The following is a 42,775-nucleotide window of genomic DNA, read 5'->3' as shown; positions in this document are numbered from 1 at the left end:
TGCTCGCGAAGGCGTCGTGTCAGTCGCTAAAGATTTACCTGATCCACCGCTTTCGCGAGCAGGCTCGCTCCCACAGGGACCGGCGTGGGCGGAGGTCAGTGCAATCATCGACAATCTGCGCGAAGTCGTCGCCCCACGCCTCGATGCCTGCGGCCCCGCCGAAATGCGCGGTCTGCTTGACGCCCTCAGCGGTCGCTTCGTCCCTGCCGGCCCGAGCGGTGCGCCCAGCCGTGGTCGCCTCGACGTCCTGCCCACCGGGCGCAATTTCTACTCGGTCGACGTGCGTAACCTGCCGACCACTACTGCGTGGCGCATCGGTTTCCAGTCGGCGACGTTGATTCTGGAACGGCACCTGCAAGACCACGGCGATCACCTGCGCCAGCTCGGATTATCCGTGTGGGGCACCGCGACCATGCGCACTGGCGGCGATGACATCGCCCAGGCCATGGCGTTGATGGGCGTGCGTCCGGTGTGGGCCACCGGCAGTCAGCGCGTCGATGATTTCGAGATTCTGCCGCTGAGCCTGCTCGACCGTCCGCGCGTCGATGTGACGCTGCGAGTCTCCGGGTTTTTCCGTGATGCGTTTGCCAACCTGATTCGCCTGTTCGACGCCGCCGTGCAAGCGGTAGCCGCGCTGGACGAGCCGGATGATCTCAACCCGTTGGCCGCGAAAGTGCGTGCCGAGCGCGAGGCACTGCAGCAATCGGGCCTTGATGAAGACACCGCGCGGCGTCAGGCGGGTTGGCGGATCTTCGGCGCCAAACCCGGCGCGTACGGCGCAGGTGTGCAGGGCGCCATCGACGGTCGCTTGTGGCAAAGCCGCGAAGATCTCGCTGAGGTTTATCTGAACTGGGGCGCGTACGCCTATGGCGGAGCTGATGAGGGCACCGCTGCGCGCGAGCAGTTCGTTCAGCGCCTGAGTCAGGTACAAGCGGTGCTGCAGAATCAGGACAATCGCGAGCACGATCTGCTCGATTCCAATGATTACTACCAGTTCCAGGGCGGCATGCTCGCTGCCGTGGAAAGCCTGCGCGGTGAAGCGGCGGCGAGTTATCACGGCGATCACAGCCAGCCGGATCTGCCGAAGATTCGCACCTTGAAAGAAGAGCTGAACCGGGTGATCCGCTCGCGGGCGGCCAATCCGAAATGGATCGACGGGGTCAAGCGCCACGGCTATAAAGGCGCGTTCGAAATGGCCGCGACGGTTGATAACCTGTTCGCGTTCGATGCGACGACGCAGTTGATCGATGACCACCAGTACGCGTTGTTGGCCGACGCTTATCTGCTGGATCCGGCAACGCGGGAATTTGTTCGTGAGCACAATCCGCATGCGCTGCGAGACATGACCGAGCGCTTGCTTGAGGCGCAGCAGCGGGGGATGTGGCAGGAACCGGGGGCTTATAAAGAAGCGCTGGAGAATCTGCTGCTGGATATTGAGGAGGATATGTAGCGTCCTCAGGAAAGTCACCCCCTCACCCCAGCCCTCTCCCCCAAGGGGGCGAGGGGGGAAGGGAGCCGATTTGTGTACTGTTCAGAATCGAAGTCAACTCGATAATTCAGGTCGGCGCAACTTGCAAGAACACCGCAATCAGTTCCCTCTCCCCCTGGGAGAGGGCTAGGGTGAGGGCCACCCCGACTGACACACCACAACACTCAAGCACAGCAAAGACCACGACAGAGAAAACCCAAATGACCGATACCCCGCATTTCCCCCTCTCCGCCGTGGTTGGCGCCGATGACCTGAAACTCGCCCTGTGCCTCACCGCCATTGACCCGAAAATCGGCGGTGTGCTGATCGAAGGCCCGCGCGGCATGGCCAAATCCACCCTGGCCCGGGGCCTGGCCGATCTGCTTGCCAGCGGTCAATTCGTCACCTTGCCGCTGGGCGCCACCGAAGAGCGTCTGGTCGGTACCCTCGATCTCGACGCCGCCCTGAGCGAGGGGCGTGCGCAGTTCTCGCCGGGTGTGCTGGCCAAGGCTGACGGCGGCGTACTCTATGTCGATGAAGTCAATTTGCTGCCCGATCACTTGGTGGATCTACTGCTCGACGTTGCCGCCAGCGGTACCAATCTGGTCGAGCGCGACGGCATTTCCCATCGGCATTCGGCGAAGTTCGTGCTGATCGGCACGATGAACCCGGAAGAGGGCGAGTTGCGTCCGCAACTGCTCGACCGCTTTGGCCTGAACGTCGCCCTCAGTGGCCACACGGCACCGACCGAACGTGGGCAGATCATCCGTCGCCGACTGGATTTCGACAGCGACCCGCAAGCGTTCTGCGCACAATGGCAAACCGAGCAGCAAGCCTTGCGTGCGCGCTGCGAACACGCTCGTGGTGCCTTGGCCAACATTGCGCTGGACGATGCCGCACTGGCGCAGATCACCGAGCGTTGTTTCGCCGCCGGGGTGGATGGTCTGCGTGCTGATCTGGTCTGGTTGCGCGCGGCGCGTGCCCACGCGGCATGGCGCGGGGCAGGGGTGATTGGCGAGGAAGACATCGACGCCGTGGCCGAGTTTGCCCTGCGCCATCGGCGCCGTGAGCAAGCGCCGTCGAGCCCGCCGCAACCGGCACAGTCGCCGGCCGCGACTCAGGCTTCACCGAGCGAAGGGCAAGGGCAGTGGGGCGACATGCCGGCGCCTGCGCTCGCCACCGGCGCCCGCCGCGAAGTGCCGAGCTGGCCAAAAAAGCCTTAGGCATTCGCCCCCGATCCGACGCGGGGGCGAATGCCAGACCCCGCGCCGGTCGGCTGGACAACGGACGCCAAGGCAAGCGCCATACCGCCCGCAGTGGCACGGTGAACTGGCCGGGCACGTTGCTCAAAGGGCGACCTCGAACGCGTGAAGATCTGCTGTTTCAACTGCGCACGCGTTCACCACATGAACTGTGGCTGGTCATTGTCGATGCCTCGGCGTCGACCCGGCGCCATCACGCCTTGAGCGATGCCAAAGGTCTGCTCGCGCAACTGTTCGATGACGCTTACCGCCAACGGGCGCGACTGGCTTTGCTGACGGCCAGCGGTTCGGCGCCAAAATGGCAGGTGCAGGGATTGAAAGCGTCCAGCGGCTTGCGTGCCTGGCTGGAGACTTTGGGGGCAGGCGGCGGCACACCGTTGCTGGCGGCGCTGGAGCAGGCAGAACAGTGGCTGACGCTGCGGCGCAAGCGCTTTCCCGCCGAGCAGCAGAGGCTGCTGGTGGTGACCGATGGGCGTTTGAAACAGTGCTCGGGATTGTCGGCGCTGGGGTGTCCGGGGTTGTTGATCGATATCGAGCGTGGGCCGATTCGGTTGGGCCGGGCCAAGGATCTGGCGATGGCGCTGGATGCCGAGTATCGACATATCGATGAGCTGATTTCGCCCTGATACTTTCCGTGTCTGCTCGGGCCTCATCGCGAACAGGCTCGCTCCCACCTTGGAATGCGTTCAACTGTGGGAGCGAGCCTGCTCGCGAAGGCATCGACTCGGTACCCGGTCAGGAACACCAAAACCCGCCTCACTGCACTATGCTGCCCCCAGCCCAATCACAAGGAGTGAACGATGCGCGTGCTGGTCAAAAACCCCCAAGACGACTTCCGCGTCAAAGCCTATGCCGGCACCAACGGCGTGCTGCTGGCCATGGATCTGGCCGAGCCCCGGCGCAAAGGCCTGCTGGGGTTTGCCATCGAAAAACAGCAGGGCACCAAACCCTGGTTGTTTCTGTTCAACAGCCTGACGTTCCCTGACAAGGCCCATACGTTCCCGCAGTTCCACGCCACACCGAGCGATATCGCGCCGCTGCAAAAATTTCGCTGGGCCGATTACGCGGTCAATCCGGGCATGACTCTCCACTATCGCGTGCATCTGGCCTACGGCACCGCCGATGCCGTGCAGTTGGGCGAGTCGCTGGAGCTGACGATCGCCTCCGATGACGGTCACCCGAGCAATCAAAGCGTGATATTCAATCGCGCCGTTGCTGCCAGTCAGGCATTCCAGCGCAAGTTCCCCGAACTGGACGCACTGATCAGCGCCAACAAGAATATGCCCATCGAAGCCTGGCCCGACGCGCCACGGCAATGGCTGGAAAACGGCTTGCTCGCACGGTTGCTCGGGTTTATCGAGCGTGCGGTCGATGGTCAGTGGGCTCTGGACATCGCGATCTACGAGTATCAGTTGCAGGCAATTGTCGATGCGGTGAACGCGGCGTTCGCGCGGGGCGTGCAGGTGCGTGTGCTGTATCACGCCCGCGTGGATGACGAAGACACTACGATCAACGAAGCGAGCCTGGCGGCATTGCCTGCGGCGAACAAGCGTGGGCGAGTGACCCACAACATCTTTCACAACAAATTCATGGTTCTGAGTCGTGTCGATGCCAGTGGCACTCATCAGCCTGAAGCGGTTCTGTGTGGCAGCACCAATTTCACCGCCAATGGGGTTTATCGGCAGGCCAACGTGGTGCACGTGCTGGATGATGATTCGATCGCCGCGAGTTATCTGCAGACGTTCGAGCAGATCTGGGCGCAGCCGGACGATGTCGGCGCAACCCGTGACTGGATTACCGAACATAACCCGATGAACCCGCAGCAACCGTTGTTCGCCGGGTTCTCACCGCGTACCGGCGGGGCGGATTTGCAGGCGTTTGTGCGGATTATCAGCGCGGCAAAAAAAGACGTGCTGTTCGTCACCGCGTTCTCTCTGCCGGACGCCATTTTGAATGCTTTGCTGGGTCAGCCCCACGACGACATTTTGCGTTATGGCCTGCAAAACACCGCCAGCCGCATTAGCGGATTCCACGCCGACCGCAGTGCCGAATTCGCCGCCACGGCGCTGCTCAACACCGGGCTGGAAGGCTGGCTGCGCGAGAACATGAAGGGCCAGAAAGGTAATCTGCTGGTGCACACCAAAGCGGTGGTCACCGACTTCACCACGGACACGCCGACGATCATCAGCGGCAGCCACAACCTCAGCGCTTCGGCCAGTAACGGCAATGACGAAAACTACCTGATCATTCGCGGCGACACCGATCTGGCGGATCGTTACGGGCTGGAGCTGCTGCGGTTTTATGAGCATTATCGCTTCCGCTATTTTGCGAAAAAACTGGCGTTGAAGCAGGTGAGTCCGTTGGCGGTGGATGAGCGTTGGACGAATGACTATTACATCGAAGGGGATTTGCGGCAGTTGTCACGGTTGCGCTTCGCGGGGCGCTGACACCGTCCTGTAGGAGCTGCCGCAGCTCCTACAGGGAAATCTGGAAGGCTGTTACAGATTTTGAAATGATTTGCCGCTGTAGGAAATGTTCCCAAAGCCTGTACGCTCCAAGGCCGTTTTTCATTCAGGACCTACATGAACACCCTCTCGGAGCCTCCCAGTTACCGCTTCCCCTCGCGCCATGGCGCGGTCTTGACGCACTCGCAGCATCCGGTTTTCCGACATCCGACTATCGTTGCCAACGCGGCCCCAGAGCCTTCGCGTTGCGCTTTGCCGTGTCCGGCAGCCTGAATTCATCGAGAGAGATAGAGACGTTTTATGGAATGGTTAGCGGATCCCACAGCCTGGTTGGGCTTGTTGACATTGATCGTGCTGGAACTGGTGCTGGGTATCGACAACCTGGTGTTCATCGCAATTCTGGCGGACAAACTGCCGCCGCATCAGCGTGACCGTGCGCGGATTATCGGCCTGTCGTTGGCGCTGATCATGCGTCTTGGCCTGTTGGCGAGTATTTCCTGGCTGGTGACGTTGACTCAGCCATTGTTCGAGGTGTTCGGCAAGAGCTTCTCCGGTCGCGACCTGATCATGCTGTTCGGTGGTGTGTTCCTGCTGTTCAAGGCCACCATGGAATTGCACGAGCGCCTTGAGGGCCACATCGGCGAACGCACGACCAGCGCCGCTTATGCGATGTTCTGGCCGATCGTCGCGCAAATTGTGGTGCTCGACGCAGTGTTCTCCCTCGATGCGGTGATCACGGCCGTGGGCATGGTCGATGAACTGGCGGTGATGATGATCGCGGTGATCATCTCGATCGGCTTGATGATTGTCGCCAGCAAACCGCTGACACGCTTCGTCAACGCGCATCCGACGGTGATCATGCTGTGTCTGGGCTTCCTGATGATGATCGGTTTTGCCCTGACGGCTGAAGGTCTGGGCTTCCACATTCCGAAAGGTTATCTGTACGCCGCCATCGGTTTTTCGATTCTGATCGAGGTGTTCAACCAGATCGCCCGGGCTCGCCGCAAGCGCTCGATGCAAGGGCTGCGGCCGATACGTGAACGCACGGCGCACGCGGTCATGCGCTTGCTGGGCGGACGCAAGCTGGCGGCGGAAGAGGTCGGCGAGGAAATTTCCGATTTGCTCGACGACGGTGACGCGCCAAGTGCCGAACTGTTCGACCGTCGCGAACGGGTGATGATCAGCGGCGTGCTGCAACTGGCCGAACGCCCGATTCGCGGGCTGATGACCGTGCGCGCCGATGTCGACACGCTTGATCTGGCCGAAGATCGCGAGGCGATTCGTACGCGCTTGATGCACTCGTCCTACTCGCGTCTGCCGTTGATTCGCAACGGTGCGGTGGATGAGCCGCTGGGCTTTGTGCACAAGAAAGAACTGCTCAAGGAGTACCTGGCCGGCACCGAGCCGAACCTGGAACATCTGGCACGCAAGACCATCAATTTGCTCGACAGCTATTCGATTCTGAATGCGCTGGAGCAGATGCGCGCCGCCTCGACCCACATTGCTTTTGTGGTCAACGAATTCGGTGATTTCGTCGGGGTGTTGACCATGACCGACATCCTCGAATCGATTGCCGGCGAGTTGCCCGATGCCAGCGAAATCGAAGGCCCGGACGTGGTCGAGGAGCAGGGCGGGTTCGTGGTCAGCGGCGCGCTGAACTTGATGCGTGTGCGTGAGCGCACAGGCTTTGGTGCGCAACCGACCGAGGACTATCAAACCCTGGCCGGGTTGGTCATGAGCCTGCTGGATCGCTTGCCGGTCATCGGTGATCGTCTGGAACTTGAGGGCTGGCAGATGACGGTCAAAGCGGTGGAAGAACGACGGGTGACGCGGGTGTTGTTGGTGCGTGCGCTTGCGTAATACTTGAGTTCTCTCGCTCCCACGGTGGAATGCGTTTCCAATGTGGGAGCGCGCCTGCTCGCGAATGCGTAGAAAGTTCAAGACTGCGGATTTTCCCTCAAACTCTGAAAAGCGATCGCCACCACGCGACAATTCCCGCCAAAACGTTGTTCGGTTTTCTTTTGTCCAGACTCAGCAGCACCAGACTGCCAAATTGCGAAGCAGCGACGCCGGTAGCGCCGTCTGCCTGGAGGGTGATCGTGGCTCTTGTCGTGCCGGGTGGCGCGAGGATCCAATCGGTCAACACTTGCCAATTTGAATCGTCTGTCAGCTCCAGCTCAAGTTCGTCGCCAGCAGGATGTAACGTCAAAACAACGCGAGCGGTGAAGTCGCGGGTAGTCTTCATTCTGGCGGACAGTGCATATTCTTCGGCTTCAGACTGGAAAAAGATCTCCTGACTGAGGAACCCGGGTGAGGCGATCATGCAGTCATCTTCATTAAAGCTCACGTGCTCTGGATGGGTCACTGACCAATGTTTTGCCCCCTCATAGAACTCGCCGTTCTTGATCAGATTCGTCATGTCCAACTCTCCCTGAGACTTTTTGGTTAACGCTGCTTCGAAACCTTCAGCCAGCCTGTTCAGCAGTGGCTGCGCAAGCGCGCACGCGCAACGGTGCGCAAAGTGCGAAGAGTCTGCCGCAGCCAAGGCAGATCATGTATTCGTTTACGGGGCGCAACGGGCGCTTTGGTCTTGCCGATGTGCTCGGCGAAATCCCGTGCGAGGGTTGCTTCGGTGCCGATGCCTTTGAGTTTTTTCACCAGTCTGCCGTTCTTGTAAAACAGCACGGTGGGCGTGCCGGTGACCAGCGGATGGCGTGGGGACTCGCTGGTATTGAGCATGTAGATATTGGCGCGGTGTCGGTACGGCTCGGCCGTCTGACGAAACACCGGACCGGCCCACTCGCAGGCGGGGCAATGTTCGTTAGCGAAATAGAGGATTACCGGGCGCCAGGTTTTCAGTGTTTTTCGATAGGTGGCCGGCAAGGCTTCGAAAGGGATTGTCGAGTTCATTGAAACTCCTCTCTCGGAATACAGCGCTGGTGCGTTCACGGTAAAAAGCGAGCTTTTGCGATGTGAAAGAACGCTCGCTTTTAATCGCGTTGGCTCAGAGCAACTTGGATAGCGTGATATCGCCGAAGTAAGAGCCGAGTTCATCAAACGTGCCATCATTGGATTCGGCTGTGACTTTGAACGCGAGTGTTGCAAGCGGCGCAGTGAAGATTTGCCATTGGAGTGTCCATTCCTGCTGTTGCCCGCCGACCTCAAGGTAAACCGGATCTCCTGTCGGAATGGGCTGAACAGTGATACGGCCAGCATAACCACGTAGTGTTTTCATTCTTGCAAACACCATAAATAGCCCGCCACCTCCGTTGCCCAGCTTAACGTCCTGACTGATGGAGTCAGGTGTGGCGATAATGCAGTGACCATTCACATAACTGACGTTTGTTGGATTTGTTGCGGTCCAGTGGTCGCCTTGATTGGCGAAATCACCGTTTTTAATCAGATTGGCCATTTCAAAAGTCCTTATTGAGATTTTGAGTTCGATTCCTGACCCGTTCGGTCCAAACCAGTAGGCCTATCAACTCACCGGTCAACAACTGTCAACTCTGACAGGTCGAGCCGCAAATCCGATGAACGGTCACCTGCACTCAGTCCGTTTTTCAAGTCCGATTCATTGCTCTATGTGTGCATCAATTGGTCGCGCACATGCCCTTGAATGTGACGTTACTTCCCAATTGATTGCCTTCAGTAGCGAAGGCCACCCTGCTATTGGGAATAGTCGCGCGGTGATCCGCCAGCTAAGTCTTTGAGCCAATTAATTTTTCCCGGTAACCGGGTTTTTCCGCCAAAGCTATGGCACACTTTCTGCTGTCTATTCCGTAGTAACAAACCGTGTTCCGGTATAGCGGAATAAACACCATCCTGGAGTGCTTGCCATGCATCGCCGTCCTTCGTTGTTCAAAGTGTGTGTTCTTGTTCTTGCGGCTTCGTCCGCTGTCATGGGTATGGCCCAGGCAGCCGACAGCAAGCTCGACAGTGTTCTGGCCCGTGGCAAGTTGATCGTGGGCACCGGCAGCACCAATGCGCCGTGGCACTTTCAGGGCGCGGACGGCAAGTTGCAGGGCTTCGATATCGACATCGCGCGGATCGTCGCCAAAGGTCTGTTCAACGACCCGAGCAAAGTCGAGTTCGTGGTGCAGTCGTCCGATGCGCGGATTCCCAACCTGCTCACCGACAAGGTCGACATGAGCTGCCAGTTCATCACCGTCACCGCCAGCCGCGCGCAGCAAGTGGCGTTCACCCTGCCGTACTACCGCGAAGGCGTTGGCCTCCTGCTGCCGAACAACAGCAAGTACAAGGAAATCGAAGACCTGCAAGCCGCCGGCGACAGCGTCACCGTGGCCGTGCTGCAAAACGTCTATGCCGAAGAGCTGGTGCATCAGGCGTTGCCAAAAGCTAAGGTCGATCAGTACGACAGTGTCGATCTGATGTATCAGGCGGTGAACTCCGGTCGCGCCGATGCCGCCGCCACCGACCAGTCCTCGGTCAAATACCTGATGGTGCAGAACCCTGGCCGCTACCGCAGCCCAAGCTACGCGTGGAGTCCGCAAACCTACGCGTGCGCGGTGAAACGCGGCGATCAGGACTGGCTGAACTTCGTCAACACCGCATTGCATGAAGCCATGACCGGCGTTGAATTCCCGACCTACGCGGCGTCATTCAAACAATGGTTCGGTGTAGATCTGCCGTCCCCAGCCATCGGTTTCCCTGTCGAATTCAAATGATCCCGTGAGAGTGGGGCGATTAAAGTCGCCCCGCTCAAGGTACTGCTGACCATGAACTATCAGTTGAACTTTGCCGCCGTGTGGCGCGATTTCGACACCTTGCTGGCGGGGCTCGGTCTGGGTCTTGAACTGGCGCTGGTGTCGATCGCGATCGGCTGTGTGATCGGCCTGCTGATGGCGTTTGCCTTGCTCTCCAAGCATCGCGCCTTGCGGATGCTGGCTTCGGTGTACGTCACGGTGGTGCGTAACACGCCGATTCTGGTGTTGATTCTGTTGATCTACTTTGCGTTGCCAAGCCTGGGCATTCGTCTGGACAAGATTCCCTCGTTCATCATTACGCTGTCGTTGTATGCCGGGGCGTACCTGACCGAAGTCTTCCGTGGTGGCTTGCTGAGTATCCCCAAAGGGCAGCGCGAAGCCGGGCTGGCCATCGGTCTCGGCGAGTGGCAGGTCAAGGCCTACGTCACCGTGCCGGTGATGTTGCGCAATGTCTTGCCGGCGCTGTCGAACAACTTCATTTCGCTGTTCAAGGACACCTCGCTGGCCGCCGCGATTGCGGTGCCGGAGCTGACCTATTACGCGCGCAAGATCAACGTCGAGAGCTACCGGGTGATTGAAACCTGGCTGGTGACCACGGCGTTGTATGTCGCGGCCTGTTACCTCATTGCCATGCTGCTGCGTTACCTCGAGCAGCGTCTGGCGATCCGCCGATAGGAGGCTGCGATGTACGAATCGCCCAGTTGGTTACATGAGTTGTGGGTGGCGCGCGAGCCGCTCTGGCAGGGCTTTTTGACCAGTGTGCAAGTGTCGGCGCTGGCGATCCTGTTCGGCACGATCCTCGGCGTGGTCACCGGTCTGGTGCTGACGTATGGCAAGTTCTGGATGCGCGCACCGTTCCGTTTTTACGTTGACCTGATTCGCGGCACACCGGTGTTCGTGCTGGTGCTGGCCTGCTTCTATATGGCGCCGGCACTCGGCTGGCAGATCAGCGCGTTTCAGGCCGGGGCCTTGGGCCTGACGCTGTTCTGCGGTTCCCACGTTGCCGAGATTGTTCGCGGTGCGCTGCAAGCGTTGCCGCGCGGGCAGATGGAGGCGAGCCAGGCCATCGGCCTGACGTTCTATCAATCCCTTGGCTACGTATTGTTGCCACAGGCGCTGCGGCAGATCCTGCCGACCTGGGTCAACTCGTCCACGGAAATCGTCAAGGCTTCGACCTTGCTCTCGGTGATCGGCGTCGCCGAATTGCTGCTCAGCACGCAACAGATCATCGCCCGGAACTTCATGACTCTGGAGTTCTACCTGTTCGCCGGTTTTCTGTTCTTCGTCATCAACTACGGCATCGAATTACTCGGCCGGCACATTGAAAAGCGGGTGGCCTTGCCATGACTCAAGCTCAAGTTTCCCCACAGAATCAGGCGTTGCTGGACATACGTGGCCTACACAAACAGTACGGCGCGGTCGAAGTGCTCAAGGGTGTCGACCTGAGCATGCAGCGCGGCAACGTGGTGACGCTGATCGGTTCCAGCGGTTCGGGCAAGACCACGCTGCTGCGTTGCGTGAACATGCTCGAAGAATTCCAGGGCGGGCAGATCCTGCTCGACGGCGAATCCATCGGCTATGACGAGGTCAACGGCAAGCGTGTCCGGCATGCAGAAAAAGTCATCGCCCGCCATCGTGCAATGACCGGCATGGCGTTCCAGCAGTTCAACCTGTTCCCGCATCTGACTGCGTTGCAGAACGTTACCCTGGGCCTGCTCAAGGTGAAGAAGATGCACAAGGACGAAGCCGTCGTCCTCGCGGAAAAATGGCTGGAGCGCGTCGGCTTGCTGGAGCGGCGCAATCACTTTCCCGGCCAGTTGTCCGGCGGTCAGCAACAGCGCGTGGCGATTGCTCGGGCGATTGCGATGAACCCGAGCCTGATGCTGTTTGATGAAGTCACTTCGGCCCTCGACCCGGAACTGGTTGGCGAAGTGCTCAACGTGATCAAGGGCCTGGCCGAAGATGGCATGACCATGTTGCTGGTGACCCACGAGATGCGTTTTGCGTTCGAGGTCTCGGACAAAATCGTTTTCATGAATCAGGGGCGGATCGAAGAGCAGGGGCCTCCCAAGGAACTGTTCGAACGCCCGCAATCGCCGCGTCTGGCTGAGTTTCTCAAGAGCACGCGGTTTTAACTTTCGTTTTGAATCAGGAGAAGTACCCATGAGCATTACCCGTTACGGCACCGGCAGCACCGCCGCGGGCGGCCAGCCCCGTCCCTTCGCTCGCGCCGTTGAAGCGGATGGCTGGCTGCATGTGTCCGGCCAGGTACCGGCGGTGGATGGCGAGATCATTGTCGGCGGCATCGTCGAGCAGACTCACCAGACCATGAAGAACCTGATCGCGATTCTCGAAGAGGCCGGTTATGGCCTGGAAGATGTCGTGCGTGCCGGGGTGTGGCTGGATGATCCACGGGATTTCAGCAGTTTCAACAAGGTTTTCGGCGAGTATTTCAAGCCTGAACACGCACCGGCGCGGGCCTGTGTGCAGGCGAGCATGATGGTCGATTGCAAGGTCGAGATCGACTGCATCGCCTACAAGAAGAAGGCTTGAAAATTGCTGTGTTGCTTAGGCCGCAGCCCCTCACCCTAACCCTCTCCCAAGGGAGAGGGGACTGATCTGTATCGATGTGGATTTTGCGTATGACGCTTACATTTACATCGATACGGCCAGGCTCTTTCTCTCTGGGAGAGGGGACTGATCTCCATCGATGCAGATTTTGGCGGCTGACCACAACATGTGCATCGATCCAGTCAGGCTCCCTCTCCCTCAGGGAGAGGGCGGGGGGTGAGGGCAGCAATCCAACTGACACAACACCAAGGGCCAGTTACCATCCGGCGACTTTGAATGGGAACCACTGAAATGACCGAAGACACCATCAAACGCCGGGCTCGCGGTCTGGACCGGGCGTTCGATATTCTCGATTTCCTCAAGGAGATCGGCCAGCCGCTGCGCCCCAACGACATCGCCAACGGCATCGGCAGCCCGAAATCCACGGTTTACGAACTGGTCGCTTCGTTGCTGGAACGGCGGATTCTGGAGCCGGTAGGCAAGGACGGTCATGTCTATCTGGGGCGGCAGTTGTACTTTCTCGGTCAGGCGCATTTGCGTCATTTCGACCTCAGCCGCGAGGCCGATCACGCCTTGCAGGAGATCGTCAGCCAGACCCATGAAACCGCGCAGATGTGCCTGCTCAACGGGCGTAAATACACGGTGGCACTGATGAAGGATGGCGAGCGGCATTTCCGTATTTCCTCCGACATCGGCGAAAACGCGCCAATCCCGTGGACGGCTTCCGGGCGCCTGCTGCTCGCGCACTTGAGCGATCAACAGATCATCGACCTGATCGACGAAGACGACTTCATCCTGCCCGACGGCGAACGTCTGCCGCTGGAACGCTTTCTCGCGGAGATCCGTCAGGCCGGCATCGACGGTTTCTTCTCCTTCGACAGTGTTGCCGACACCTTTACCCATTGCTTCGCCGCGCCGGTCAAAGACGCGCAAGGCGTGGCCATTTGCACCTTGTGCATCGTCGCGCCACGGGCCGATGCGAAAAACAATTACGACGACTATCGCCGGGTGCTGATCGAGAGCGCCAACAGCCTCGCCCGGCGAATCAACGAATAACCGCGGCTGCCTGCGGCTGCGAATGTGAGGAGTTCGACCATGACGACTGCCATCAATACTGCTGGGGAAAAGGGCGACGCTGCCATCGGCGCACACCTGGCGCGTGACGTCAGCCTGCCGGCGCTGGTGCTGCATCGCGCAGCGCTGGAACACAACATCCGCTGGATGCAGAAGTTCGTCAGCGACAGCGGTGCCGAACTGGCGCCCCACGGCAAAACCAGCATGACTCCGGCACTGTTCAAGCGTCAGCTCGACGCCGGCGCGTGGGGCATCACCCTCGCCAGCGCGACCCAGACCCGTGCGGCTTATGCCCATGGCGTGCGTCGAGTGCTGATGGCCAACCAATTGGTCGGCACCCCGAACATGGCATTGATCGCCGATCTGCTCGTCGATCCGTCGTTCGATTTCTATTGCATGGTCGATCACCCGGATAACGTTGCCGATCTCGGCGCGTACTTCGCCTCGCGCGGGGTGAAGTTGAACGTGATGATCGAATACGGCGTGGTCGGCGGCCGTTGCGGCTGCCGCAGCGAGCAGGAAGTCATCGAGCTGGCCAAGGCGATCAACGCACAACCGGCGCTGGCCCTGACCGGCATCGAGGGTTACGAAGGGGTGATTCACGGCGATCACGCGGTCAGCGGGATTCGTGAATTCGCCGCATCGCTGGTGCGTCTGGCGGTGCAGTTGCAGGACAGCGGCGCGTTTGCCATTGCCAAGCCGATCATCACTGCCTCGGGCTCAGCGTGGTACGACTTGATTGCCGAATCGTTCGAAGCGCAGAACGCCGCCGGGCGTTTTCTCAGCGTGTTGCGTCCCGGCAGTTACGTCGCCCATGACCACGGCATTTACAAGGAAGCGCAGTGCTGCGTGCTCGACCGCCGCAGTGATCTGCACGAAGGTCTGCGCCCGGCGCTGGAAGTCTGGGCGCATGTGCAGTCGCTGCCGGAGCCGGGTTTTGCGGTGATCGCACTGGGCAAGCGTGATGTTGCGTTCGATGCCGGGTTGCCGGTGCCGTTGCTGCGCTACAAGGCGGGTGTGGTGCCGGCGCTGGGCGATGACGTCGGGGCGTGCAAGGTTACCGCGGTGATGGATCAGCATGCGTTCATGACCGTGGCGCCGGGCGTTGAGTTGCGCGTGGGTGACATCATTTCCTTTGGTACGTCGCACCCGTGCCTGACGTTCGACAAGTGGCGTGTGGGGTTGTTGGTGGATGAACAGTTGTCGGTGATCGAGAGCATGGAGACCTGTTTCTAAAGCTTGAGACCGAGTTGCGGCCAATCGCTGGCAAGCCAGCTCCCACAAGGATTCATGTCGTTAACAGATCTTTTAATCAACACTGAGCCCTGTGGGAGCTGGCTTGCCAGCGATGAGGCCAGACCAGACATCCGCGAATCAACAGAGACAGCACAAAATGCACACCCTCAGCCCCCTCGGCCCGAACACCCCGCGCATCGCCCTGATCGGCGAATGCATGATCGAACTGCAGCAACGCGCCGACGGCAGCCTGCAGCAAAGCTTCGGCGGCGACACCTTGAACACCGCGGTGTACCTGTCCCGCGCGATGGGTGACAAGGCGCAGGTCGATTACGTCACCGCACTGGGCGACGACAGCTTCAGCGATGCCATGTGCCGGATCTGGACCAGCGAAGGCATCGGCCTCGATCGGGTGCAGCGCCTGCCGGGGCGCTTGCCGGGCCTGTACTGCATTCAAACCGATGCCAACGGCGAACGGCGCTTCCTCTATTGGCGCAATGAAGCCGCTGTCCGTGACTGTTTCACCACGCCGGCTGCCGCGCCGATTCTGGCCGCGTTGCCGGATTACGATGTGCTGTATTTCAGCGGCATAACTCTGGCAGTGCTCGGTGCGTCGGGCCGGGAAAAGCTGATCCAGACGCTGATCGAAGCGCGTCAGCGTGATGCGCGCATCGTCTTCGACAACAATTACCGGCCGCGCTTGTGGGCCTCGGTCGAAGAGGCGCGCGCGGCGTATCGCAGCGTATTGCCTTACGTTGATCTGGCGTTGCTCACGGTGGATGACGAACAGGCGCTGTTCGGTTTTGCCGATTGCGAGGCAGTGTTTGCCGCTTATACGCAGTTCGGCACGCCGGAAGTGGTGCTCAAGCGGGGGGCTGAGGCGTGTCTGATTCGCTGTGATGGCGAGGCTTTTGAGGTGCCGGCGCAGAAGGTCGAGAAAGTCGTGGACACCACGGCGGCGGGGGATTCGTTCAGTGCGGCGTATCTGGCCAACCGACTATCGGGAGGGAGTCCGGCGGAGGCTGCCGAGGCCGGGCACCTGCTGGCCAGCAAGGTGATTCAGGTGCCGGGAGCACTGATTCCCAGAACCTGAAATGCAATCCCTGTAGGAGCTGCCGAAGGCCGCGATCTTTTGATCTTGTTTTTCAAGATCGAGATCAAGATCAAGATCAAGATCAAAAGATCGCAGCCTCGTTTCACTCGACAGCTCCTACACAGCCCCTACACAGCTCCTGTGAGGAAAGTATTAATCGCGGTAAAACACCTGCACCAGGTGGTAGCCGAACTTGCTCTTGATCGGCCCATGCACCGTGCGCAACGGCTTTTTGAAAATCACCGCATCAATCGCCCCGACCATCTGCCCCGGCCGCACTTCACCCAGATCGCCGCCGCGCTTGCCGGACGGGCAGGTCGAGAATTTCTTGGCCAGCACATCAAACGCCTCACCCTTGGCGATACGTTGTTTGAGCTGTTCGGCCTCTTCGGCGGTTTTCACCAGAATGTGGCGGGCTTGGGCTTTCATCGTGCGGTACCTGATTACGGGGTGACGGCGGGGCGCGGATTATGCCTCAAGTCACAGGGTTTGGCTGATCATCGTGCGGATCTTGCTGGCCAGCAGCTCAATGGCAAAGGGTTTGGCGACCATGTCCATGCCGTCCTCGAGAAAGCCCTGACGCTCGGCGGCTTTCTGCGCGTAACCGGTCATGAACAGCACCTTGAGACCCGGCCGATGCTGACGAGCAATTTCCGCCAGTTGCCGGCCATTCATGCCCGGCAGGCCGACGTCGGTGACCAGCAGATCGACCCGTAGATCGGACTCCAGCAGCGGCAGGGCGGTCTTGGCATCTTCGGCTTCGTGGGCCTGATAACCCAACTCCCGGAGCAGATCGAGCACCAGCATGCGCACCGCCGGGTCATCCTCGACCACCATCACGGTTTCACCGGTCGCCGTCGCCGACGGTTGTTCAACGGCCACGATGGCCGGCCGTTCCGGTTCGACGCCGAACAAGCGCGGCAAGTACAAGCGCACACACGTGCCCTGGCCCGGCAGGCTGTCGAGGCTGACATGGCCACCCGACTGCTGGGCAAAACCATAAATCATCGACAGCCCCAGCCCGGTGCCCTGGCCGATCGGCTTGGTGGTGAAGAACGGATCAAAAGCCTTGGAACGCACCGAGGGCGTCATGCCGGTGCCGTTGTCGCTGACCGCCAGCATCAGATAATCACCGGCCTTGACCGGTTCTAGCGTGGTGATATCGCTGCCGTCGAGATAGACGTTGGCCGTCTCGATCAGCAGCTCGCCGCCATCGGGCATCGCGTCGCGGGCATTGATGACCAGGTTGAGCAGGGCGTTTTCCAGTTGGCTGACGTCGGTGCTGACCGGCCACACATTTTCGGCCAGACGCAGGGTAAGTTCGATTGGATCGCCTTTGGTGCGGCGGATCAGGTCTTCCAGCGAATGCACCAGTTCATTGACATCGAGGGTTTTGCGATCCAGTGACTGGCGCCGCGAGAAAGCCAGCAAACGATGGGTCAGCGCCGCCGCACGGTTGGCCGATGACACGGCGGCTTCGGTGAAACGGCCAATCTCGTCAGCCCGACCATCGGCGATGTAGCGCTGCATCAAATCCAGACTGCCGATGATCCCGGTGAGCATGTTGTTGAAGTCGTGGGCGATACCGCCGGTGAGCTGGCCGACAGCCTCCATTTTTTGCGCGTGGCGCAGGGCATCTTCGGCGCGCTCGCGTTCGAACATCTCGTTCTGCAAACGCTGGTTGGCCTGGGCCAATTGTTCGGTACGGGCGCTGACCCGTTCTTCCAGGGTTTCGTTGAGATTGCGCAGTGCTTCTTCGGTTTTCTTGCGCTCGGTCTCGTCGATCACAAAGATATAGAAACCGCTGATCGCGCCGTCGGCGGCGTAGCGCGGCAAGTAATTCATCAGCGCGTGGCGATTGCTGCCATCGCGGTGCGGGGTGTACAGGCTGAACGAACAGGGTCTGCCGGCCAGCGCCTCGGCAATGTAGGGCAGGCGCAGGAAGTAGGCTTCTTCACCGATGACTTCGCGAATGGTGCGTCCGTAGAGTTCCTGGGGCGTGAGGCCGTACCAGTCCAGATAGGCCGCGTTGTTCAAGCGGAAGCGCTCTTCACAGTCGACATAACTGATCAGGATCGGCATGGCGTTGATGATCAGTTGCAGTTCGGTCTGACTTTGGCGCAACGCCTGTTCGGTGTGTTTACGCTCGGTCAGATCCAGCGCCGCGCCGAGAAAACGTATGGGCCGTCCGTGATGATCCTTGTAGCAGCGCCCGCGGGCGAACACCCAGCGCACCTCGCCATCGCCTTGCTGCAAGCGATATTCCTCAGCGTATTCGGTGCCGTGGGTGATGCAGTGTTTGATGCTGCGCGCAATCATCGCGCGGTCTTCGGGGTGCACGCCCTGCAAGTAATCGCTGATCGGCAACTGGCTGGCGAGGGCGGGATCGACGCCATGCAATTGGGCGAAATGCGCATCGGCAATAAAGCGGTCTTCGCCGATGTCCCAATCCCAGGTACCGACGGCATCGGTCGCGGCCAGGGCCAGTTGCAGGCGCTCCTCGGTTTCCCGCTGGGCCTTGAGGCTTTCGTCGGAGCGGCGCTGCAGTTCCAGAGCGATGCGGCGGCGTTCGTTGGTTTCGATGGCGGTGACCAGTATTCCGGCGACTTGCGCGGTTTCATCGCGGATCGGGCTGTAGGTCAGATCCAGCCAAAAGTCAGACTCTTGGCCGTCCCGTTGCAGGGTGAAGCGCCTTTCGCTGTAGGTGCGCACCTGGCCTTGTAGGACGGCGCTGTAAATCGGGTCGGTAAAGTCGCGAAGTTCTGGCCATATCTGGTGCGCAGGCTGTCCGAAAGCGTGCGGATGCTTGTGGCCGGCGAGCAGGGCGAAGCCATTGTTGTAGATCTGCGTGAGTTGCGGGCCCCACAACAACAGCATCGGCATTGGCGAGTGAATCACGATGTCCACCGCGGTGCGCAGGCTCTGCGGCCAGTTGCCGGCAGCGCCCAGCGGGCTGCGGCTCCAGTCGGTGCGGGCGATCAGTGCCTGCGCGTCATCGGTGTTCGGTACAGCATTCATTACATCAGTCCTGAGCGTGGTTCGGTGAGGCGCCGTCTATCATTGTTGCAGTTGATCTGCGCCAGGCGCAGGCCATTGTCTGTTCATTGAATGCTTCGCGGGTGTTTTTTGCCATGGAAATCGATGCGCTGTTGTCAGTTTTGTCCAATAAAAACGGTTCGGACCTGTTTCTCTCCACGGGAGCACCGCCCAGTGCGCGTGTCGACGGCGTACTCACAGCGCTGAGCGAACGCCCGTTCAAGAACGGTGAAACCGCCGCCATTGCTGCCTCCCTGATGGACGCCGAGCAACGGCGGGAGTTCGACCGGGATCTGGAAATGAACCTGGCGATTTCGCGAGCGGGCATCGGGCGTTTCCGCGTCAACATCTTCAAGCAGCGCAACGATGTATCGATCGTCATTCGCAATGTCAAACTCGACATCCCGCGTTTTGCCGATCTGAAATTGCCGCCAGTGCTGCTCGACAGCGTCATGCTCAAGCAGGGGTTGATCCTCTTTGTCGGCGCCACCGACTCGGGTAAATCGACGTCGCTGGCCGCGCTGATCGACCATCGCAACCGCCACAGCAGCGGGCACATCATCACCATCGAGGATCCGATCGAGTACATCCATCGCCACCAACGTTCGATCATCAATCAGCGGGAAGTCGGCGTCGATACGCGCAGCTTCCACGCGGCCCTGAAAAACACCCTGCGCCAGGCACCGGATGTGGTGCTGATCGGCGAAATCCGTGACCGCGAAACCATGGAACATGCTTTGGCGTTCGCCGACACCGGGCATCTGGTGCTCTCCACACTGCACGCCACTAATGCCAATCAAGCACTGGACCGGATCATCAACATGTTCCCGGAAGAGCGGCGGCCGCAGTTGTTGCAGACGCTGGGTAATAACCTGAAAGCATTTATCTCACAGCGCTTGGTGCGCACTGTCGATGGCCAACGAAGAGCCGCTGTCGAGGTGTTATTGGGCACGCCAACCATCGCTGACGTGGTTCGGCGCGGGCAGTTCGAGGAACTCAAACCGATAATGGAAAAGTCCACTGAACTGGGCATGCAGACCTTTGATGCAGCGCTGTTCACATTGGTCGCCGAGGGTGCGATAAGTGCGCAGGAAGCTTTGAAAAATGCAGATTCGGTTAATAATCTGAAGTTGCGGATAAAACTTGCGGGGGAGGCAAGTGATAGTAATGATTCACTGTCAGAGGGTTGGGGGCTCATGGATTGAATGTCGGGTATTTTTCTTGTAAACGTCTGGCAAGAAATAATGGCTCATATTTTTTAAATGGATTGCTTATATCAAAGAACGTAGAACGTCATCGCGCTGAAGTTGTCAGCGAACTAACTTGATGAGGTTCTAATAATGAATGATAAAACCAGGGGTAAGATATTCTGGTCGTCGGCTGTTGCTCTTTCCGAATGGAAGCACAGAACTGAAGCCGATGCTGTTGAACGCCAATTGGTCCTGGCCGAGCTGGAAGCAGCGTTAAACAAATACACAGATGGTCAAAAGATCAATTGGTACGCGCATGAAATAGAACTGCAGGCCGGATCCTCTTTGTACGAAATGTATAACCCCGGCCAGCTTCAGCTCAACGGTCTGCTTGATACCGGCCCGGTCATCGGTGCGCTTGCCCGTGAAAACGCGCGCGACCATAACGGACTCATACGCGTCACGGCTGACGGCAAGATGGAAGTCCGTGTCGCAGCGGGCTGGGTGGATCTGGTCGCGGCCCGTCACTTTGAATTCAGCGAGCCGACACAGACCACCTTGGCGTTGATTTCGGATATCGCTCGGGTGGCCGGCGGTTATATATGGCCTGACAGCGATATAACACTCGATCAATGGTTTCGCTTTCATGACATAAGGTTGCCCGATAACAAGGCGAAAACCCGCGAACTGATCGCCTTGTTCAAGTTTGATCCTCAAGTGAAAGAGCCAGGCGACTACTGGGAGCATTTCCAGACAGAAAATCAGGCACTTGTCATATTGTCTGAAGAGCAGTTCTCAGCTATTCGCAATGCGACGGCGAAGTTGATGCCGTGGAATAAGCTGCTGACAGCTTTGTACAATGTTACCGGTCGCGCTACTGTCTCGCATGAAAATGCGGCGCAACTTGTTGTCGAATTCGTCAATCATCCGGTGGCGCAGATTCTTGCCGGCAAATATCTGAAAGAGCTGGGCTGGTTCGGTGCGAACATGGAGCAGGAGGTGTCTGCTGACATCCTCGCGCAATTGCTGATGACGGCGATGCTGCTTGATCTGGATGCGTCGATCGGGCATGACATACAGCGCAACCACGTTGCCGGAATTGATCTTTATGCGCCGGGCAATGTTGACCGTCACCCGGCGGTCGTTCGTGACGAGCTGACCGCTTTTCTGCAAACCCGGAAATGGGTCGAAGCGGGGTTGGAACCGTTGCTGGCTCACCTGTTACTGGCACGCAACGCGCCAGAGTTTCTGGTCAGGGAAATTCCACCGTCGATTACCCTCGGCTCGATTGGCTGGGTCAATTTCTGTCGTGCCGTCATGCTGATCGAGTCTTTCAAGACCGGCGCCACGCGGTTATTGACCTATGCGCAGATCATGGCTTATGGCGAACTTGAACCGGTCAGCGAGTCACAGCAACACAAGCGCGACCTGGCCATGATCGACCCGATCGTCGATTGGGCGCTGATCAATCAGATCGTGACAACTGCGGAACTTGAGCAAAACGAGGAAACCGCGAGCCGACGTGCGATTGAGGCGTTCGAACAACACTCGGACACGTTTGCTCAAATCGCCAAGGCTTTTTCGACGCCGTTACCCGACAGAGCGAAGATTGCACGTACGGCTTTGCAAATCGCGGCACCGGGTTGCGACACCCTGGACGAAAAAGCACTGTCCGAAAAAGGCGGGCAGCAGGTCATGTCCATGGTCGACTTGCATCAGTCAGGTGATCTGGTCACCGGCGAGTGGGACCGACGCACTGTGCGCCTGATCACTAACGGTATTGCCAGCCCGCCCATCAACTACAACCCGTCCGGCGTCAGCCTTTACACGCGTTATCCGAACCTGTTGAAACTTGGCTCCTGTGATGAGGAGATGGATCGTCAGCTGGCCGTGCATTTCGATGATTTGAACAGCGCCATGTTGTCCACCGTAAAACTGGCTTTGGCGCAGATGCCAGAGGCGGATCTGCAAATCTTCATGAATGCCGATATTCACTTCCTGACGGTGCGCGAGTCCGCCGTTTATTCTAAGTCGCGTCGCTTGAGTGGCCCCCTGAACATCGATCTTCCACAGGAAACACGACAAAGCAGAGACGCCGCCACGGGACGTTTTGGCATTGTGATGTATGCGTCCCACGCGAATGCCGACGTCTGCTATGAGCTGTTTACATCGCGGGGAGAAACCCGAAAAAATGACGCCTTGGCGGCTTTCATCAAGCGAGAGAATAAACTGCAACAACGTTCACGAATGAGCGCGGCAGCGAATATGACGCTTCCACTGAGTATCACAGAGACCCAAAGCCTCCCGCTTGATGTCAAACGCTATACCCATGCCGCAGCGCAAGATTTTTCGATCACCAGCAGCATGGCCATCCTCGATTATTTTGGCGTGCTGGAGGGGCCGCAAACGCCTGCGCCGCAAAAATCAGGGTTCTATCAAAAATTCAACGACCCGAATATCAAACGTATTGCCGGGTTTCTGGTTGAAAACCGACCCTACCTGAATAAAAACGAGCTCAGAGAAATAGTCCGCGTACCGACTCCACTTGAACTCTCCCGGGAGGAGGGCGAGCGGCTGGTGACTTATTTCATCGACTTGGTGGTGCCTTTCAAAAGATGCATCGAAGATATTGCCTCGGGTGAACATGACAAAGTAGTGGATGGCATTTACGGATGTTTGATGGATGGCATCGGTCTTGTCGGAACGGTGGCGGGCGCCGCTTCCAAAGTGTTGAGCATTTCGGCCAAGGCGATTTCAGCGACTTCCAAAGCTGCGCGTTTTACCAGATTGGCATTCACCTCGGCCGTTTCCCTCTTTAACCCGTTGGATGGTGTGCCTTCCGGCATACAGGCGGGCGGCAGACTGGTGAACAAGGGCTTTTTGCGTTTCAGCAAGAACAGCCATGACATTGTTGCCAAGGCGAACAGCCAGCTGCACAAACTCAGTGGTCGTCGGCAATCCTATGATCTGATCAGTGCTTCAGAGAGTAAACATCTGGGCGTAGGGCACTGGCAGCCACATGGCACCCCCGGCAATGCCGCCGCCGTGCTGGCTGCACGCAGTGGCAACAATTGGTACGCCTTGAACCGCCGTGGCAATCTCTGGGGTAAACCACTGACAGGCTTCACCTATCAGGCACCTCTGCAGTTGCCGTATTCACCCAGGACACTACCGTCGAGCTATACGCGTAACTTCATCGAAAAAAGTCTGCCCCGGGCTCGGGCGAAGATTGACAACGCCATCGACGTCATCAGTCGACACGAATTCAAGCGAGATGGCGATCTGCTGATGAAGGCATTGTTCGGTAACACCTCATCGGTCGCCACTGATCGACTGGTGAATTATCTGCGCCTGATTCGCTTTGATTTCGCTGGCTTCTCGATGAGCAACACAATTCTCGATGCAGTGAAGCAAAACGAGACGATCGCCTCGTTTGATGTGAACAATTACAAACGTTGGAAAAGTGCCACTTCCAGCGACGCGAATGGCATTGCGTTTGTCGAGATTTATACTCAGAACCTCAACAAACACTTCGTCAACCTGGGCTTCAACCATGACGTGGTGGCAGATGACCTGATCCATGAACTGTTCCATGGCAGTGCGCAGACTGCCGATGTTGGCTACGCCACTGACACCGAGCATACAAGCGATAGCGGGCAGCGACTGGACGTGGCGCCACTGCTGAATCTGGCGTCCGGCAACTTGCCGGTGGCGGATTCGATCGCGAATTACCATGCGGTGTCCGAGGCTTTCGAGAATGCTGACTCTTTGGCAATAGCCACCTCCTTGCTGAGTCAGATGGCTACGGACAAACCTGCCTTTGACGGCAACATGACGATCATTCGCAGCGCACTCGAAGCCAGCGGGGGGAACGCGATTGTTCAACCGGTTGTGATCACGCTGAACAAGCCCCTCTGACGCCAGGCGCTGACGCTTGTTGTCAACGCGTCAGCACCGGGTTCAAACGTTCAGTTCCGGCCGATCCCGAAATTGCTCCAGCGCTTCGGGGTTGGCCAGCGCATCGGTGTTTTTCACCGGCCTTCCGTGTACCACCTCGCGCACGGCCAGTTCGACAATCTTGCCGCTGATGGTGCGTGGAATGTCCTTCACCGCCACGATCTTCGCCGGTACATGCCTAGGGGTGGTATTGGCGCGGATCACCTGACGGATGCGCTGCTCCAGCGCCTCATCCAGTGCCACGCCTTCGCGCAACTTCACAAACAGCACCACCCGCACGTCCTCCTGCCACTGCTGACCGATGGCGACGCTGTCCAGCACGTCGGCGACTTTCTCGACCTGACGATAAATCTCCGCCGTGCCAATGCGCACGCCACCCGGATTGAGCACGGCGTCTGAACGGCCATGGATCAGCATCCCGCCGTGAGGCCGTTGTTCGGCGTAATCGCCCTGGGCCCAGACCCCGGGAAACAGGCTGAAATACGATTGCTGCAGTTTTGCTCCATCCGGGTCATTCCACAGGCCGATCGGCATGGCCGGGAAATGCCGGGTGCAGACCAGTTCGCCTTTTTCACCAACCACCGGCTGACCGGCGTCGTTCCAGACTTCAACGGCCATGCCCAGGCTCTTGCCCATGATCTCGCCGCGCCGCACGGAGGACAGCGGATTGGCGTTAACGAAGCACGAAACGATATCGGTGCCGCCTGACATCGACGCCAGGCATACATCCGGTTTCAGGTCGCGATAGACAAAATCGTAGCTCTGCGGCGACAGCGCCGAGCCGGTACACAACAGCGTCTTCAGGCTACCCAGGTCGTGGGATTCGCGGGGCTTGGCGCCGCTGCTTTCCAGGGTGGCGAGAAACTTGGGGCTGGTGCCGAATACACTGATGCGCTCGTCGTCGATCAAATCCAGCAAACGCTGGTTGTCCGGGTGAAACGGCGAGCCGTCGTACAGCACCACGGCGCTGCCGACCGCGAGTGCCGAAACCAGCCAGTTCCACATCATCCAGCCGCAGGTGGTGTAGTAGAAAAGTCGATCGCCCGGGCCGAGATCGCAGTGCAGGCCGTGTTCCTTTACGTGTTGCACCAACACACCGCCGGTGCCGTGGACAATGCATTTCGGCACGCCGGTGGTGCCGCTGGAATACAGCACGTACAGCGGATGATTGAACGGCACCGGGATAAAGTCCGGTTCACCGCCGACCTGATAAAAGTCATCCCACAACGTCACTTCGGCGTGAGTCCTGTAAGCCTCGACACGAGCCTGCGGCCGGGCGTAAGGCACGATGATCAACTGTCTCAGCGTTGGCAGTTGCTCGAGTATTCCGTTGATCTTGTCAGTCTGATCGATGGCTTTGCCGGCATAGCGATAACCGGCACAGGTGAGCAGCACCTTGGGTTCGATCTGACCGAAGCGGTCGATCACCCCGTGGGTGCCGAAATCCGGCGAGGAACACGACCAGATCGCACCGAGGCTGGTGGTGGCGAGCATTGCCACCAGGGTCTGCCAGGTATTGGGCATGCACGCGGCGACACGATCGCCGAGACCAACGCCTGCTGCCTGCAAGCTCGCTTGAAATCCGGCGACATGCTCAGCGAGTGCGGCCCAGGTCAACTGTTCGCGTTGACCGTTCTCCGCCACGCTGATCACCGCCACCGCATCGTCACGCCGGCGCAGCAGGTGTTCGGCGAAGTTCAACGTGGCGCCGGGAAACCACTCGGCGTCGGGCATCTTCGGGCCTTCTCGCAGCACCGCATCCGGCTGCGTGTGAAAGCGGATATCGAAGAACTCGACGATCGCCTGCCAGAACGCCTCGCGCTGCTCGACGCTCCATTGGTGCAGGGCAGGGTAGTCGTCGAGGTTCAGTGAATGACGTTGATTGACCGCGCGACGGAAGGTGTCCATGCGCGACTGAGCGATACGGTTGGCGTCGGGTTGCCAGAGAATATCGGACATTGTTTGCCTCTTGTTTTATTCATGCACAAGGTCGAGCGCACCCACAGAGGGGGAATGGCTGTGCTATTGGGCCAGCCAGCCACCATCAATATTCCACGCCGCCCCGCGCACCTGGCTGCCGGCCTCGCTGCACAGGAACAGCACCAGTTCGCCCAGATGCTGCGGCGTCACGAACTCCAGCGACGGTTGCTTCTCGGCCAGCAGATCATGCTGCGCCTGTTGCGGGTCGACGCCTTTGGCCGCACGGTCATCGATCTGCTTCTGCACCAGCGGCGTCAGCACCCAGCCCGGGCAGATCGCGTTGCAGGTGACGTTGCTGGTCGCGGTTTCCAGGCCGACCACTTTGGTCAGGCCGATCACGCCGTGCTTGGCGGCGACATACGCCGCTTTGCCGGTCGAACCGACCTGGCCATGCACCGACGCAATATTGATGATCCGCCCCCAGCCCTTGGCGCGCATCCCCGGCAGGCTCAGGCGCGTGCTGTGAAACACCGAAGACAGGTTGATGGCAATGATCGAATCCCAGCGCTCGATGGGGAATTCTTCCACGGCGGCGACATGCTGGATGCCGGCGTTGTTGACCAGAATGTCGACACCGCCGAACTCGCGCTCGGCGTAAGCAATCATGTCGGCAATCTGTGCCGGATCACTGACATCGGCAGGATGATGGCCGACCTTGCCGCCGAACTGCGCGACTTCGGCGATGACTTGAGACGCATCGCCAAACCCGTTGAGAATCAGATTCGCGCCAGCCTTGGCCAGGCTCAGTGCGATGCCCAGACCAATGCCGCTGGTGGAACCGGTCACCAGCGCGGTCTTGCCGGAAAGAGTCGTCATGAATACCTCACACAATGCCAGTGGCGTAGAAAGTGCCGATCACTACGAAAACCGCCAGGGTCTTGATCAGCGTAATACAGAAAATGTCTTTATAGGCTTCGCGGTGGGTCAGGCCCGTGACCGCGAGCAAGGTGATGACCGCGCCGTTGTGCGGCAGGGTGTCCATGCCGCCGCTGGCCATTGCGGCGACGCGGTGCAGCACTTCCAGCGGAATATTCGCCGCGTGGGCTGCACTGATGAACTGCTCGGACATCGCCGCCAGCGCAATGCTCATGCCGCCCGACGCGGAACCGGTGATACCGGCAAGCAGGGTCACGGTGATAGCTTCGTTGACCAGCGGATCGGGAATCTGCTTGAGCCAGTCCGCCAGCACCAGAAAGCCTGGCAGCGACGCGATCACCGCGCCGAAGCCGTACTCGGAAGCGGTGTTCATCGCCGCCAGCAACGCGCCGCTCACCGCGCTTTTGCTGCCTTCGGCAAGCTTGCTGCGAATCGCCTTAAAGCCGAATGCCAGCACCATCAGAATGCCGACCAGCAACGCCGCCTGCACCGCCCAGATCGCCGTCAGTTTGGCGATCTCGGTGGTGACCGGAGCCGCCATGCCCGGCAACGCGAGGCTGTGGGTCTTGCCGTACCACTGCGGAATCCATTGGGTGAACAGCAGGTTCATGATGCCCACCGCCAGCAACGGCGACAGCGCAATCCATGGGTTCGGCAGCTTCAGATCCTCGGCGGTTTCCGGTTCGTTGCGCAATTCGGTGCCGTAGCCTTCGCCAGCACGCTGGGCCTTGTTGCGTTGACGCTGCAGAAACAGCATGCCGGCGCAGAACACGAAAATCGTGCCGATCACCCCCAGCCACGGCGCCGCCCACGCGGTGGTGTTGAAAAAGGTACTGGGGATGATGTTCTGGATCTGCGGCGTGCCGGGCAGGGCGTCCATGGTGAACGAGAAAGCGCCGAGGGCAATGGTCGCCGGGATCAAGCGCTTGGGGATATTGCTCTGGCGGAACATCTCGGCGGCAAACGGATAAACCGCGAAGACCACCACGAACAGCGACACGCCGCCATAAGTGAGCAGGGCACAGACCAGCACGATCACCAGCATCGCTTGCTTGGTACCGAGCAGGCGAATGGCCGCCGCGACAATCGAACGGGAGAATCCGGACAGTTCGATCAACTTGCCGAACACGGCGCCAAGCAGAAACACAGGAAAATACAGTTTGATGAAGCCGACCATTTTCTCCATGAACACCCCGGTGAACGCGGGGGCGACGGCGGAAGGGTCGGTGAGCAGGACTGCGCCGAGGGCGGCAATCGGGGCGAAGAGGATAACGCTGTAGCCACGGTAGGCGGCGAGCATCAGCAGCGCCAGGGCTGCCAAGGCAATGATCACACTCATGGTGTGTCTCTCCAGAATTGTTATTTTTGTGGGTGAAACGGGTGTGGAGAGGCTATAGCGAGATCTGTGCCAGATATCTAAGCTTTTGAAATATATGAATATTATTGGCTATGGCGAAAAGTTTTCAGATGTTCTGTCTCGTTTTGGAGACCGAGTTGGGCCGAAAAGATCGCAGCCTTCGGCAGCTCCTACAGTGCGAAGACGAAAATTTCCCTGTAGGAGCTGCCGAAGGCTGCGATCTTTTGATCTTCAAGCAATCCATCCACAGAAAGAGATCCTTGTCTCTATTTAGAGATTCAGGCGATTCCCAACGCCACCATTTTCTTGTACAGCGTCGACCGCCCCAGCCCCAGCCGAGCCGCCGCCTCCGGCACGTTCCCCGCACACTGCGCAAGCACAGACTGAATCAACTGCCGATCAAACCGCTCCCGCGCTTGGGCAAACGTCTCGTCAGCCAGCGCCTCTATCGTCGGCACCGAGGCACGCTCAACCGGCGTCAATGTGCCAATCGCTGCACGAATATCCTGCTCGGTCAGCATCAAGTCATCACTGAGCAACGCCGCCCGTTCGAGCACATTACGCAGTTCGCGAATGTTCCCCGGCCAGGCGTGCTGACCGAGTAACGCCAGTGCATCCCGGTGCAGCTCGTGCTGGCTGCGCAGCTCCTCCAGAATCGCTTCGCTGAGCGCCGGTAAATCATCGAGGCGTTCACGTAACGGCGGTACCTGAATCGGCAGCACATTGAGGCGGTAGTACAAGTCGGCGCGGAACTCGCCGCGTTTGATCGCCGCTTGCAGATCGGTCGAGGTGGCGGCAATCACGCGGACATCGCTTTGAATCACCTCGTTGGAGCCAACCGGTTCGAATTCCTTTTCCTGCAACACGCGCAGCAGTTTGCTCTGCAAGGGCAGCGGCATGTCGCCAATCTCGTCAAGAAACAGCGTGCCGCCCTGGGCGATCTGCAATTTGCCGGTGCGCCCCTTGCGGTCGGCGCCGGTGAACGCGCCCGGCGCGGTGCCGAAAAATTCCGCCTCCAGCAGTGCCTCGGGAATCGCCGCGCTGTTGATGCTGACGAATGCTTTGTGTGCCCGTGGCGAGGCACTGTGAATCGCCTGGGCCAGCAGCTCTTTGCCGGTGCCGGTTTCGCCGAGCAGCAACACCGGCGACTCGGCGCTGGCACTGCGCCGGGCACGGCGTTTGACTTCGAGGCTGGCGGCGCTGGTGCCGATGAAATGGGCAAAGTTGTATTTGGTCTGCCGGGCGCGCAACAGAGAGCGGGTCGAAGCCAGTTCTTCCTGCATGCTCAAGTAGCGTTTGAGCATCGGCGACAGGGTGCGCAACTCGTCGAACAGGGCAAAACCGATCGCGCCGATTACCGTGCCGGCGTCATCGTGAATCGGCAGACGCATCACCACCAAAGGCTCTTTCGGGGTGTCCTGCATATCGAGAAGAATGGGCCGCCCGGTACGCACAACCTCGCGTAACAGACTGCCGGGGATCACGCTCTCACACGGCTTGCCGATCGCGCCTGCCGCCGATTCAAGACCGAAGCGCCGGGCGTAACGCTCGTTCATCCAGACGATGTTGGCGTCGCGGTCGACAATCACCGTGCCTTCGCTGGATTGTTCAATGATCTCGAACAGCGAACGGATCGCCAGGGTGCGAACCCGTTGGTAGTCCTTGAGGCTTTCGGTGGTGTTCATCTGGCGGCTGGTCCGGAATTTGAGTAGTTGATGCGGGCCTCTTCGCTGGCAAGCCAGCTCCCACAGGGTTCTCGGTCGTATACACATGTCGTGGACGCCGCAGCCCCTTGTGGGAGCTGGCTTGCCAGCGATGGCCGTGACTCGGCTCCACGTCGATCCCCGATTATGCCTACCCCGGATGCGCCGCCGCCAACAGCTCTTTGGTGTACGGATGCTGCGGCGCATCAAACACATCATGGCTGGCGCCACGCTCGACCACTTTGCCGTCCTTGATCACGATCATGTCGTGGGCCAGCGCGCGTACCACCGCCAGGTCGTGGCTGATGAACAGATAGGTCAAACCGTGTTTTTCCTGAAGCTGGCGGAGCAGGGCGACCACTTGTTTCTGCACCGTGCGGTCCAGCGCCGACGTCGGTTCGTCGAGCAGAATCAGCGCCGGTTTCAGTACCAGAGCCCGGGCGATGGCGATGCGTTGGCGCTGACCACCGGAGAATTCGTGGGGATAGCGATGGCGACTTTGCGGATCGAGGCCGACCTCTTTCAGCACGCGGATCACTTGCTCATCGCATTCGTCAGCCGTCGAGTCGCAGTGCACTTCCAGACCTTCGCTGATGATCTGCGCGACCGACATGCGCGGGCTGAGGCTGCCGAACGGATCCTGAAAGACCACTTGCATCTGGCGGCGCCACGGGCGCATTTGCTTCTGATTGAGACCGTCGAGCGCTTCGCCCTGGAAGCGGATACTGCCTTCGGAATCGAGCAGCCGCAGGATCGCCTGACCCAGCGTCGACTTGCCCGAACCCGACTCGCCGACGATGCCCAATGTCTTGCCACGCTGGATACTGAGGCTGATGCCATCCACCGCCCGCAGGTATTGCTTGCGCTGAAACAAACCGCCGCCGACGACAAACTCAACCTTCAGGTTATCGACCTCCAGCACGTTTTCGCGCTCATCCCGGGGCAGGGCTTCGCCTTCGGGTTCAGCGTTGAGCAGCACGCAGCTGTAAGGATGTTTCGGTTCGGTGAACAGGGTTTCGCAGGGCGCCTGCTCGACGATTTCCCCGGCCTTCATCACGCATACCCGTTGGGCAATGCTGCGCACCAGATTGAGGTCATGGCTGATCAGCAGCAGCGACATGCCCAGACGTTGTTGCAGGGATTTGAGCAGCAGCAGGATTTTGCGCTGCACCGTCACGTCGAGCGCGGTAGTCGGTTCGTCGGCAATCAACAATTCCGGTTCGCAGGCCAGGGCCATGGCGATCATCACCCGTTGTCGTTGTCCGCCAGAGAGCTGATGCGGGTAAGCCTTGAGGCGTTCCTTGGGTTTCTGGATGCCCACCAGTCCGAGCAGTTCGAGGATCCGCGCCTGCGCCGCTTTGCCGCCGAGGCCGCGGTGGAGCAGCAGGGTTTCGCCGATCTGTTTTTCGATGGTGTGCAGCGGATTCAGCGAGGTCATCGGTTCCTGAAAGATCATGGCGATGCGGTTGCCACGCAGTTCGCGCAAGACCTTCGGGTCGGCGCCGATCAGTTCCTGTCCGCGATAGCGAATGCTGCCTGTGGTTTGCGCTTCGCTTTCGGGCAGCAATTGCAGGATCGAATGGGCGGTCACCGATTTGCCCGAGCCCGATTCACCGACCAGCGCCAGGCACTCGCCGGGGCGGATGTCCAGGCACAGGTCGCGCACCACGGTCTGGTCATGGAAGGCAACGTTGAGATTACGGATTTCAATCAGGTTGTCAGTCATGGCCACGCTTCAGGATCGAGGGTCGAACGCGTCACGTAACGCTTCGCCGATGAACACCAATAAAGAAAGGATCAGCGCCAGGGTGAAAAACGCCGTCAACCCGAGCCACGGTGCTTGCAGATTCTGTTTACCCTGACCGATCAATTCACCCAACGAGGCGCTGCCGGCGGGCATGCCGAAACCGAGAAAATCCAGCGCGGTGAGGGTGGAAATCGCCCCGGTCAGAATGAACGGCAAGTAGCTCAGTGTTGCGTTCATGGCGTTGGGCAGAATGTGCCGAAAGATCACCTTGCGATCGCTCAGGCCCAACGCGCGGGCGGCTTTGACGTACTCCAGGTTGCGCCCACGCAGGAACTCGGCGCGCACCACATCCACCAGCGCCAGCCATGAAAACAGCGCCATGATCCCCAGCAGCCACCAGAAATTCGGCTCGACGAAACCCGAGAGGATGATCAGCAGGTACAACACCGGCAGCCCCGACCAGACTTCCAGTAAACGTTGCCCGAGCAGGTCGACCCAGCCGCCGTAGTAGCCCTGCAATGCACCGGCGGCAATGCCGATCAGAGCGCTGACAAAGGTCAGCATCAAGGCAAACAGGATCGACACCCGTGCGCCGAAAATCACCCGCGCCAGCACATCCCGCGCCTGATCGTCAGTGCCCAGCCAGTTGACCGACGTCGGCGGGCTCGGGGCCGGTTTGTTGAGGTCGTAATTCGGCGTGTCGTCGCTGAACGGAATGGGCGGGAACAGCAGCCAGCCACCGTCCTTGCGAATCAGGTTCTGCACATAGTCGCTGCGATAATCGGCCTGGAACGGCAGTTGCCCGCCGAATTCCTGCTCGGTGTGGCGCTTGAACACCGGGAAGTACCACTGGCCCTGATAACTGACGACCAAAGGCTTGTCATTGGCGATCAATTCACCGCCCAGTGTCACCACGAACAGGCCGATAAACAGCCATAGCGACCACCAGCCACGGCGGTTTTTCCTGAAGCGCTCGAAGCGCCGACGGCCCAGAGGCGAGAGCTTGAACATCAGGCGTTCCTCGCGGCGAAGTCTATGCGCGGGTCGACCAGCGTGTAGCACAGGTCGCCCACCAGTTTTATCAGCAGGCCGAAGAGCGTGAAGATGAACAGCGAACCAAACACCACCGGGTAGTCCCGTGAAACCGCGGCTTCGTAGCTCATACGCCCGAGGCCGTCGAGGGAGAAGATCACTTCGATCAGCAAGGAACCGGCGAAGAACACACTGATGAACGCCTGAGGGATGCCGGACACCACCAGCAGCATCGCGTTGCGGAACACATGCCCGTACAGCACGCGACGCTCGCTCAGACCTTTGGCGCGAGCGGTCACCACATACTGGCGGGTGATTTCATTGAGAAACGAGTTTTTCGTCAGGATGGTCAGTGTGGCGAAACCGCCGATCACCAGCGCCGTCACCGGCAGCACCAGATGCCAGAAGTAGTCGGCAATCTTGCCGAGAGTCGACAGTGATTCGAAGTTGTCCGAGACCAGACCACGCACCGGAAACCAGTTCAATGACGTGCCGCCGGCAAACACCACGATCAGGAACATCGCAAACAGAAACGCCGGCATCGCGTAGCCGATGATGATCGCCGTGCTGCTCCAGATATCGAAATGACTGCCATGGTGCACGGCCTTGCGGATCCCCAGCGGGATCGACACCAGATAGGTGATCAGCGTCGCCCATAGCCCGAGGGAAATGGTCACCGGCATTTTTTCCAGGATCAGGTCGGTGACTGTCGCGCCACGGAAAAAGCTTTTGCCGAAATCCAGTTGTGCGTAGTTCTTCAGCATCAACCACAGGCGCTCATGGGCCGGTTTGTCGAAACCGTACTGTTTTTCGATGTCCTTGATCAGTTGCGGATCGAGACCGCGACTGGCGCGGGAAGTACCGCTCATGGTTTCGCTGGCGCCGCCACCGACACTGGCGCCGCCGATCCCTTGCAGGTGGGCAATGGCCTGTTCTACCGGACCGCCGGGCGCGGCCTGAATGATCACGAAATTGACCAGCAGAATGATCACCAGCGTCGGGATGATCAGCAGCAGACGCCGCAGTATGTAACCCCACATCAGTGCGGCCCTCCGGGTCTGCCACGAGCGATTTTCTCGGCGGTCATCTGCTGATTGGTCAATGGTGTGCGGCTGATTTCCCACCAGCTCTCGATGGCTTCGTCATTGCTGGCTTGCACCGACGGTATGCCGAAGCGGTTCCACCAGACGGTTGAAGTGCCCGGTGGATAGTAGTTGGGAATCCAGTAGTAATTCCATTGCAGCACCCGATCCAGAGCATGGGCGTAATGCAGCATGTCGGACTGCGTGGACGCGCGGATCAGGCCGTTGATCAGCGTATCCACGGCAGGGTTTTTCAACACCATGTAGTTGTTCGCGCCCGGGTCGTTGGCCGATGCGGAACCGAAGTAATTGAGCAACTCGCCCCCCGGTGAAGTGCTGACCGGGTAGCCGGTGACGATCATGTCGTAGTCGCGGCTCATCAGGCGATTGACGTATTGCGAAGAGTCGATGCGGCGGATGTTCAGGTCGATACCTATCTGCTTCAGCGTGCGCTTGTAGGGCAGCAGCAAGCGATCCATGCCGTTCTGGCTGACCAGGAAGGTGAAGCTCAATGGCTCGCCCTGAGCATTCACCAACTGATCGCCATCCGGTTTCCAGCCCGCCTGTTCGAGCAGGTCGAGGGCTTGCAACTGTTTGTCACGGATGACGCCGCTGCCGTCGGTTTTCGGCGCTTCGAAGACTTTGCTGAAAACTTCGTCGGGAACCTGGCCACGCAGCGGTTCAAGGATTTTCAGCTCCTGTGCATCGGGCAGTTCACTTGCCGCCAGTTGCGTGTTGGAGAAGTAGCTCTGCTGGCGGATATACATGCCGCGCATCATCTGCCGGTTGCTCCACTCGAAATCCCAGAGCATCGCCAAGGCCTGGCGTACGCGGCGATCGGTGAACATGGGTTTCTGCAGGTTGAAGACAAAACCCTGGGCTGACTGTGGCGCCTCGGTGGCCAGATGCGCCTTTTGCAGGCGTCCGTCGCTCAGTGCCGGGCTGTCATAGCCGATCGAGTAGCCAGTGGCCGAAAACTCGCGGTTGTAGTCATAGGCGCCACCGCGCAGCACTTGGCGGGCGACATCGGTATCACCGAAGTACTCGATGCTGAAATGATCGAAATTGTACAAGCCACGACTGACCGGCAGATCCTTGCCCCACCAGTCGGCGTTGCGTTCAAACGTGATACTGCGCCCCGAATCGACCTTGCCGACTCGATACGGGCCGCTGCCCAGGGGGGCTTCATAACCGCCGCCGCCGGCGAAATCGCGACTCTTCCACCAGTGCTCGGGGAATACCGGCAGGGTCGCGATGTCCAGTGGCAGGGTGCGGTTTTCATTGCTCTTGAAGTCGAAGCGTACGGTCAGCGGTGCTTCGACTTCGACGCCTTTGACGTCGGCAAACTGGGTGCGATAACGCAGGCTGCCCTGGGTCATCAATAAATCGTAGGTGTAACGCACGTCTTCGGCAGTGATCGCTTTGCCATCGGCGAAGCGTGCCTTGGGGTTGATGAAGAACCGCAGTGAAAGGCCATCGTCCGAGCGCTCCATCTTTTGCGCGACGAGACCGTAGACGGTGTACGGCTCGTCCAGCGAACGCTGGGCCAGTGGCGAATAGAGCAAACCATCGATCTGCGTGACGCCGATACCTTTGTCTATATAAGGAAGGACGTGGTCAAAGTGGCCGATCTCGATGGCCGAGCGGCGCATCGTCCCGCCCTTGGGCGCTTGCAGATTGGTGTAGTCGAAGTGGCTGAAGCCGGCGGGGTACTTGGCGGGTTCGCCATAAACGGTCAGCGCGTGTTGCGGCGCAGCGTTCGCGCCGGCGGCGCCCGTCAGCAGGGCGAGGGCGGTGAGCATCAATGTGGGAAAAACCAGTCGCATTGTCAGCCTTGGAACCGGGAAATCGATAAGCGCAAGTTGTACGCGAGAGGCGCGTCAGTCGCCAGCCGTATATGTAACTGAAACACAACGGCCCACCAGAAGGCGGGCCGTTGGCAAGCAATCAGGCGACGGATCAGTCCTGACGGCTGGTGACTTCCAGTAGGTGATAACCGAACTGGGTTTTCACCGGACCTTGCACGACATTGATTGGCGCACTGAAGACCACGGTGTCGAATTCCTTGACCATCTGGCCAGGACCGAACTTACCCAGATCACCGCCCTGACGGCTGGACGGGCAGGTGGAGTTGGCCTTGGCGACTTCGGCGAAATCGGCGCCGCCTTCGATCTGGGCCTTGAGTTCGTTGCACTTGTCTTCGCTGGCAACCAGGATGTGGCGGGCAGTGGCTTGAGCCATGGGGAAACTCTCCAATCTATTTCAGTAAAGTGTGGAGCCTACCGGATTCAGTGGGCGAATTCTCGGCAAAGTTCCGTTCGGTTGTCCGTGGCCTTGATCAGAGATTCGCGGCTCGCAGACGTTCGGCGTGCTTGACGTACAGCTCAATCGGGTCGGGTATGGCGCCGGCTGTGCGGCGCAGGCTGCCCAGATGGTCCAGTGGGTAGTCGGAGCGGATCACCTGCCCCAAGTGAGAACTGAAGCGGCCGACGAAACCGTCATTCTGCAGCGTTTCGGTCATGAAGTACTGCGATAGCGCATGGCAAATGCTTTGGGTCGGATCGAGTGGCGACGGGCTGCTGGCCGGCAGAACGCCGCTCCACGAGTAATAGCGTACGCCGTTGACCTGTTCCGGGCCTTGTCCGCCCCAAGTGCTGGGCAATCCCTGCGGAAACTTGTCGTTGAACTCGCCTACGCCTTCAGTCGTCAGTGCATTGAGCGCCGCCAGTGCGTTCTGCGGCAAGGCGGCACTGCCACTGAGCAACGATAGAAAATTGGCAAATAGCGTCGCTACGTTCTGGGCGACGACCTCCGGCAGTCGCCCGGGTATCAGTGCCTTGCGCAGAAAATCAGCCAGTTCCGAGCCGTGGTTCGGGCCGCTGACGGAGGTGACGGAAGCGACGGCGTGTGGCGCCAACGCTGCAGCGTATCGAGCAGCCAATGCGCCTTGACTGTGTCCTATGAGGTTGACTTTGTCTGCACCTGTGCCTCGCAAGACACGATCAATCTGTGCAAGCAATTGTTCACCCCTTGTTTCGTTTTTATGGGTGGCAGAAAGGTGTGGAACAAACACTCGGCTGCCAGTCGTTTTCAGAGCGTCCTTTACATCATGGAACAGCTCGAAATGACCTATACGCTCGAATCCGAACAGGCCGTGTACCAACAGGACGGGATAGCGAGTTGAAGCATTCCGTTGCATGTTCTTACCTTTTTCACAGAAGTTCATCGGGGAATCTGGAGGCCACTCTAAAACACTCATCCTGTTGAAGAAGTAAGAAGGGGCTTCTCTTGGCCGTTGAATCTGGACTAGTGCTTGTAAGAATTTTCAGATACTTATGAAATCCGAATCGGAAGTTGAAGACATCTTTCGCTAGGTTGATGGCAATTTTGCGTGGTTTGCCTACCCGGCAGGAGGCCTTTGCCGGTTGTTCGCGGCGGATGAGGCTGACATCGAAAGTGTACGCAATGGCGTTGAATGTTGGCTGTCGACGCCGTCCATGAAAGCGGCGTTTTTTCCAAGGAATGGAGCCACTAATGCACACGCACGAAGTCGAGTTTTGCTACCGGATGCGCCACCCTGTCAGTCCCTGTGTTTCGGACGAACTGCTGCCTGCGCCAACCCTTGATTCCCATGAGGGAGCAGTGCTGGATCCCGCGCTGAGCAAAGTTGTTGTCCGCATTGCCCCTTATGCCAACATGGCTTGCGGCGATCAGTTGTTGTTGAGCTGGGACGGACTGGATATAGAAGGCTTTGCCTATCAGCACGAAATGGTTCGCTATGTCAGCGAAGGCCAGATCGGCAAGGATGTCGTGTTCGTGATCAAGGGCATGCATATCGCGGCGCTGGATGGCGGTTCTCTGGAGATCTACTGGAAACGGCTCAGCGCGGGCTCGGTTGAACCCGCGTTGTCTGCGCGCGTGCAATTGTCTGTGGGGGATGCCCGGCCGCAATTGCTTGCGCCGATTGTCGAGGGGGCGATCGGAGGAACGCTGGATCCGGCACGAGTGCCGGACGGCACGCTTGTCGCGCTCCAGCCTTATTCCCGAATGGCGGCGGGGGATCGGGTCACGTTGCTGTGGGGCGCTGACGCATCGTCTGCAACGTTCAGCGACAGCTTGAAGGTCGAAACCTTTGCGGTCGCAGATGTCCTGTCATTCTGGGTTGAAGGGGTGCACATCGCAGCCCATCTCGGCGGCGAGGTGGTAGTGCGCTACCAGGTCGAACAGGCGGGCGGCGTCGTTCGCGAATCCGAGGCGGCGCGAGTTCTCGTCACCCCGATCCAACGGGGTGAACTGGACGCACCCGATGTGCTTGAAGCGCAAGATGGCGTGTTGTCGAGAGACGACTCGATCGATGGCGTCACCGTCGTGATCGGTAACGCTCAAACGCAGGAAGGTGAGTTGGCGTACCTCAAGTGCGACGGAGATCTGTTCAATCATCGCGATGACCGTGAAATCACTCGGGAGACGGCGGGGAAGCCGCTGATCTTCATTGTGCCGCACCGATTCTGGCGTGAGCACCATGGCACGACCGTGCGGGTGGCCTACACGATTGAACGTCTGGACGATGTCAGTCAGGAGTCCGCGGTGACGCACGTGCAGGTAGAGGCGTAACGGGAATATGGCCGGCCCTCCGGCTTGCGATAAACCGGAGGGTGAGCCTGGCAATCAGCCTTTGGCGTGTGCGGCAAGGCGCTGGCAGGCGTCAAGCAGCAAGCGCTCCGTTGCGCTGAAACCGAGGCAACCGTCGGTAATCGACACCCCATAGCGCAGGGATTCGCTCAGCGGTTGGCAGCCTTCGAACAGGTGAGACTCAATCATCATGCCGATCAAAGAGCGGTCACCTTGCAGGCGTTGCTCAAGCACTTCGTTGAAGACGCCGGGCTGGCGTAGCGGGTCCTTGCCACTGTTGGCGTGGCTGCAATCGACCATGATCCGGCTCGGAATCTTCAGGCGATTCAGGTCTGCATGGATTTTCGCAACGCTCTCGCGATCATGGTTCGGCCCTTTATGGCCACCGCGCAGAACCAGGTGGGTGTCGGGGTTGCCTGGTGTTTGAATGATGGCCGGATGGCCCTGACTATCGACGCCGAAATGCCGGTGCGGATGGGCTGCAGAACGCATGGCGTCAACTGCAATGGCGGCACCGCCGTCGGTGCCGTTCTTGAACCCGACTGGCATGCCCAATCCACTGGCCATCTCCCGGTGGATCTGCGATTCAGTGGTGCGCGCGCCAATGGCCACCCAGCTCAACAGATCGTCGAAGTAACCGGCAGCCATGGGCTGCAGCAATTCTGTGGCCACTGGCAGGCCGAGGCGGATCATTTCCAGCATCAGCTCGCGCGAAAGCGTAAGGCCGCCAGCCATGTCGTCACTGCCATCCAGTTGCGGGTCGTAGGCCAGACCTTTCCAGCCGACCGTGGTACGCGGTTTCTCGACGTAGGCTCGCATCACCAACAGCATTTCGCCGCTGACTTCTTCAGCCAGTCGAGCGAGCTTGCCGGCGTATTCGAGTGCGGAATGCGGATCATGGATAGAGCAGGGCCCGACGATGACCAGCAGGCGTTGATCCTGGCCATTGAGAATGGCGCGAACCGCCTGGCGGTGCGCGGTGACTTGCAGGCTCAAGGCATTGCTCAGGGGCAATTGCTGTTTGAGTTGCAACGAGCTGGGCAGACGCAGGGTCAATGCTTCGTTGGCAGGGTTCAGGGTGGACAGCGGCAGAGCAGAAACGGACGAGTTCATATTCGGTCTTCCTGGGCTGGCGGCGGGTGCTTCCCGCTCGCTCGGCCCTACTGGGGTGTTCGACAGTTGGCCGTAGTGGCTACGTGTGTGTGCTTGCCACCTGTAGGTGACCGATCGGAGGCGGCAGGCTGTCCCGAGCGGAGGCTGGTAAATCGCCAGGCGCTGAAGCTGTCGTGACGGTAATAAGTGGCGTAGTTCATTTCGTGATTCCTCAAAGTGTCTAGTGTGTTGCTGAAAAATGTGGGGCTGAAAAAACAAAACCCCCGGTCGGGAGGCCGACCGGGGGTTGAGAATTCTCTGGTAGGCGACCCGTTGTTATGGGCGCCGTTTGGGTATCAGGCGCGCCAGTGGCTAAACCAATACCCAAAATAAAAGCTGACCGGAGCGCAAACGTCATTCACCCGGGCAGCCGCAACCGAGCGCAGGGCGCTGGTGGTGCAAAGCTGTGAGAGGGCGTTGAACATGGTCTGTCTCCGATGAATGGGCCGAGCTTACTAGAGGCCGCTACGCCACAGCAATCAGAAATTGCTATCGCGTAATCAACAAAACATCTATTGCTAGCGTCGCGCAGGAGTTGTGACATTCTGCACTTCGCTTGATGACCAAGGGTGAACCGTGTCGACACAAACCATTGCTGCTGCCCAGTCTCCGCACATTGCCGGTGAGCTTTCACACTGTCGCTTTATCGAGGCCGCAGCGGCCGGGGCAGGTGATCTGTTGGTCATGGCCGAGCGCGTCGTGGGTGCATGGCTGGGGCGAATTGTTCCTGTTGTGCAAGCCTGATGACATTCCACTTACGATTGGCGGTTCCAGAAGATCTGGCGTTTGCCCGCGATCTCACCTGTCAGAACATGCTGCGCTACTACATTCGCCATGACCTGCTATGGCAGGACGAAGCGTTCGACGTGGCATGGTTGGGGCGGCAAAACTGGCTGATAGTGAAGGGTGATGTGCCAGTGGGCTTTCTCAGTCTCAGTCGGGATATGCGCGCGCTATACATTCGTGAGCTGCAGATTGCTGAAACGTATCAGGGGCAGGGTGCTGGTTCTTGGGCGATCGATCAGGTTATCGACATGGTGCGTAGAGAAAGACGCCCGGCGCTGCGGCTGACCGTATTTGAAAATAATCCGGCGAGAAACTTGTATGAGAGAAAAGGACTACAAGTTCAAGGCGCGGACGAGTGTTTTCTGCGAATGCAGCTTGATATCAGTACACATGTGCTCTGAAACCCACGGCCGGCAAGCCTTCAATGATGAATTGAAACTTTTTAAATGACGCTTTCCGCTAGGTCTGCGGGGTACTTTTTGCTAAGGTGTCCGGCATCCCAATAAGACCATATCGCGAGGTGTCTGCTTGATTAGGGTGCTAGTGGTCGATGACCATGATCTCGTTCGCACAGGCATTACACGTATGCTGGCCGATATCGATGGCTTGCAAGTGGTTGGCCAGGCTGAATCCGGGGAAGAGTCCCTGATCAAGGCCCGAGAGTTGAAGCCCGATGTGGTGCTGATGGACGTCAAGATGCCTGGCATCGGCGGCCTGGAAGCCACGCGCAAACTGTTGCGCAGTCATCCGGACATCAAGGTGGTCGCGGTTACGGTGTGTGAAGAGGATCCTTTTCCGACACGCTTGTTGCAGGCTGGTGCTGCGGGTTATCTGACCAAGGGCGCGGGTTTGCCGGAAATGGTTCAGGCGATTCGCCTGGTTTTTGCCGGTCAGCGCTACATCAGTCCGCAAATTGCCCAGCAATTGGCAATCAAGTCGTTTCAGCCTTCCAATGATTCTCCCTTCGATGCCTTGTCCGAACGCGAAATTCAGATCGCCTTGATGATCGTCGGCTGTCAGAAGATACAGATCATTTCCGACAAATTGTGCCTGTCACCGAAAACCGTGAACACCTATCGCTATCGTATTTTCGAGAAGCTTTCGATCAGCAGTGACGTCGAGTTGACTCTGCTGGCGGTGCGGCACGGTATGGTTGATGCCAGCCTCTGACCATGACTGAAACATTCGATTCCGGCGCGTTTCTGTCGACAGTCAGCGGGCGCCCGGGCGTCTATCGCATGTTCGACAGCGATGCACGCCTGTTGTACGTGGGCAAGGCCAAGAACCTGAAAAAACGCCTGGCCAGCTACTTTCGCAAAACCGGCCTGGCGCCCAAGACTGCCGCGTTGGTGGGGCGCATTGCGCAGGTCGAAACGACCATCACCGCCAACGAAACCGAGGCGCTGCTGCTGGAGCAGACGCTGATCAAAGAATGGCGTCCGCCGTACAACATTCTGTTGCGCGACGACAAATCCTACCCCTACGTGTTTCTGTCCGACGGCCAATTCCCGCGCCTGAGCATTCATCGCGGGGCCAAAAAGGCCAAGGGCAAGTACTTCGGCCCCTATCCGAGTGCCGGCGCCATACGTGAAAGCCTGAGCCTGCTGCAAAAGACCTTCTTCGTTCGCCAGTGTGAAGACAGCTACTACAAGAACCGTACCCGCCCGTGCCTGCAGTATCAGATCAAGCGCTGCAAAGCGCCTTGCGTCGGACTGGTCGAGCCTGAAGTGTATGCCGAAGACGTGCGTCACTCGGTGATGTTTCTTGAGGGGCGTAGTCACGCGTTGACCAACGAGCTGTCCACGGCGATGGAGGAGGCGGCGATCAACCTGGAGTTCGAGCGTGCCGCCGAACTGCGTGATCAGATCGCACTGCTGCGTCGGGTCCAGGATCAACAGAGCATGGAAGGTGGTACAGGGGATATCGATGTCATCGCGGCATTCGTCAACCCGGGCGGCGCTTGCGTGCACCTGATAAGCGTCCGTGGCGGACGTGTGTTGGGCAGCAAGAATTTCTTTCCGCAAGTCGGTATCGAAGAGGACGTGTCGGAAGTCATGGCCGCGTTTCTTGGCCACTACTTTATCAGCAGCCCCGAGCGAGATTTGCCGAGCGAGCTGATCGTCAATGTGGTGCACGAAGACTTTCCAGCATTGGTTGAAGCGATCCATGAGCTGCGTGGTCGCGAGCTGGCCATCAGTCATCGGGTGCGTGGTACGCGCGCGCGCTGGCAGCAACTGGCAGTGACCAACGCCGAGCAGGCATTGGGCGCGCGCCTGGCCAACCGCCAACACACCGCCGCGCGGTTCGAGGCCTTGGCCGAAGTATTGAACCTGGATGAACCGCCGCAGCGTC

Annotated in this window: 35 protein-coding genes (1 of these 35 cut by a window edge); 19 read left to right on the top strand and 16 right to left on the bottom strand. The window is 59.1% G+C overall.

Annotation, left to right across the window (positions count from 1 at the left end):
- The 5 genes from M9827_RS10265 to M9827_RS10245 all read left to right on the top strand — a co-directional run.
- The coding region (locus M9827_RS10265) for a cobaltochelatase subunit CobN (RefSeq protein WP_250605343.1) at positions 1–1,450 on the top strand (1,450 nt) is incomplete at its 5' end.
- Between the two features lie 239 nt (positions 1,451–1,689).
- Complete coding sequence (locus M9827_RS10260) at positions 1,690–2,691, top strand: magnesium chelatase ATPase subunit I (protein WP_250605342.1); 1,002 nt, start codon at positions 1,690–1,692, stop codon at positions 2,689–2,691.
- Entirely contained in the window at positions 2,616–3,356 is a 741-nt protein-coding gene (locus tag M9827_RS10255; RefSeq protein WP_502943436.1) for a vWA domain-containing protein, read from the top strand. Before M9827_RS10260 ends, M9827_RS10255 begins: the two co-directional genes overlap by 76 nt.
- Before the next feature lie 174 nt (positions 3,357–3,530).
- Entirely contained in the window at positions 3,531–5,177 is a 1,647-nt protein-coding gene (locus M9827_RS10250; RefSeq protein ID WP_250605341.1) for a phospholipase D-like domain-containing protein, read from the top strand.
- A gap of 318 nt (positions 5,178–5,495) precedes the next feature.
- The gene (locus tag M9827_RS10245; RefSeq protein ID WP_250605340.1) at positions 5,496–7,055 is read left to right on the top strand and encodes a TerC family protein; all 1,560 of its coding nucleotides are present in this window, start codon (positions 5,496–5,498) and stop codon (positions 7,053–7,055) included.
- Positions 7,056–7,152: 97 nt separating this feature from the next.
- On the opposite strand, the gene M9827_RS10240 is transcribed toward M9827_RS10245, so the two are convergent.
- From M9827_RS10240 to M9827_RS10230, 3 genes are all read right to left on the bottom strand, one after another.
- A complete protein-coding gene (locus tag M9827_RS10240; RefSeq protein WP_250605339.1) occupies positions 7,153–7,614 on the bottom strand; it encodes a hypothetical protein in 462 nt (153 codons plus the stop codon).
- Positions 7,615–7,673: 59 nt separating this feature from the next.
- Positions 7,674–8,105 (bottom strand): thioredoxin family protein, encoded by a 432-nt coding sequence (locus tag M9827_RS10235; RefSeq protein ID WP_250605338.1) that lies wholly within the window; start codon positions 8,103–8,105, stop codon positions 7,674–7,676.
- A gap of 94 nt (positions 8,106–8,199) precedes the next feature.
- Positions 8,200–8,607 (bottom strand): hypothetical protein, encoded by a 408-nt coding sequence (locus M9827_RS10230; protein ID WP_250605337.1) that lies wholly within the window; start codon positions 8,605–8,607, stop codon positions 8,200–8,202.
- Positions 8,608–9,031: 424 nt separating this feature from the next.
- Here M9827_RS10230 and M9827_RS10225 point away from each other — a divergent pair, with 424 nt between their 5' ends.
- The 8 genes from M9827_RS10225 (at position 9,032) to kdgK (ending at position 15,893) form a co-directional block, all read left to right on the top strand.
- A complete protein-coding gene (locus M9827_RS10225) occupies positions 9,032–9,880 on the top strand; it encodes a transporter substrate-binding protein (protein ID WP_250605336.1) in 849 nt (282 codons plus the stop codon).
- A gap of 51 nt (positions 9,881–9,931) precedes the next feature.
- Complete coding sequence (locus M9827_RS10220; RefSeq protein ID WP_250605335.1) at positions 9,932–10,594, top strand: amino acid ABC transporter permease; 663 nt, start codon at positions 9,932–9,934, stop codon at positions 10,592–10,594.
- Between the two features lie 9 nt (positions 10,595–10,603).
- Complete coding sequence (locus tag M9827_RS10215) at positions 10,604–11,266, top strand: amino acid ABC transporter permease (RefSeq protein ID WP_250605334.1); 663 nt, start codon at positions 10,604–10,606, stop codon at positions 11,264–11,266.
- Positions 11,263–12,054: an amino acid ABC transporter ATP-binding protein gene (locus M9827_RS10210; RefSeq protein WP_007912331.1), complete on the top strand. Its 792-nt coding sequence runs from the start codon at positions 11,263–11,265 to the stop codon at positions 12,052–12,054. Before M9827_RS10215 ends, M9827_RS10210 begins: the two co-directional genes overlap by 4 nt.
- 28 nt (positions 12,055–12,082) lie before the next feature.
- Entirely contained in the window at positions 12,083–12,472 is a 390-nt protein-coding gene (locus tag M9827_RS10205; RefSeq protein WP_007912330.1) for a RidA family protein, read from the top strand.
- Between the two features lie 309 nt (positions 12,473–12,781).
- Positions 12,782–13,546 carry an IclR family transcriptional regulator gene (locus M9827_RS10200; protein ID WP_250605476.1) on the top strand — a complete coding sequence of 255 codons (765 nt, stop codon included), beginning with the start codon at positions 12,782–12,784 and terminating at the stop codon, positions 13,544–13,546.
- Positions 13,547–13,585: 39 nt separating this feature from the next.
- Entirely contained in the window at positions 13,586–14,800 is a 1,215-nt protein-coding gene (locus M9827_RS10195) for an amino acid deaminase (protein WP_250605333.1), read from the top strand.
- 157 nt (positions 14,801–14,957) lie between these two features.
- Positions 14,958–15,893 carry a 2-dehydro-3-deoxygluconokinase gene (kdgK, locus tag M9827_RS10190; RefSeq protein ID WP_250605332.1) on the top strand — a complete coding sequence of 312 codons (936 nt, stop codon included), beginning with the start codon at positions 14,958–14,960 and terminating at the stop codon, positions 15,891–15,893.
- Between the two features lie 153 nt (positions 15,894–16,046).
- Here kdgK and M9827_RS10185 read toward each other — a convergent pair whose 3' ends face one another.
- Together M9827_RS10185 and M9827_RS10180 are read right to left on the bottom strand one after the other, a co-directional pair.
- On the bottom strand, positions 16,047–16,322 hold the full coding sequence (locus M9827_RS10185) for a peptidylprolyl isomerase (RefSeq protein ID WP_007912322.1): 276 nt from the start codon (positions 16,320–16,322) through the stop codon (positions 16,047–16,049).
- 51 nt (positions 16,323–16,373) lie between these two features.
- Positions 16,374–18,911, bottom strand: coding sequence for a PAS domain-containing hybrid sensor histidine kinase/response regulator (locus M9827_RS10180; protein WP_250605331.1), 2,538 nt, complete (start codon positions 18,909–18,911; stop codon positions 16,374–16,376).
- Between the two features lie 113 nt (positions 18,912–19,024).
- On the opposite strand from M9827_RS10180, the gene M9827_RS10175 reads away from it, so the two are divergent.
- The gene (locus M9827_RS10175; RefSeq protein ID WP_250605330.1) at positions 19,025–20,134 is read left to right on the top strand and encodes a PilT/PilU family type 4a pilus ATPase; all 1,110 of its coding nucleotides are present in this window, start codon (positions 19,025–19,027) and stop codon (positions 20,132–20,134) included.
- Between the two features lie 135 nt (positions 20,135–20,269).
- Positions 20,270–24,037, top strand: a complete 3,768-nt coding sequence (locus M9827_RS10170) for a hypothetical protein (protein ID WP_250605329.1) — start codon at positions 20,270–20,272, stop codon at positions 24,035–24,037.
- 42 nt (positions 24,038–24,079) lie between these two features.
- Here M9827_RS10170 and M9827_RS10165 read toward each other — a convergent pair whose 3' ends face one another.
- The 10 genes from M9827_RS10165 to M9827_RS10120 all read right to left on the bottom strand — a co-directional run bounded on the left by M9827_RS10165 (position 24,080) and on the right by M9827_RS10120 (position 37,052).
- Entirely contained in the window at positions 24,080–26,035 is a 1,956-nt protein-coding gene (locus M9827_RS10165; protein ID WP_250605328.1) for an acetoacetate--CoA ligase, read from the bottom strand.
- A gap of 63 nt (positions 26,036–26,098) precedes the next feature.
- Complete coding sequence (hbdH, locus tag M9827_RS10160) at positions 26,099–26,872, bottom strand: 3-hydroxybutyrate dehydrogenase (protein ID WP_250605327.1); 774 nt, start codon at positions 26,870–26,872, stop codon at positions 26,099–26,101.
- A 7-nt stretch (positions 26,873–26,879) separates the two neighbouring features.
- Complete coding sequence (locus tag M9827_RS10155) at positions 26,880–28,271, bottom strand: GntP family permease (protein WP_250605326.1); 1,392 nt, start codon at positions 28,269–28,271, stop codon at positions 26,880–26,882.
- A gap of 296 nt (positions 28,272–28,567) precedes the next feature.
- Positions 28,568–29,974 carry a sigma-54 interaction domain-containing protein gene (locus M9827_RS10150; protein ID WP_250605325.1) on the bottom strand — a complete coding sequence of 469 codons (1,407 nt, stop codon included), beginning with the start codon at positions 29,972–29,974 and terminating at the stop codon, positions 28,568–28,570.
- A 169-nt stretch (positions 29,975–30,143) separates the two neighbouring features.
- Positions 30,144–31,718, bottom strand: coding sequence for an ABC transporter ATP-binding protein (locus M9827_RS10145; RefSeq protein WP_250605324.1), 1,575 nt, complete (start codon positions 31,716–31,718; stop codon positions 30,144–30,146).
- A 9-nt stretch (positions 31,719–31,727) separates the two neighbouring features.
- Positions 31,728–32,750 carry an ABC transporter permease gene (locus tag M9827_RS10140; protein ID WP_250605323.1) on the bottom strand — a complete coding sequence of 341 codons (1,023 nt, stop codon included), beginning with the start codon at positions 32,748–32,750 and terminating at the stop codon, positions 31,728–31,730.
- A complete protein-coding gene (locus M9827_RS10135) occupies positions 32,750–33,811 on the bottom strand; it encodes a microcin C ABC transporter permease YejB (protein WP_034154280.1) in 1,062 nt (353 codons plus the stop codon). Before M9827_RS10135 ends, M9827_RS10140 begins: the two co-directional genes overlap by 1 nt.
- Positions 33,811–35,679: an extracellular solute-binding protein gene (locus tag M9827_RS10130; protein ID WP_250605322.1), complete on the bottom strand. Its 1,869-nt coding sequence runs from the start codon at positions 35,677–35,679 to the stop codon at positions 33,811–33,813. Before M9827_RS10130 ends, M9827_RS10135 begins: the two co-directional genes overlap by 1 nt.
- Positions 35,680–35,812: 133 nt before the next feature.
- Positions 35,813–36,094 (bottom strand): peptidylprolyl isomerase, encoded by a 282-nt coding sequence (locus tag M9827_RS10125; RefSeq protein ID WP_250605321.1) that lies wholly within the window; start codon positions 36,092–36,094, stop codon positions 35,813–35,815.
- Positions 36,095–36,191: 97 nt separating this feature from the next.
- A complete protein-coding gene (locus M9827_RS10120) occupies positions 36,192–37,052 on the bottom strand; it encodes a lipase family alpha/beta hydrolase (RefSeq protein ID WP_250605475.1) in 861 nt (286 codons plus the stop codon).
- A 335-nt stretch (positions 37,053–37,387) separates the two neighbouring features.
- On the opposite strand from M9827_RS10120, the gene M9827_RS10115 reads away from it, so the two are divergent.
- A complete protein-coding gene (locus M9827_RS10115; RefSeq protein WP_250605320.1) occupies positions 37,388–38,467 on the top strand; it encodes a hypothetical protein in 1,080 nt (359 codons plus the stop codon).
- 54 nt (positions 38,468–38,521) lie between these two features.
- On the opposite strand, the gene M9827_RS10110 is transcribed toward M9827_RS10115, so the two are convergent.
- Complete coding sequence (locus M9827_RS10110) at positions 38,522–39,598, bottom strand: 3-deoxy-7-phosphoheptulonate synthase (protein ID WP_250605319.1); 1,077 nt, start codon at positions 39,596–39,598, stop codon at positions 38,522–38,524.
- A gap of 782 nt (positions 39,599–40,380) precedes the next feature.
- On the opposite strand from M9827_RS10110, the gene M9827_RS10105 reads away from it, so the two are divergent.
- From M9827_RS10105 to uvrC, 3 genes are all read left to right on the top strand, one after another.
- Positions 40,381–40,824, top strand: coding sequence for a GNAT family N-acetyltransferase (locus tag M9827_RS10105; RefSeq protein ID WP_250605318.1), 444 nt, complete (start codon positions 40,381–40,383; stop codon positions 40,822–40,824).
- Between the two features lie 127 nt (positions 40,825–40,951).
- Complete coding sequence (gene gacA / locus M9827_RS10100; protein ID WP_250605317.1) at positions 40,952–41,593, top strand: response regulator transcription factor GacA; 642 nt, start codon at positions 40,952–40,954, stop codon at positions 41,591–41,593.
- A gap of 2 nt (positions 41,594–41,595) precedes the next feature.
- Positions 41,596–42,775 carry the 5' portion of an excinuclease ABC subunit UvrC gene (uvrC, locus tag M9827_RS10095; protein ID WP_250605316.1) on the top strand. 644 nt of this gene lie beyond the right edge of the window, so 1,180 of the gene's 1,824 nt are visible here — the first part of the coding sequence; its start codon is at positions 41,596–41,598; its stop codon lies off the right edge, out of view.

This window comes from Pseudomonas sp. AKS31, from assembly GCF_023634765.1.
Classification (GTDB): domain Bacteria; phylum Pseudomonadota; class Gammaproteobacteria; order Pseudomonadales; family Pseudomonadaceae; genus Aquipseudomonas.
This window is presented reverse-complemented; position numbering and strand designations above follow the sequence as displayed.

Bases quoted from the DNA above. Each gene is read 5' to 3' on its own strand.
- M9827_RS10260 (WP_250605342.1), top strand. From the start codon at position 1,690: ATGACCGATACCCCGCATTTCCCCCTCTCCGCCGTGGTTGGCGCCGAT.
- M9827_RS10250 (WP_250605341.1), top strand. From the start codon at position 3,531: ATGCGCGTGCTGGTCAAAAACCCCCAAGACGACTTCCGCGTCAAAGCC.
- M9827_RS10245 (WP_250605340.1), top strand. From the start codon at position 5,496: ATGGAATGGTTAGCGGATCCCACAGCCTGGTTGGGCTTGTTGACATTG.
- M9827_RS10240 (WP_250605339.1), bottom strand. From the start codon at position 7,614: ATGACGAATCTGATCAAGAACGGCGAGTTCTATGAGGGGGCAAAACAT.
- M9827_RS10235 (WP_250605338.1), bottom strand. From the start codon at position 8,105: ATGAACTCGACAATCCCTTTCGAAGCCTTGCCGGCCACCTATCGAAAA.
- M9827_RS10230 (WP_250605337.1), bottom strand. From the start codon at position 8,607: ATGGCCAATCTGATTAAAAACGGTGATTTCGCCAATCAAGGCGACCAC.
- M9827_RS10225 (WP_250605336.1), top strand. From the start codon at position 9,032: ATGCATCGCCGTCCTTCGTTGTTCAAAGTGTGTGTTCTTGTTCTTGCG.
- M9827_RS10220 (WP_250605335.1), top strand. From the start codon at position 9,932: ATGAACTATCAGTTGAACTTTGCCGCCGTGTGGCGCGATTTCGACACC.
- M9827_RS10215 (WP_250605334.1), top strand. From the start codon at position 10,604: ATGTACGAATCGCCCAGTTGGTTACATGAGTTGTGGGTGGCGCGCGAG.
- M9827_RS10210 (WP_007912331.1), top strand. From the start codon at position 11,263: ATGACTCAAGCTCAAGTTTCCCCACAGAATCAGGCGTTGCTGGACATA.
- M9827_RS10205 (WP_007912330.1), top strand. From the start codon at position 12,083: ATGAGCATTACCCGTTACGGCACCGGCAGCACCGCCGCGGGCGGCCAG.
- M9827_RS10200 (WP_250605476.1), top strand. From the start codon at position 12,782: ATGACCGAAGACACCATCAAACGCCGGGCTCGCGGTCTGGACCGGGCG.
- M9827_RS10195 (WP_250605333.1), top strand. From the start codon at position 13,586: ATGACGACTGCCATCAATACTGCTGGGGAAAAGGGCGACGCTGCCATC.
- kdgK (WP_250605332.1), top strand. From the start codon at position 14,958: ATGCACACCCTCAGCCCCCTCGGCCCGAACACCCCGCGCATCGCCCTG.
- M9827_RS10185 (WP_007912322.1), bottom strand. From the start codon at position 16,322: ATGAAAGCCCAAGCCCGCCACATTCTGGTGAAAACCGCCGAAGAGGCC.
- M9827_RS10180 (WP_250605331.1), bottom strand. From the start codon at position 18,911: ATGAATGCTGTACCGAACACCGATGACGCGCAGGCACTGATCGCCCGC.
- M9827_RS10175 (WP_250605330.1), top strand. From the start codon at position 19,025: ATGGAAATCGATGCGCTGTTGTCAGTTTTGTCCAATAAAAACGGTTCG.
- M9827_RS10170 (WP_250605329.1), top strand. From the start codon at position 20,270: ATGAATGATAAAACCAGGGGTAAGATATTCTGGTCGTCGGCTGTTGCT.
- M9827_RS10165 (WP_250605328.1), bottom strand. From the start codon at position 26,035: ATGTCCGATATTCTCTGGCAACCCGACGCCAACCGTATCGCTCAGTCG.
- hbdH (WP_250605327.1), bottom strand. From the start codon at position 26,872: ATGACGACTCTTTCCGGCAAGACCGCGCTGGTGACCGGTTCCACCAGC.
- M9827_RS10155 (WP_250605326.1), bottom strand. From the start codon at position 28,271: ATGAGTGTGATCATTGCCTTGGCAGCCCTGGCGCTGCTGATGCTCGCC.
- M9827_RS10150 (WP_250605325.1), bottom strand. From the start codon at position 29,974: ATGAACACCACCGAAAGCCTCAAGGACTACCAACGGGTTCGCACCCTG.
- M9827_RS10145 (WP_250605324.1), bottom strand. From the start codon at position 31,718: ATGACTGACAACCTGATTGAAATCCGTAATCTCAACGTTGCCTTCCAT.
- M9827_RS10140 (WP_250605323.1), bottom strand. From the start codon at position 32,750: ATGTTCAAGCTCTCGCCTCTGGGCCGTCGGCGCTTCGAGCGCTTCAGG.
- M9827_RS10135 (WP_034154280.1), bottom strand. From the start codon at position 33,811: ATGTGGGGTTACATACTGCGGCGTCTGCTGCTGATCATCCCGACGCTG.
- M9827_RS10130 (WP_250605322.1), bottom strand. From the start codon at position 35,679: ATGCGACTGGTTTTTCCCACATTGATGCTCACCGCCCTCGCCCTGCTG.
- M9827_RS10125 (WP_250605321.1), bottom strand. From the start codon at position 36,094: ATGGCTCAAGCCACTGCCCGCCACATCCTGGTTGCCAGCGAAGACAAG.
- M9827_RS10120 (WP_250605475.1), bottom strand. From the start codon at position 37,052: ATGCAACGGAATGCTTCAACTCGCTATCCCGTCCTGTTGGTACACGGC.
- M9827_RS10115 (WP_250605320.1), top strand. From the start codon at position 37,388: ATGCACACGCACGAAGTCGAGTTTTGCTACCGGATGCGCCACCCTGTC.
- M9827_RS10110 (WP_250605319.1), bottom strand. From the start codon at position 39,598: ATGAACTCGTCCGTTTCTGCTCTGCCGCTGTCCACCCTGAACCCTGCC.
- M9827_RS10105 (WP_250605318.1), top strand. From the start codon at position 40,381: ATGACATTCCACTTACGATTGGCGGTTCCAGAAGATCTGGCGTTTGCC.